This window comes from Streptomyces sp. NPDC003027 (assembly GCF_053591435.1).
In genome coordinates, this window is the sequence record NZ_JBSFTU010000015.1 from 57,672 (window position 1) to 113,861 (window position 56,190).

Genomic DNA, 56,190 nt, shown 5'->3' on the forward strand with positions numbered 1-56,190 from the left:
TTCATGTGTGCGGCTCCAATCGCCTGCCTACCGGCGGTGCGTATACGACCCGGTCAACCTAGCCGTACGCACGGCGGCTGTCTATGAACCGGTAAAGCTCGGTTCAGTCACGCACTGTTCACAGGGAGGTGTCGAATTGAGCGCTCGGCGGCTGTGACTGCAACCCTCTGATAACGATTGGGCATCGTGGGGGAATCCAGAGCTTTACCGGTTCACACGCTGCTGTCATAGTGCCGACATCCCACTTTGACCTGAGCCGTAACCCTGAAGGAGTTGGGCACATGGGGAAGACGAAGGCGCTCACGGGCGTGCTTCTCACCGTCACGATGCTGATCGTGGCGGCATGCGGTGGCGGGGGCGCCGCGTCCGGCGAGACCGCGACGGCGCCCGCGGACCCGAACGAGGTCTCCGGAGAGATCAAGGTCCTGACGCATCGGACCGACCTCGTCCAGAACGGCACGATGAAGGGGTACGCGGCGGCCTTCAACAAGACCTACCCCAAGGTGAAGGTGAGGTTCGAGGGGATCACCGACTACGAGGGGGAGGTGAAGATCCGTATGAACACCAAGACGTACGGTGACGTGCTGATGATTCCCGCGGCGATCGCCAAGAACGACTACCCGAAGTTCTTCGCCCCTCTCGGGGCGACCGCCGAACTGTCGGAGAAGTACCGCTTCAGCGACAAGACCGCGGTGGGAGGCAAGGTCTACGGTATCGCCCAGTTCGGCACCGCCAACGGCTTCGTCTACAACAAGGCGCTGTGGAAGAAGGCCGGGATCACCGCGTGGCCGAAGTCCCCGCAGGAGTTCACGGCCGCCCTGAAGGTGATCAAGGACAAGACGGATGCCGTGCCTTACTACACGAACTTCAAGGACGGCTGGCCGCTGGTCCAGTGGACCTCGAACGTCGGCTCCGTGACCTGCGACGCGAAGGCGACCGACAGGCTGGCCGGCCCGGTCTCCCCCTGGAAGGCGGGCGGCGAGCTCCACGTGATCGACACGCTGATACACGACGTGGTGCGGCAGGGGCTTGCCGAGAAGGACCCCACCACCACGAACTGGGAGACCTCCAAGGCCCTGCTCGCCGAGGGCCGGATCGGCGCGATGATGGTGGGCTCCTGGTCGATCACGCAGATGCGGGGTGCGGCGAAGGAGGCCGGACGCTCGCCGGCCGACATAGGCTTCATGCCCTTCCCCGTCCAGAAGGGCAGCGCGTTCTGCGCCACCCTGGTCTCCGACTACCAGCAGGCCGTCAGCGCCTACTCCGAGAACAAGTCCGCGGCACGCGCCTGGATCGACTGGTTCACCGAGAAGTCCGGTTACTCGGAGCGGGAGGGCGCGGTGCCCGCCGTGAAGTCGGCTCCCATGCCGGCGACGCTCAAGGATTACGTTGACAACGATGTCACCTTCGTGGAGCGCTCCGAGGCCGAGACCGCCACGGTCAACGACATCGACAACGCCGCCGAGATCGGCCTGAACAAGCCCGACTACCGGCAGAAGCTCATCGACACCGCGCGCGGAGCCCAGCAGGGCAGCCTCCAGGACTTCTTCGCCGACCTGAACAAGAGGTGGGACGAGGCGGCGAAGACCGCCGGCTCCTGACACCGGCGGAGCGGGGCCCCGGCCGCGCGACACCGGCCGGGGCCCCCGACCTCCCGCAGCCGCGGACACGAAAGGCCGACATGACCGAGAAACCTCCCTCCTCCGCCCGGGTCGAGACACCTCGCGCCCCCTCGCGGGCCGAGACACCTCCCGCCTCCTGCCGGGCCCAGGCGCCCCGCGCCTCTCACCTGGCGGCAAACGCCGCGACGGGTCCCGCGACGGGCGTCCCGCCGGTGAAGCCCCGAGGCGGCACAGGCACTCGGGCGCGCTCCTGGCGCCACTCTCCGCTCCGGCGGGCCACACCCTGGCTCTTCCTGGCGACGCCGCTGGCACTGTTGATCACCTTCACCTATGTGCCCGTGGCGAGCATGATCTCCTACAGCTTCACCGACTGGGACGGAGTGAGCCCGGACCGGGATTTCACGGGTGTGGACAACTACGTCCAGATCTTCACCCGTCCCGAGCTCTTCCGGGTCTTCTTCGTCAGCGGCTACTACCTCGCCGCATCGGTGTTCCAGATCGGCGTCGCTCTCTACTTCGCCGCGGTCCTGAGCTTCGATCTCAGGTTCCGCAACTTCTTCAAGGGGATCCTCTTCTTCCCCTACCTCATCAACGGCGTCGCGATCGGCTTCGTCTTCCTCTACTTCTTCCAGGACGGCGGAACCCTGGACTCCGTACTGACCTGGCTCGGCGTGACCACGGACCGCGCCTGGCTCGGTGACCCCACGTCAGCCAACGTCTCCCTGGCCGGCGTGTCGGTCTGGCGCTTCACGGGTCTGAACTTCGTCCTCTTCCTGGGCGCCATCCAGTCCATCCCCGGCGAGCTCTACGAGGCGGCTCAGCTGGACGGCGCCGGCAAGTGGCAGCAGTTCCGCCACATCATCGCCCCGAGCATCAAGCCCGTACTCAGCCTCAGCGTCATCCTGGCGATCTCCGGCTCCCTGTCCGTGTTCGAGATCCCCTACATCATGACCGGCGGTGCGACCGGCACGTCGACCTTCGTCATCCAGACGGTCAAGCTCGCCTTCCAGTTCAACAAGACCGGTCTGGCCTCGGCCGCGGCCGTGGTCCTGCTCGCGATCATCCTGCTGATCACCTGGATCCAGCGCCGGCTCGTGCCCGACGACAAGGTGGACCTCGTATGACCCCGGACCTGAAGCCCCTGGGCCCGAAGCCCCTGGCCCCGGCAACTCGCCGCCGCCCCCTGCCTGTCGGGACCGCGCTGACCTATCTGTCGTTGCTCGCCGCGGCTGCGGTCGTCCTGCTGCCCCTGGCCGTCGTCCTCCTCACCTCCCTCAAGACGTCCGAGGAGCTCTCCCGCGGCGGAGCGCTGTCGCTGCCGGGCGACTGGCTGAACGTCGAGAACTACGTCACGGCGTTCACCGACGGCAACATGCTCGCCGCCTTCGGCAACACCGCCTTCATCCTGTTCTTCTCCATCGGCGGCACCGTGGTCATCGGCTCGATGACGGCGTACGCGGTCGACCGCTTCGACTTCCGGGCGAAGAAGCTCGTCATGGCGCTCTTCCTCGTCGCCACCCTCGTGCCCGGAGTGACCACCCAGGTCGCGACGTTCCAGGTCGTCAACAGCTTCGGCCTGGTGGACACACGCTGGGCCCCGATCCTGCTCTACATGGGCACGGACATCGTCTCCGTGTACATCTTCCTGCAGTTCATCCGCTCCATCCCCACCTCGCTGGACGAAGCCGCCCGCCTCGACGGCGCCAACGCGTTCACGATCTACCGGAAGATCATCCTTCCGCTCCTCAAGCCGGCGATCGCCACCGTCGTCATCATCAAGGGCATCACCACCTACAACGACTTCTACATCCCCTTCCTCTATATGCACTCGGAGGACCTCGGGACCATCTCCACCGCGCTGTTCCGCTTCAAGGGGCCTTTCGGCGCGCACTGGGAGGCCATCTCGGCGGGCGTGATTCTCGTCATCCTGCCGACGCTCGCCGTGTTCCTGCTGCTCCAGCGGTGGATCTACAACGGCTTCGCGCAGGGGGCCACGAAGTAGCGGACACCTCCTCCGCCTGAGGGCGGCTCAGCCCCGCCGAGGAGTCTCGGGCCGGCGGGCGGGTCAGGCCGACGGAGCGGAGGTGCTGCCGCGCGGCACGAACCGCGCGTACTCCTCCCGCACGTCGTCGACGTCCTCGTCCGCGATGAGCGCGAGCAGGGCCCGGGCCGCGTCGGCCCCGTACGCCGGGATGTCGCGGGCGAGGGCGGACAGCGGCGGCCGGACGACCTGGGTGAGCGGGGACTCGTCCCAGGCGACGATGGACAGTTCGGCGGGAATGCGGAGGCCGAGTTCCTGGGCCACGGAGAGCGCCGCCACCGCCATGATGTCGTTGTCGAAGATCATCGCGGTGGGGCGCTCGGCGGCGATGAGCAACCGGCGGGCGGCGCGAGCCCCTTGGTCACCGGTGTAGTCGGTATGGACGATCTCGGGCTCGGGCAGCCCGGCCTCCGCGCAGCCCTCGCGCAGAGCGGCGTCCCGGACGGCGGTGTGCGCGAATCCCTCGGGCCCGGCCACTCGCGCGATGCGCCGGTGGCCGAGCGTCGTCAGGTACCGCACCGTCTCGCGTACGCTCTCCCCGTCGTCCGACCACACGGCGGGCAGGGAGCCCGAGGTGTGCGGCGGGCCGATGACGACGGCGGGCAGGCCGAGGGCCTCGATGGCGGGCACCCGCGGGTCGTCCGTGCGCAGGTCGACCAGGAACACGCCGTCCACCCGGCGCTCTCCCCACCAGCGGCGGTAGATGTCGAGCTCGCGCTCCTCACCGTCGACCATCTGCAGCATCAGCGCGTACGAGCGGTCGGAGAGGACGCTCTCGATCCCACTGATGAACTCCATGAAGAAGGGTTCCGTGCCGAGGGTGGACGCCGGTCGCCGTACGACGAGTCCGACCGCCTGGGCACGGGCTCCGCTGAGCGCCCGCGCGGCGCTGTTGGGGCGCCAGCCGAGCTCCTCCGCGATGGCCTTGATCGAGGCCCGTGTCGTGTCGGAGACCCCGGGCTGGTCGTTGAGGGCATAGGAGACGGCCACCTTGGACACTCCGGCGCGGCGTGCGATGTCCGCCATCGTCGGCCGCTTCACGTGTCGTTCCTCCTCCGCACAGGTCCTCCCGTCCTCGTGACCCTACCCTCAGCGGCACACGGGCTCGGGCGTGCACGCCTTGTCCGGCGTACGGAAGGAGCGGGCCAAGGAGGCATGGCGTGGCTCTCCGCTTCACGGCTCGGACGGCGCAGGCCCGTCAGGTGCCCTGGCGCCCCCGTAGTTCCTCCACGGCGGCACGCGCCGCGGCGCCGATCACCGCGTCGGCGCGCGGGAGCTTGGTGTCGGACCGGGCGGCCTGGGTGAAGACCACGGCGGTGTAGGCGCTGCCGTCCGCGAGTTCGACGACACCCGCCTCGTGGCGCATCGCACCGAAGGTGCCGGTCTTGCCGTAGACGGTGACGTCGTCGTAGGGGAATCCGGAGCCCAGCCGATGCGCCCACGGCTGCTTGCGCATCACGTCCCGCATGAAGGCGCAGCGGTCGGCGGAGGCGGCCTGTCCGGTCCAGATCGCGCGCAGCAGCCGCGCCATGTCCGCCGGCGTGGTGGACGCCTTGAACGCCGGGTCGTACACGCCCGGGGGCGCGACGGTGTCGTTGTCGGCCACGTGTGCCAGGGCCGCGTCCAGCGAGGGGGCGCCCGTGTCGGCGAGCAGTCGGCTGAACGTGCTGACGACGCCGCCGTGGACATGGGTGTCGGGCATGCCCAGGTCGCGGCACATGGCGTCGACGACGTCCGGGCCGACCTCGCGGAGCACGGCGTGGGCCGAGGTGTTGTCCGAGATGGTCATCATCAGGACCACCATGTCGCGCAGCGACAGGGTGACCGGGTCGTGCAGGATCGAGATCCCGGTCGGGCCGGGCACGCGCTCGTCCGGCTCCAGCGTCAGCCGGCGACGCGGATCGATCAGTCCCGCGTCCGCGAGCCGGCAGAAGGCGACCATCAGAGGAAGCTTGTAGACCGAGCCCATGGGCAGCCGTTCGCCGGGATCGACGGTCACCTGTGCCGACGGGCGGTGGAGCTCCGCCACGTGCAGCCAGCCGCGGACGCCCGCGTCGTCGAACATGCCGCGGATGGTCCGCTCCACGCCGCCGCCGGTCCTCCTGCCGCTCACGGTGCCGCCTTCCGGGCCAGAGCGTCCTCGAGCAGCCGCGCCGTCTCGGCGGTCTCCTTCGAACCCGGCCGTCTCGGGTCCCAGGCGACCCTCAGCCGCAGGGGGAGCGGCGGGTCCGCCGCCGTCCGCCGCTCGACCCCGGAGGCCGTCAGGGTGTCGTCCGCCGTGACCAGCACCGCCTGACCGGCCGCCACCAGGGCGAGACCGGCGCGCTCATCGGAGACCGCCACGGTCTCCACCCGGCGGCCACGGCTGGCCAGGGTGTCGATGAAGAGGTCGTGGGCGGCGGGTGCCTCGGCGCGCGGACGTACGGCGACGGGCAGGCCCGGCGGCAGCGTGTCACCGGCGCCCCCGCGACCGGCGGGTGCCAGGATCCAGGTCGGCAGCAGGATCACCCGACCCGCGGCGAGACCGTGGAGTACGGAGGGATGGCGGATCACGGCGATGTCGAGCCGCCCGGCCGCGACGTCACCGAGCAGCGCGGCGGTCGGCGCCGTCACCATGCCGATCCGGCTCCGTTCGCCGGCCCGGACCGGCGCGGCCGCCACGTCGGCCGCGAGGGGCGCCGGCACCTCGGGCGCAAGACCCAGCCGCAGCCGACAGCCGTCGGCGTGCTCGCGGGCGCCGGTCTCACGGAGTTGCGCCAGTGCGGCCAGGGCTCTGCGGGCGTGCGGAAGCAGCAGGGTCCCCTCCTCGGTGAGGGACACTCCTCGCTCACGGTCGAACAGGCGCACGCCGAGCAGTGCCTCCAGCCGCCGCAGGCCCTGCGAGAGGGGCGGCTGGGTGATGCCGACCCGCTGCGCCGCGGCTCCGAAGTGTTCCTCCTCCGCCAGCGCGACGAAGATTTCCAGATGCCGTTCCGTCAGCACTCTGCCTCTCCTGACGTGCAGCGATACATCGTACGAATCACCGTGATGCCGAGATCGTATTCGACATACGGGAGCCGGGCGGGCTTGACTCCGGGGCCAGGGCGACCGCGCCGGATCCGGCGGCACCCCGACCGTGAACGGAGAGCACCGTGACGTACACCGACAGCTGGAACAGTCCCGCCCCGCACCGGCGGTCGCGGCGCAAGCGGCGGCCGCTCGCCATCGGCGTGGCCCTGCTCGTGGTGGCCGGAGGCGGGTACGCCGCCTTCAGCCTCTGGGGCGGTGATCCGCAGGAGGATCCGCATGTGACCGCCGCCCGCAAGCCCCTCACCGCGTTCCTCACCGCATGGGCCGGGCACGACCCTGGGAAGGCGGCGGCGCACACCGACACGCCCGACGCCGCCGCCTCGCTCCTCACGTCGGTGCTGACCAACCTCAAGCCCTCCAGGACGACCATCGCCGAGGGCGAGGGGCAGAAGAAGAACGAAGGCGAAGTGCACTTCCCCTTCACCGTGGACATGGCGATCCCGGGCGCCGGCGACGTCACCTGGCAGTCGCGGGCGCGGATGATCCGCACAGCCGGCGCGTGGCAGGTCGAGTTCACCTCGCCGATGATCCATCCGGAGCTGAAACCGGGACAGACACTCGCGCTCGTGAGCGGCGACGACAGGGCGAAGGTGCTCGACACCCACGGCGCCCCGCTCCGGGCGGACAGTCTCGTCGGCACCGTCGACCCCGCCAGCGGCAAAGGCGCGTCCGGCCTGGAGGCCCGCTACGACGACATCCTGTCCGGTGGGGCGAAGGTGAAGAAGACCCTGGTGGTCGCGGACCGGGCGAGCGGGCGCGCCGTCAAGAACCTCACCGAGGCTCCGAAGCCCCAGGGCCGCCCCGTGCGCACCACCATCGACCCCCGCGTCCAGCAGGCGGCCGCCAAGGCCCTGACCGGGGTCGAGGACAACGCGGCCATCGTCGCCGTCGACCCGCGCAACGGCCACATCCTCGCCGCCGCCAACCGGCCCGCCGGGTTCAACCGCGCCCTCGAAGGGCGCTACCCGCCCGGTTCCGTCTTCAAGGTCGTCACAGCGGCGGCTCTCCTGAAGGGCGGCGTACGACCCGAAGACCCCGCGGTCTGCCCGAAGTTCGCCCAGGTCGACGGAGAGCGCTTCGAGAACCAGGGCCAGTTCGACCTTCCGGCCGGCTCGACGTTCGAGGACGTCTTCGCGCGGTCCTGCAACACCTACTTCGTCAACGCACGCGGCCGGCTCTCCGACACCGACCTGCGCGACGCGGCCCAGGCGTTCGGCATCGGCGGCAGCTGGGACGTGGGCACGAGCACGTACGACGGCAGCGTCCCCGTCACGACGAGCGACAACGACAAGGCCGCCGCGACCATCGGCCAGGCACGCGTTCAGGTCTCACCGCTGGTGATGGCATCGGTCGCGGCCACCGTCAACAACGGAACGTTCCACCAGCCGGTGCTGGTGCCGGACGCGGTGAAGAAGAAGTCCGGGCCCCGGTGGCGCTCGATGCCGGCGTGACCGGCCGGCTCCGCGAACTGATGCGCGCCACCGTGACCTCCGGGTCCGCCCAGGCCCTGAAGGGCCTGCCCGGCCGGCCCCACGCGAAGACCGGAACCGCCGAATTCGGCACCGAGACCCCGCCGCGCACCCACGCCTGGATGATCGGCTACCAGGGCGACTTTGACCTCGCGTGGGCGGTGCTCCTGGAGGACGGCGGTTCCGGTGGCGCCGACGCCGGTCCGGTCGCCGCGCGCTTCCTGAGCAACCTGGCCCGCTGACGGCAACCGCTGCCCCTCTCGCGTCGTGGCCCCCGGTGCGCCTGAGGACCGGCCGCCCGCCGGTGCGCCTGAGGACGGCCGCCCCCGGTGCGCCTGAGGACCGGCCGCCCGCCGGTCTGCCTACGACCGCCCGCCGCTCTGCCGACGCCCGCCCGCCGGTCCGCCGACGACCGGCCGCGCGTGCGGCGATGCGACCACTCCGTACGAACCCCACACGAGAAAGCCCGCACACCATGCACACCCGGACCCTTGCCTCCCGTCGTGCCGTACTCGCCACCCTGGCCGGACTCGCGGCGCTGCCCCTCCCCGGATGCGCGGCCACCCCGGACGCCGCCGCCCCGACCCCCTCGGGCCCGACGCCACCCGCCTCCAAGCCCTCCTCGTCGACGCCCGCCGATCCTCGTACGCAGCGCGCGTTCGGCGAACTGGAGAGGAAGTTCGACGCCCGGCTGGGCGTCTACGCGCTCGACACCGGCAGCGGCCGCACCGTCGTCCACCGCCCCGACGAGCGTTTCGCCTACGCCTCCACCTGCAAGGCGCTGCTCGCCGGCGCCATGCTGGAGAGGAACTCCCTGCGGCAGCTCGACCGGCTCGTGCGGTACGGCCCCGAGGAGCTCGTCAGCCACTCACCGGTCACCGAGCGGCATGTCGCCACCGGAATGACCCTGCGCGAACTGTGCGACGCCACGATCCGCTACAGCGACAACGCCGCGGCCAACCTCCTCTTCCGCGAGCTCGGCGGCCCCCGGGGTCTGCAGGACGCCCTGCGCGGCCTCGGCGACCGGGTCACGCGGTGCGACCGCTACGAAGTGGCCCTCAGCGAAGGCACCCCCGGCGACCCCCGCGACACCAGCACGCCCCGCGCCCTCGCCACCGACCTGCGCGCCTACGTCCTCGGCGACACGCTCCCCGCGGAGAAGCGAGCCGTCCTGACCGACTGGCTCAAGCGCAACACCACCGGCGACCACACCATCCGCGCCGGCGTCCCCGACGGCTGGCAGGTCGGCGACAAGACCGGCTCGGGCGGCTACGGCACCCGCAACGACATCGCCGTCCTCTGGCGGCCCGGCGCCGCACCGATCACCCTCGCCGTCCTCTCCCGCCGCGACACCAAGGACGCCGAACGCGTCGACGCCCTCATCGCCCGCGCCACCGAGATCGCACTCGGCGCGATCGTCTAGCCGGACCGTAAGGCGGCCGGGGCCGGGGCCGGGGCCGGTCCTCCGCCCCGCGGCGCCCGCACGACAGGGACGTACACGCCCGCAAAAGGGGTACGCGAGCTCCGCACGAGGAACCGGAAAGCTGATCGTCTTCCTTGCCGGCCCCCCCTCCCGGGGGGCGGGCAGGGCTGCGACGAAGACAGGGAGAGGTGTGTCCGACCCGACGGCCAGGGCGAGGGCCTGGTGCCGAAGCCGCCTGCTGAGCGCGCGGGACTTCGTGACCGGTGCGGTACGCGGGCCCGGCGACGCGCGCGACGGGATGCTCCTGCTGCTCAAAGGAGCCGCCGCCGCCACCGTCGCCTGGTGCCTGTCCTCGTGGCTGCTGCCCTCGAACGTCACCGCGTTCGCCCCGTTCACCGCGCTGCTCGCCCTGCAGTCCACGGTCTACCGGTCGCTGTGGGACTCGGCGCAGTACCTCGGCGCCATGGCGATCGGGACCGCCGTGGCGGCGGCGTTCGGCAGCACCGCCGGCGTCCACGTGTGGAGCCTGGGCGTCCTGGTCTTCACCGCCCTGCTCGTGGCCCGCCTGGACCTGCTGGGACACCAGGCGACCCAGGTTCCGGTCGTGGCGCTCTTCGCCTTCGTCGGCGGCGGCGGACGGATCGACTACATCGGGCACCTCGTCGGCTCCGCCACCATCGGCGTGTGCTGCGGACTCGTCGCGCACCTGGCGATCGCCCCCTCGCCCCACACGGACACCGCCCAGCAACGGGTCGAGGACCTGGCCGCCCGGGCCCAGAGCCTGCTCCGCACCCTGGCGCGCACCGCCGAGGGCAGGACCACCGAGGAGAGCGAGCGGGAGGACTGGCCCCGCCGCTGTGAAGAGCTGGCCGCCCAGGCGAAGCACGCGCGCGCGGTGCTCGACAGAGAACACGAGAACACCAAGCTCAATCCCCGGCGCCGGTGGAGCAGCGCCGAGGAGGCGCTGCAGCGCTGTCACGAGACGATCAGCATGGTCGAGCGCATAGCCACCCACATCCGGTCCATCGCCCGGGCGCTTGCGTACGAACCGGAGGCTTCCGCCTCGCCCTCCGGACCGTCCCGCACACCGCAGGCGTCCGTGTCGGCGGACTTCCTCCCCTCGTACGCGCAGCTGCTGCACGGCACCGCCGCAGCGCTCGAACGCCTCGGCCCGCCCCACGGACCGGAGGATCCGGACCAGCTGCGCGCCTGCCTCGACGAGGCCGCACGCCGCTACGAGGAGGTGGCGACCATGGCGCGGAACGGCCCTTTCGACCACCCCGGGGAGTGGCCCGTCCACGGCACCGCCCTCCTGGAGGCGGCCCGCATCCTCGACGAGATCGAGGGCACCTTCTCCCGTACCGCCGAGGCGCCCGAGTGAGGGGCGGGGCGGACCGGTCCCTTAGGGTCTGGCCGTATGCATGTGGTTGCGGTCCTCGCGCTCGATGATGTGTCGGCCTTCGATCTGGCCATCCCCTGCCAGGTGTTCGCGTTCGCGGCCCACCCGGACGGATCCCCCGCGTATGACGTACGCGTGTGCACCGACCGCGACGTCACGGCGTCGGCGGGACCCGCGCAACCCTTCCAGCTGTCGTCCCCGTACCGGTGGGAGGACGCCCGTGACGCCGACACCGTCATCGTCCCCGGCGTCCCGGCCGAGCAGATCCCCGACCCGCGCGCGGTCGGACTGCTGCGCGAGGCGGCGGCCGCGGGCGCGCGCGTGGCGTCCATCTGTACGGGAGCCTTCGTGCTCGCCCGCGCCGGACTGCTGGAGGGGCGCAGGGCGACGACGCACTGGAGGTTCGCGGACTCGCTGGCCGAGCAGTTCCCCCGTACCCGGGTCGACCCGTCGGTGCTCTTCGTGGACGAGGGCCAGGTCCTGACCTCGGCGGGCATCGCCGCGGGGCTCGACCTGTGCCTGCACCTGGTGCGCCGCGACCACGGCGCGGTCCTGGCGGCGGAGGTCGCCCGCATGATGGTCATGCCTCCGCAACGAGCCGGGGGGCAGGCGCAGTTCATCCAGTACCCCGCCCCGGAATGCGACTCGGCCGACCTCGGCGACACCATGCGGTGGATGAGGGACAAGCTGAACGAGCCGCTGTCGATCGCCGACATCGCCGCCCACGCGATGATGAGCCGCCGGAGCCTCGCACGGCACTTCCGCGCCCAGACGGGGACCACGCCGCTCCGCTGGCTCCTCGCCCAGCGCCTCCAGCGCGCGCGGGAACTCCTGGAGAGCACCGACCTGCCGATGCGGCGGGTCGCCGAGGACACCGGATTCGGATCCGTGGAGACGTTCCGCCATCACTTCGCCCGCCAGGTCGGCACCACCCCGTCCGCGTACCGGGCGGCCTTCCGCGGGTGACACCGCCGACGGCCGTCGCCCTGGCCGTATGTTGCGCACCTCGGGCATAAGCGCCACTGTCGGCGCTGCCCGCCCGCCGGAAGACTGAACGCGTCTTCGCCCCGGCGGCCCTCGACGGGCTACGCACGGGGCACGGTTCACGTCTTCACGGAGGACCCCTTGTCCCGTATGCCCAGGCGCGGCCTGCTCCGCTCCGGCGCCGCCGTCGCGGCCGGTACCGGCCTTTCGTACCTCACGGTCGGCACGGCCCACGCGAGGGAGACCGACCCGGCGCCGGCGCCGGCGCGTCCGCACCGCGCACCGCTGCGCGTGCACACCGTGTTGTACGACGGTGTGGAGGAACAGGACTTCGCCGGCCACATCGAGGTCTTCGGGATCGCCGGGGAGGACCGCGTCGCGCAGTCCTTCGTCACCGTCGACGGGCCCGGCACCGTGACGACCGCGGCCGGTATGGAGATCGTCTGCCGTGCCCCCTGGTCCCCCCGCTCGGCCGACCTGATCGTGGTTCCGGGAGCTGGATACGGCGAGGGCTCCGGTCTCGAACGGGAGGTCCGGCGGGGCGTGCTGCCCCGGGCGCTCGCGGCGGCACGGCGGCGCGGCCTCGTCCTGGGCGCGGTGTGCAGCGGCACGATGCTCCTGTCCGCGGCCGGGATCACGGCGGGGCGTCCCTGCACCACGCACCACATCGCCAAGGACGACCTCAAGGCGCAGGGCGGCCGGGTGGTCGGCGGCCGGGTCGTCGACGACGGCGACCTGGTGACCTGCGGCGGGGTGACCTCCGGAATCGACCTCGGACTGTGGCTGCTGGAACGGTTCTTCGGCCCGGAGACCGCGGTGTTCGCCGAGGAGGTCCTCGAGTACGAGCGCCGTGGCACCGTCTGGCGCGCGTAGCGGCTCGGCGCGACCTTCGCCCCTCGCCGTCCCGGACGACGGAGCCTGCCCCGCCGCACATCGGGCCACGACGTCCCCTTCACCCCGTCCCCATGAGAAGAGGAGCACCGAACAGACATGAACCGCCGAACTCTGCTGCGCACGACCACCGCGCTCGGCGCCGCGTCCCTCGCGGCCGGCGCGACCACCCCCGCACACGCGACCACCGCCGCGCAGGAGGCCGCCCCGGCAGCGGCCCCCCGCCGGACGAGACCCCTCCGCGTCCACGTCGTCCTGTTCGACGGCGTGGAGGAGCTCGACCTCACCGCCCCCTACGAACTCCTCTCCGCCGCCGACTACTTCACCGACCGCCAGGTCGACGTCCGTTACGTCACGCTGGACGGCACGCCCACCGTGAGGGCGGCCTTCGGGACCACGATCCGCGTCGACCACCGCTGGGCTCCCGAGGAGGCGGACGTCCTGGTCGTGCCCGGCGGCGGATACGCGCGCCGGGAGGACCCGGGCGTGTGGGCCGAGATCCGGCGTGGCGCGCTTCCCAGGGCCCTGGCCCACGCGCCCCGCCCGGGGCTGACCATCAGCGCCCTGTGCACCGGCGTGATGCTGCTCTCCGCCGCCGGGCTGACCCGCGGGCGGCCCTGCACCACCCACCACCGGGCGCGCGCCGACCTTCAGCGGCAGGGCGGTGTGTTGAAGAACGCCCGTGTCGTCGACGACGGCGACCTGGTGACAGCCGGAGGCGTCACCTCCGGCCTCGACCTCGCGCTGTGGCTGGTGCGCCGGGAGCTGGGCGTCGACGCCGCTCTCGGCCTGGAGGAGATGCTGGAGTACGAAGCACGCGGAACGGTGTGGACGTCGGCACGCGGACGACACGACTGAGAGCCGTACGCCTACACGGTCGGCGGGCCGGCGCGCGGCGCTGCCCCGCGGACGCCGTCGATCGCACCAGGGACGTGTCCGGGGCGTACGCGCGGCCGGCGGGCACCCTCGGCGACGACGGACGGGGAGCCGAGGAGTTCGGCGAGGCCGCGGCGGGTGGCGGCGACGACGACACGGTCCTCGCGGCGCAGGACGTAGCCGGGGTGGAGGTCCCACAGGAGCTGGGGGTCCTCCCCGGTCCGGTGGCCGGCGGCGAGGTCGGGGCGGCGGGTGGTGGGGGTGGCCGTGTCGAGCGCGAGGACGCGCCAGGCGCCGGGGCGGAAGGCTTCGGCGACGGTGCGGTCCGCGAGGAAGGGGTTGTCCGCCACGTCCACGGCCGCGAAGAGCAGGACCCGGCGTTCGACCGGGATGGCGCCCAGGATCTGGCGGCCCATCATCGCGCCCGCGAAGGCCGGCGCGGCGAGGTGGGAGACGCTGCGGCTGCGGGTGAGGGCGTCGGGGTGGGCCGTGCGCAGGGTGCGGTGGACGGCGGTGGCGAAGTCGTCGTCGTAGAGCCGCAGGGCGACACGCAGGTCGGGCTGGACGCCGCGGGCGTAGAGCGTGGCCTCCAGGTTGGTGGTGTCGGAGCTGGTGAGGGCGAGCAGGGCGTGGGCCCGGCGGATCTTGGCGGATTCCAGGACGCCCTCCTCGGTGACATCCCCGAGGACGACGGGGACTCCGAGGCTCCGGGCGAGCGGGACCCCGCGGGCGTCGGGGTCCTCCTCCACGCACACCACGGGAATGTCGAGCTCGCGGAGCCGGGACAGGACACGGGTGCCGATCTTGCCAAGACCGAGCAGGACGACGTGGCCGGACAGGCCGCGGGGCGGGCGCCGCAGGGCGCCGACGCCCCGGAAGGTGCCCAGCGCCTCCAACCCGGCCGCGATGAGGAGAGGCAGCAGGGCCAGGCCGACGAGGCCGGACAGGAGCTGGAGGACCTGGCGGGGGAGGGGTTCGCCCACGGCCGGGTCGCCGATCGAGAACAGGTCGAGCAGCGTGAGGTACGCGGCGTGCACCGGATCGGCGTCGGTGGCGACCGTGGCGGCCACGCTCAGGGCGAGCACCGAGGCGACGATGCCGGCCAGGGCCCACCGCAGGCGGCTCGAGAAGAGTTCGCCGAGGGGCGCGCCCCGACGGGACAGCCGCCGCGTGGGCACGGCCGGCCCCGCGTACCGCACGGTCTCCAGGACGACGGTTCCGCGCCCGGTGGCGCCCGCCACGGTGAGGTCGTCGGGCAGGAGTTCGGGGCCCTGCGCGCCGCTGCCGTCCGAGCCCTCCGCACCCGCCGGGTCCGTGGTGGTGGACGACAGGAGGGCCAGCGTGCACAGGCCGGAGTCCGGTACTTCCCCCCGGCCGGACGGTGTCCTCTCGGCGGCGCGCAGCAGCAGCCCGTCGGCCTGGACGACCTTGCTCGTCCCCGCGACGGCCGTGGCCGCGAGCGCGGGTGCGGCGGTGTCCGCGTCGGAGAGGACGGTGGTGGAGGCGTCGAGCCGCGTGCGGTCGATGCCGGGCGTGCCCACCAGGGCGACCTGGTCGAGGAGTTCCTCCAGGTGCACCCCGAGCTTGCGGTTGTACATGCGGACCACGAGCCGCAGGCCGGGGTTCAGGCGACGGGCGGCGAGCGCGGCCCTGAGGTTGGTCTCGTCGTCCTCGTACAGCAGGGCCAGCGCCGCCGCCTCGCCCACGTCGGCCCGCAGGAGCGCCCGCTCGCTGGGGGAGGAGGAGAGGACTTCCCGTACGAGCGGAGGCGCCCCGCCGCCCGTGCCGTCCGGCGCCGTCCCCGCCGCGGCCGTGCCGAACCGGCTCATCAGGCCGGCCGCGCGGGACAGGCCCGGCACGTCGGTTCCCGCCGTCCCCTCGGCCTGCTCGCTCGGTACGACGAGGACGACGCGCCGGCGGTAGACGTCGCGGAGTTCGGCGGCCAGCCGGCGCGCCAGCCCGTCGTCCCCGCAGACGACCATGTGCGCGGGCGGACCCTCGTTCCGCGGCATGCTCGCACCCCCCAGTGGCGTTCCGCCTCGTCGCTGTTCCCGATCTAGTCGGTGATCCGGATGGCTCCGTCGTCCGAAGGCGCCCCGGCCGGGGCCGATCCCTTCTGCCGTGTCATGCCCTGGAGCAGGGCCGCGAGGTCCACTCCGGTGGTAGAGCTGAGGAGTTCCATGCCCTGGGCGACGTTGTCGGCGACGGTACGGGACAACTGGCCGGCGCCGTCGGTGGAGATGACGGTCATCTTGTCGATGGCCGACAGCGGCTCGGACGCCTTGGCGACCACCTGGGGAAGCACCTCGACGAGCATCTGGAGGACGGCCGCGTCGCCGTACTGGGCGAAGGCGTCGGCCTTCTTCCGCATGGCCTCCGCCTCGGCGGAGCCCCGGGCGGCGATGGCGGCGGCCTCGGCCTCGCCCTCGATGCGCACGGCGTCGGCGAGCGCCGCGCGGTGGGCCTTCTCGCCCTCGCCGGTGAGGCGGGAGCGCTGGGCGTCCGCCTCGGCCTGCTTGACCAGGGCGATGCGGCGTGCCTCGGCCTCCTGCTCGGCCTGGTAACGGGCGGCATCGGCGGGCTTGCGGACCTGCGTGTCGAGCTGGCGGTCGGTCAGCGCGGCCTGCCGCTCGGCGACCTTCTCCTGCTCGGCGAGGATCTGCTGCTGACGGTCGGCCTCGGCGAGCGGACCCGCGGCGTTCGCCTGGGCGGCGGCCTCGTCCGTCTGCGCCTTGATCTCGGCCTGCTTCAGGTAGAGGGTCCGCTGCGCGATGGCGATCTCCTCCTCCGCCTTGAGCCGGGCCTGCTCGGCGGCGCGCCGGGCGACGGCCTCGGCGATGTCCGCCTCCTGCTTGGCCCGCGCGGCCTCGGGCCGGCCGAGGTCCTCCAGGTAGGAGCCCTCGGTGGTGATGTCCTGGATCTGGAACGCGTCGAGCACCAGCCCCTGCCCGGACAGGGACGCCTCGGCCTCCTCCGCGACCTGTCCGGCGAACGCGGCCCGGTCGCGGATGATGTCCTCGACCGACATCCGGCCCACGATCGACCTCAGCGCTCCGGACAGCACCTCCTGCGTGAAGCCGACGATGCCGTCCTGCTGCATCAGGAAGCGCTGGGCCGCGGCCCGGATCGAGTCCTCGTTGCCGCCGACCTTGACGATCGCGACGCCTTCGAGGTTCGCCTTGACCCCGCGCAGGGTGACGGCGCCGCGCACCGCGACCGGGATGTGCCGGCTGGAGAGGTCGAGGGTGAACTTCTGCTGCACGAACGGGACGACGAACACGCCCCCACCGACGACCACCTTCTGGCCGCTGTTGTCGGTGAACACCCGGCCCGTCGAGGGGTCGGTGGCCTGCTTGCCGCGCCGGCCGGTGATGATGAACGCCTCGCTGGGCCCCGCGACCTTGTAGCGCGTGACGACGACGAGGGCGAGCAGAACGACGAGTACGCCGATGCCCACCACGGCGATGAGGACAGGACTCATGACAGGACCCCCAGGAGTCGGAGAGATGTGAGCGGTCGATCGGGGCGTGCCGGGGCGCGGAGGTGGTCAGCGGTCCACCGGGCGTACGACGACCGAGGTCGGCGAGAGCACGGACTCGACCCACACCTCGGCACCCCGTTCGACGGGGATCGGGGACTTCGCCGCGTACTTCACCGGCTGCGCGCCCAGGTACAGCAGCACCTCGCCGTAGCCGCCGGCCGGGATCGCCGTGACCACGGAGCCCGAACTGCCTCGCAGATCGTCGCCCCGCGGTGCGGACGCGCCTTCGTCGCGCATCAGCGCCCGGCTGAACGCCCATGTCAGCCGGGCCGCGACGGCCCCCGCCGCCACGCCCGCACCGGTGGCGACCCCCGCCCCCGCGCCGGTGGTCCCCAGGACGATCGCGCCCGTGAAACCGAGCGCGGAGACGAACCCCGCGATCACCGGCAACGACAGAAACCCGTCGAGCCCCCCGCCGAGCCCGTCCAGGACCCCCTCCACCACCCCGTCGAGGACCAGGGACAGGACGAGCAGCACGAGACCCGCGATGCCGAGACCGAGAAACCAGCCCATGTACGCCACCTCGCCTCGTGCGTCGATTTCCGTCGTCGAGGGGATGGTTGCACGGCAGCACACCTGTGTTCACTGCCGGTTCCCGGCAGTCTTTACGCGTTCTTGATGCCGAGGTCGGCCCCTGGGCCGCGTCCTTCCGGCGCTTGGTGTTCGGTGCTCGGTGGGCAGACGCTCCGCCCGTAGGCTGATGTCATGCGGCTGCTTCTGACCTCCGACACGCATGTGCCCGCCCGTGCGAAGAGTCTGCCGGACGAACTCCTGGCGGGTGTCGACGAGGCGGACGTCGTGATCCACGCCGGGGACTGGATCGACGAGGCCACCCTGGACCTGTTGTCGTCCCGGTCGCGTCGGCTGATCGGTGTGTACGGCAACAACGACGGTCCCGCGCTGCGACGGCGGCTGCCCGAGGTCGCCCGCGCGGAACTCGGCGGGCTGCGGTTCGGCGTCGTGCACGAGACCGGCCCGGCCACCGGGCGCGAGCGGCGCTGCGCCGAACGCTTCCCGGACCTGGACGTCCTGGTGTTCGGGCACAGCCACATTCCCTGGGACTCCGTCGCTCCCGGCGGCTTGCGGTTGCTCAACCCCGGTTCTCCCACGGACCGCAGGCGCCAGCCCTTCCGTACGTTCATGACCGTGCGGGTCGAGGACGGGACCCTTCACGACGTGACCGTGCGCCGACTGCCGCCGAGGCGCTGACGAGGGTCGGTCGCCGAGCGGGCCCAGAAGAGGCCGAACGCGCCGGGTCAGCGGCGGGGCCGGGTGGTTACGCTCTTCTCTCCAGGGATGTCGAGCGCAGGGGGAGTGCATCGTGCGCAGTGCCGTCGTGACGCCCGAGGGTGACCGGATCCGCTGGGTGGAGCTACCGGGCCGGGAGCCGTCCCGGGTCTATGTGCACGGTCTGGGCGCCACCTCGGCCGCCTACTTCGCGGAGGCCGCCGTCCACCCTCTGCTGGCCGGCCACCGCTCGCTCCTTGTCGACCTCCTCGGGCACGGCCTCAGTGACCGTCCCACGGGCTTCGACTACACCCTGGAGTCGCACGCCGACGCCCTCGCGGACGCCCTGACCGCCGCGGGCGTCAGCGCCGCGCAGCTGATCGGGCACAGCATGGGCGGCTCGGTGGCCATCGTGCTCGCCGCCCGCCATCCGCACCTGGTCTCCCGCCTGGTCCTGGTCGACGCCAACCTCGATCCGCTCCCGCCCCCGATACCGAGCCTGCCCGCCTCCGGGGGCAGCAGCGGCATCGCCGCCTACACCGAGCAGGCGTTCCTGGCCGGAGGGTGGGAGGAGGTACGTGACCGGGTCGGCCCGCACTGGTGGGCCACCATGCGCCTGACCGGTCGTGAGGCCCTGCACCGCAGCGCGGTCTCCCTCGTCCGGGGGACCGTCCCCACCATGCGCGAGCTGCTCCTGAACCTGAAGATTCCCCGTACGTATCTGCTGCCCGAGGCGGACGGCCCGCTCCCGGGCGCCGAAGCGCTCGCCGAGGCGGGGGTGGCCGTGGTCGCGATCCCGGAGTGCGGACACAACATCATGCTGGACAACAAGGAAGCGTTCGCCCACGTCACCGCGGCCGCGCTGGCGGGCCCCGCCGGGGGATGACGAACCGGCGCAGCACCAACGGCGCATGACGGTGCGTCAGAGGAGAGGGTGCCGGGCGAGACGTACGGACCCGGACCCGCGTCGGGATCGGTCCGGCGACGGCTCGCCCGGCGTCGTTCGTGCTTTCCGCGTCACGCTCTCACGCGGTCACGGTGTCACGGTGTCACGGCTTGACCGTGATCTGCTGAGCCGGGTCGGTGGTGTCCGTCACCGTGTAGACGGCGTTGAAGACGGAGGTCGTCGCGCTGGTCGGGCAGCCGAACCCGCCGGTGACCTTGATCGGGACCGAGGCGTTGGTGAAGGTCAGGGTGGACGGGGCGCCGTTGGTCCAGGCGCCGGGCGCGTTCGCCGGGCCGTTCGGCGCGGTGACGACCGTGCAGGAGGCCAGACCGGTCGTCTTGACCACGAGACCGCCCGTCGGGACGGTCATGGTCGCGGTGATCGGAGCCCCGTTCTGCATGGACACCTGCCAGGCGCCGCTGGTGGTGACCGTGGGGGTCACGCCCGGTGTGCTGGAGGTGCACGAGCTGTAGCTCGGGGCGGAGATGGGGGAGGAGACCGGACCGGCCGGGTTGTGGTTGCCGGGGGCGGCCGGGACGGTGCCGGTGGCCACCGAGACCGTGCAGGAGATGGTGACCGAGCCGGCCTTGAGGGTGGCCTTGCCGCTCAGTGTGGCTTTGAAGGCGTGGCCGGCCGGGGTGACCGTGGTCGAGCCGGCCGCCGCCGTCGGTAACGGTGCGGCGGTGGCGGACGCGGCGCCGAAGGTCAGCGCGCCGACCGCGGCGAGTCCGAGGGCGAGGGTGGTGGGTGTGCGGCTCATGGCTGTGCTCCTTGGGGATCGGAGAGGGGTGCGTGGGAGGGGGTGTCGTGCGGTGCCGACGAAGCGGATCGCCCGGCCGCGTCGGATTCCGTGGCCTCCTCGGGGGGAGTGCCGGGGCTCGGGGCGCCCGGCTGCCACGCGAACATGAGGCCGCCGCCGAGGATGCCCAGCAAGGTCCCGGCGAGGAATCCGCCGAGGTTGGACAGGACGAGCGCGAAGGCGGCGATGAGGGTGGTGACGATCCCGGCGAGGGTGCGGTAGTGCGGGGCGAACCAGACGGAGACGCCGAGCACGACCATCACGAGGCCCATCAGGACGGACGGGACACCCGCGACGCCCTGCGCGAGCATGACCTTCAGGGGGGCGAGCGGCAGGGCGCAGATCTCGGCCCCGGCGAGGACGGTGACGAGCCCGCCCCAGAACGGCCGGCTGCGGCGCCACCGCCGGAACCGGGTCCGGTGGCGGGTCAGAAGCATTCCTTCGTGCCCTTGCTGATCTTCATGTTCAGACCGGAGAGCTTGAAGGTGCCGGCGTTGGTGGCCCACGCCGTCTGCCGCAGGTCGGTGATCGTGATGGTGTCGGCCTGCTGGGAGAACAGGTCCTGCATGCCCTGTGCCCCTTCCGGACCCTTGTCCAGGGTGGAGGCGTCGCGGCCGATCTCGATGTTCGTGAAGGAGGCGTTGCCCGAGAGCTGGGTGGCGTCGACGAAGAGGTTGGTCGCCTCGACCGGGGTCTTCTGCCCGGCGGTGAGGTTGAGCGAGATGTCGCCGATCACCGGCAGCGAGGTGACCACCGACTGGCAGAGGCTCTTGAGCTCGGCCTCCTTGATGGCGGTGACCGCCACCGGGATGAGTTCGTCACGGGCGTTGACGTCCACGCTGCCGTACTGGGCGAAGCCCTTGCCGGTCAGGCTCGTCGCGGAGACCTTGAACTGCTGGCCCGAGACGGCGAAGGAGGCGGCGAGCGCTCCTTGGGCGAGAGCGATGCCGAGGCCCGCGGTGAGGGCGATCCCCGGGACCGCCAGGACGGCGAAACGCCGCCATCTCACCCGGCCGGCGCCCGAGTCGCCGGAACTGCCTAAGCCATGTGAGCCACGTTGCATGACAGGACCCCCTTGATGGGTGGGGTGGTGGGGAGTGTGATCCGGTCGGAGCCGGAGTGATCGGGCGCGATCTGGTGCGATCTGGTGCCGTCCGGGTCGCGCGAGATCGTTACTCGCCGGTATGACCGTGGAGTTGAATGTAAGAGTGCCAATGACGGTTGGCAAGGTTGCGCGGACTCTGCCTTTCGGCCAAGTCCTACTGCTCCGTACGCAGCAGCGCGGCGACCTCCGCTTCCACCCTTCGGGCCATCGCGCGCGCGAATTCAGCGGCCACGACCTCCGCCGCCACCGGGCGCAGCGCCGACGCGGCCTCCGCGATGTGATCCAACTGCGTGGCCGAATGTAGCTCCAGGCCTTCCGGGCCGATCACATGCCGCCGGAAGAGGGCGACGAACCGATCCGCGAGCGCCGCCGCCTGCTGCTGGACGAAGTCCCCGGCCTCCAGGATCTCCCCGAGCGGCAGCCCTTGCCGCACCAGCGTCAGCGTGGCTTCCAGCAGCCGGCGACTGGGGAAGGTGACGGTCTCCCCGTCGACCCGTACGTACTCCAGAGCGGCGGCCCGCCGGGTGTCCTGGGGCGTCGCCGCCGGACCGAACAGCTCACGCAGCTCCGCCAGACTCATCGTGACGGGCTCCTCCCGCGCCCAGTCACGGGTCATCTCCCGTTCCATTCCCAGGAGTTGGCCGATCCCACCGCCCTGCTCCCAGGCGGTCAGAAGCTCGGCGATGCCGTTCACCGTGTAGCCGCGGCCCAGCAGGTCGTCGATCAGGCGCAGCCGGGCGAGGTGCTGGTCGGAGTACCAGGCGATCCGGCCCTCACGGCGGGGTGGCGGCAGCAGCCCCCGCTCCTGGTAGTAGCGAAGGTTGCGGACCTTCACGCCGGCCGCCCGGGCCACTTCCTCCTGGCGGTACCGCATGCCACCCGCCGCGACCGTGTCACCCGCTGCCTCGCTGCTCACGGCTCCGAGCTTAGGGGGTGTGCCTCCCGGACCGTTCCCACCGGCCTGCCGGAATTTCGTCGGGACCGCCCCCTGCGCCGGCCGCCCTGGGAAAGTTCGAAATCTCGTGCGTGTAGGGCGGTAAACGCGGGGCACATGATGCTGCGGAGGTAGATAACTATGGTTCCCCTGCTACTCGTTCTCCTGCTGGCCCTGCTCCTGTTCGGTGCCGGTTTCGCCGTCAAGGCGCTGTGGTGGATAGCGGTGATCGTGCTGGTCGTATGGCTGATCGGCTTCGTCGCCCGCCCGAAGGGCAGCACCGGCCGCTGGTACCGCTGGTAGCGGCACCGCTCCGCGCGGAAAGTTCCGTGCGGCCCGTCACCACCGCGGTGACGGGCCGCACGGCATTTCCCGGCGGCGGAATGCGGTGACGGAATTCGACGAATCCGCACATCGGCAATTCCCTTGAAACTCATCCCGCCTGCTTTCGTATTCCTCGAAGCTTCGAGACGTGTTCTGCGAACTCCGCTTTCTGCGAAGCAAGGTGACCGGGCGCCAGTTCTGCGATCATGAGTGCGAGGAGGGTCATCGAGCCCTCCGCCGTATTCGGTCGACGCAGTCGGCCGGCAGACCCGAACAGGACCCGTCCTCCGTGACCTTCACCGCCCCATGGCGCCGCCTGGCCGCCGCGCCCGCGCTCGCCGCCGCGCTGCTGGGTACCGTCCTCACCCCCACCGCTTCGGCCGCCCCTCCCACTCCCGCCGTCTACGGCGAGCTGGTGGTCAACGGCGCGTTCACCACCGGAATCGACTCGTGGTGGGCCAGCGCCGACGCCTTTGTCCGTGCCACCCCCGCAGGGCAGCTGCGCACCACCGTCGCCGCCCGCGCCGGCAACCCCTGGGACACCATGGCCGGGCAAGGCGGAATCACCCTCCGCAAGGGGGCGACGTACACCCTCTCCTTCGACGCCATGGCCTCCCGGGCGACCCAGATAGCCACCTCCGTGCAGCTCGGGGAGGCGCCCTACACCGGCACCCTCTCCCGGACCATCGGTGTCGGCACCGGCTTCCAGCACTTCAGCTGGACCTTCACCTCCGCACTGGACACGGCCGCCGGGCAGGTCACCTTCCTGCTCGGCAACCAGAGCGCGCTGACCGACATCACCCTCGACAACGTCTCGCTGACCACGTCCACCGCACGCGAGGGCTTCTACACCGACCCGCGCAACAACGCCTACACCTGGGCGAACGCCCACCCCAACGACCCCCGTGCCGCGAGGATCAGGTCGTCCATCGGCGACCACGCCGCCGTGAAGTGGTTCGGTGGATGGGACGCGGACGGCAACCCCGCGACCGGTGTCCGCGAGGAGGTGAGCGCCTACGTCGGCGGAGCCGCCGCCGAGGGCAGGATCCCCGTCCTCGTCACGTACAACATCCCCGGCCGTGACTGCGGCGGCCCCTCCTCCGGCGGAGCGGGGAGCCCCGAGGCGTACAAGAAGTGGATCGCGGACGTCGCCCTCGGCCTCGCCGGGCGTCCGGCGATCGTCGTGCTCGAGCCCGACGCGGTGCCGATGGCCGCGAACGAGGCCTGCATGAACGGGGGCCTCGAACAGCGCCTCGACGCCCTCTGGTTCGCCAACCAGCGTCTGCAGGAGCAGGGCCGCTTCGTCCAGACTTACCTGGACGCCGGCAACTTCACCTGGACCCTGGGCTCCGACGGCACCGGAGCCCAGGGGATCGGTCTGAAGAAGATGGCCGAGCTGCTCAACCGGGCCGGGGTCTCCATGGCCCGGGGCTTCTCCGTCAACGTCTCCAACTTCGACGCCACGAGCGTGTCGAACGACTACGGCCGCCGTCTCGCGGCACAGCTCAAGGCCGACTTCGGCGTGACCAGCGGCTGGGTCGTGGACACCTCCCGCAACGGCAACGGCGGCTACGTCACCCCCGGCGATCCGGCCAGCGGCCACGTCGGTTTCTGCAACCCGCCCCAGCGCAAGCTCGGCGTCCCCTCCCAGGCCGGCACGGGCGGCGCCGACTACCTGCTGTGGATCAAGCACCCGGGTGACTCGGACGGCGATTCGGCGGAGTGCCCGGCCGGCTCCCCCGCGGCCGGGGTCTTCTCCCCGGTCCTGGCCGACGCGTTGATCGACGGCCGCTGAGTCCTCCGCCCGGGTGGCGTCAGCCGAGGCAGGCCCGCCAGGCCGTCGCCAGGCCGTCCAGCCACCCGGGCGGCAGCTCCGCCCCGTCCCAGGCCGCGTGCAGGGCGTCCGCCGCGGTATCCAGGCGTTCGAGCACGGCGATGCTGGTGGGGGAGTGGGCCAGCGAGTGGCGGCCGTGGACGGCGATACCGCTGCCCGGACCGTACTGCGCGTACAGGCGGACCAGACTCTCCCCGTGCGCCTCGGCGAACGCGTCCAGCCGGCCCGGATATCCCGCCCTGTCCCGTGCGCTCATCGTGCTGAGCACCGCGGTGAGGACCTCGTCCGCCATCTCGGGATCGAGGTCCGACGGCTGGGTGAAGGTGAGGTACAGCGCCGTCACCGCGACATTCGTCCGCTCCACGTCCACCCGGCCGACCGGAGCGTGCGCGGCGCGGCCGTCCGGCGGCAGGCGGTGAGCGGGCACCGTCGGCCCGGTGGCCCGCCGCAGGGTCCGCTCGACGAGGTGGCGGAGTTCGTCTCTGACGGCCTGCGCGCCGTCCTGGCGGCCGGTGTCGTAGAGCTCCCCCTTCTCCGTCGGAGCCTCGCCCTCCGCCGCGCCGACCTCGCCGTGCGCGTGCGCGAGGGCGCCCGCTTCGACGAGCGCGATCAGGACGTCCGCCTCGGCCGCGGACACACCGGCGCGGCCGAGGAGCTCGTGGAGGGTCTTCTTGGCGTTCATGACGCTGGCGGGGTTCAGGCCGTGCTCCGGGTCGGACAGGTTCATGGTCACCAGCTTGCCGCGTTTCCGTCCCGCTGTGCGGCCGCACACGGATCACGTTCTTACGGGCGCGGTTCGACGGAGCCGGTTAGACGCCCCCGACGGGCGGGTAACGGAGCATACTGCGACGTATAGGACGCAGTCGGAAGAAAATGCAGCAGAGGAGCCGAGGATCGTGACGGACGTTTCGAGCCAGGGTCCCGCACCCGGCGACGACCGGAAGGTACTCACCAACCGGCAGGGTCACCCTGTCTACGACAACCAGAACCAGCGCACCGTCGGGTCCCGGGGTCCGGCGACGCTGGAGAACTACCAGTTCCTGGAGAAGATCAGCCACTTCGACCGGGAGCGCATCCCCGAGCGTGTCGTCCACGCCCGCGGGGTCACCGCCTACGGCTACTTCGAGGCGTACGGTTCCTGGGGCGACGAGCCGATCAGCCGCTACACCCGCGCCAAGCTCTTCCAGGAGCGCGGCAAACGCACCGATCTCGCCGTCCGGTTCTCCACCGTGATCGGCGGCCGTGACTCCTCGGAGGCGGCGCGCGACCCGCGCGGGTTCGCGGTGAAGTTCTACACCGAGGACGGCAACTGGGACCTCGTCGGGAACAACCTGGGCGTCTTCTTCATCCGGGACGCGATCAAGTTCCCCGACGTGATCCACTCCCTCAAACCGGACCCGGTCACCTTCGAGCAGCAGCCGCGGCGGATCTTCGACTTCATGTCGCAGACCCCCGAGTCCATGCACATGCTGATGAACCTCTTCAGCCCGCGTGGCATCCCCGCCGACTACCGGCACATGCAGGGCTTCGGCGTGAACACCTACAAGTGGGTCAACGCCGAGGGCCGCACCGTCCTGGTGAAGTACCACTGGATGCCCAAGCAGGGTGTGCGCAGCATGACGGAGGAGGACGCCGCCAACGTCCAGGCGCAGGGCCTCGGCCACGCCACCAAGGACCTGTACGAGGCGGTGCGGCGCGGCGACTACCCGGAGTGGGAGCTGCTGGTCCAGATGATGGAGGACCACGACCACCCGGAGCTGGACTTCGACCCGCTGGACGACACCAAGACCTGGCCCGAGCAGGACTTCCCGCCCAAGCCGGTCGGCAAGATGGTGCTCAACCGGATGCCGGACAACTTCTTCGCCGAGAACGAGCAGATCTCCTTCGGTACCGGCGTGCTGGTCGACGGCCTGGACTTCTCCGACGACAAGATGCTGGTCGGCCGGACCTTCTCCTACAGCGACACCCAGCGCTACCGGGTCGGCCCGAACTACCTCCAGCTGCCGGTCAACCACGCCAAGAACGCCGACGTGCGCACCAACCAGCGCGACGGGTTCATGACGTACCACGTGGACGGCGCGGGCGAGAACCCCGACGTGAACTACGAACCGTCGATCCGGGGCGGTCTGCGGGAGGGCCAGTACCCCACGCACGACGAACAGGGTCCGGAGATCCGCGGCAGGCTCACCCGTAAGCGGATCGAGCGGACGAACGACTACATGCAGGCCGGGCAGCGCTATCTGCTGATGGAGCAGTGGGAGCGGGACGACCTGGTGCACAACCTCGTCAACCTGCTGAAGCAGTGCGACCGGCCGGTGCAGGAGCGGATGGTGTGGCACTTCCTCCTGGTCGAGAACGACCTCGGGCTGCGCGTCGGCGAGGGCATCGGCATCACCCCGCAGGACGTCGCGCACCTGGAGCCGCTCGCGAGCCAGGACCTCACCGACGAGGACCGCAAGCGCCTGGCCAACCTCGGGGAGAACCCGCCCCGGGACGTCGAGGGTCTGACGATGACGCACTGCGTGCCCGACGAGCGGCACGTCGTCACCCGCTGAGGCGCACGGCGCACGCACGGCGCGTGACGGGGGCCCGCCGCCCGGCGGGCCCCCGTCCTTGCGTGGGGGGCGCCCTCGCACGGGATCCGCGCCCGTTTCGGGGCATCGGGCGCCGGAGGCGTGGAACACGAGCGGAAGGCAGCGACAGCCGACTCGAGGAGGCCACCCGTGTCACACACCCCGGATTCGCTCTACGCCCGCATCGGGCAGGAGGTGGCCGCCCGCGCGGACCGGCTCTGGGATGTCGGCCTGGCCCTGCACCGCGAACCGGAGACGGCCTACGAGGAGCACGGCGCGGCCGGTCTGCTGGCGGACGAACTCGAGCGCGAGGGGTTCGTGGTGGAGCGCGGGGTGGCCGGGATGCCGACCGCCTTCGTCGCCCGGACGGGCCGGGCGGCCACGGCGGGCGACGGACCGTGCGTGGCCCTGCTGATGGAGTACGACGCGCTGCCGCTGCTCGGGCACGCCTGCGGCCACAACCTGATCGCGTCGGCCGGCCTCGGTGCGGCCACCGCGCTGCGGGCGGCGCTCGGCGAGGTCGACGGGACCCTGCTGGCCGTCGGGACTCCGGCGGAGGAGCGGGGAGGCGGCAAGGTCACGGAGGTGGAGGCCGGCCTCTTCGACGGGGTGGACGCGGCGCTGATGTTCCATCCGGGCGTCTACGACTGGTCATGGGCGCCGCTGACGGCCAGTGCCCAGGTCCGCGTCGGGTTCCACGGGCGCGCCGCGCACCCCACCGGCAGCCCCACGGAGGGGATCGACGCGCTGGGCGCGCTGATCCAGCTCTTCAACACGCTCGGCGTGCTGGACCGGCGGCTGCCCGGCGGATCGCACATCCAGGGGATCGTGACGGACGGCGGCCGGGCCACGAACATCGTCCCCGAGTACGCGGAGGGCCTGTTCGGACTGCGTGGCGGGACCACCTCGGCCCTGGAGAGGCTGGTGGAGGAGCTGCGCTCGTGCGCGCGGGGCGTGGCGCTGGCCACCCGTACACGGGTGGAGGTGACCGACGTGGGCGGCCGGTACGAGCACTTCCGCGACAACGACGTGCTGTCCGGATTGTTCGCCCACCACCTGGACCGGGCGGGCATCCGGCTGTCGGAGCCCGTGCCGGGCGTGTACCTGGGCTCGTCCGACATCGGCAACGTCAGCACGCGGGTGCCCGCGATCCATCCCTTCGTCGCCATCATGGGGCCGGAGGGTTCGGACCACACGCCCGCGTTCGCGGAGGCGGCGGCCGGTCCCCGCGGGCGGCGGGTGATGCTGGCCGCCGCGGAGGCGCTGGCCTGCACGGCGGCCGACGTCCTGCTGCGCGAGGACGTGCCGGAGCGGGCCTGGGAACGGTTCCGGCAGAAGGCCGCCGCGGGGCTGTGACGGGATCCGACCCAGGCGGGCCCCGGCCGTCACCGGGCCGGGCACCGACCCGGGCGCAGGGCCGGGCGCGGTCGGGCCGGCCGAGGTACCAGGCGCCGGAGGTCAGTCCTCGACCGTCACGCGTACGGTCTTGACCTCGGTGTCGGCGGCGTCCGGTACCACCATGCCCGCGTCGACGCCGCTCCGCAGATAGCGCAGCACCTCGGCGTTGAGCTTCTCACCGGGCAGCGCGGCCGGGATGCCCGGCGGGTACGGCGTGAGCATCTCGGCGCTGACGCGGCCGACAGCCTGCTCCCACGGCACCTGCTCGACCCGCCCGAAGAAGGCGTCACGCGGCAGCATGACCTGTTCGAGGCGGAGGTCGGCCGGATCCGGAACCTCCACCCGGGGCGCGGGCCGCAGCTCGCCGGCGTGGGCGGCGACGTCGCGCAGCGCGGCGATCAGGGCGTTGGCGGTGCGGCTGTCGTCGGCGTGGGTGAGCTGGGCGCTCGTGCGGCGATGGTCGGAGAGGTGCAGGTTGATCCGGTGGTGCTCGCGGATCCAGTCGGCGATCCGGTAACCGGTCGTCCCGAGGCCGGTGATGTCGACGATCACCTGGAGCGGGTCGAGGTCGGCGGAGCGGCCGGGCCCGCAGAAGTCGTCACGACCGTGGACGTGCATACCGTCGATCTCGGCGATCCGCGCGCGTACGTCCTTGGCCAGGGCGAGCGCGTCGTCGTAGAGGGCGTGGCCGTGCTGGACCATCTGGCGCCGCCACCCGTCGAGGGCCGCGTAGACGAGGACGGAAGGGCTGGTGGTGCCCAGCAGGTCCTCACGGTTCTTCAGCACCTCGGGTTCGATCAGATCGCCCTGGAGGTGGAAGACCGAGCCCTGCTCGAGCCCGGAGCCCATCTTGTGGACTGAGGTCACGCACACGTCCGCGCCCGCGTCCATCGCCCAGGTGGGCAGATCCGGGTGGAACGGGAGGTGGGCGCCCCACGCCTCGTCGACGATCAGCGGCACGCCGTGCTCATGGCATGTCCGGGCGATGGCGGGCAGGTCGGAGCAGGTGCCGTACGGCGTCGGTGTCGTGACCAGGGCGCCCCGCGCGTCGGGGTGCTCCGCGAAGGCGGCGCGGAAGGCGTCGGCGGACGGCGGGTGGGCGAGGTGCCGCTCCGCGTCCCACTGGGGGTCCACCCAGATCGGTACGATCCCGGCGAGCACGAGGCCCGAGACCACCGACTTGTGGGCGTCGCGCCCCACGAGCAGCTTCTCGTGCGGCCCGGCCACGGACAGCATGGCCGCCTTGACCGACAGGGAGCTGCCGCAGGTCGAGAAGAAGGTGTGCTCCGCTCCGACGGCGTCGGCCATCAGCTCCTGGGCCCTGGCGAGGACGCCGTGGGACGAGGTCCGGTCGTCCAGACCGCTGGTGGCCAGCACGTCGGACTGGAACACGGCGTCACCGAGGATCGCGCGTACGCGAGGATCGGCGCCGCGTCCCTGCTTGTGGCCGGGCGGGGTGAAAGGTGTCTGGTTCTCCACGTGGTACGCGGCCAGTGCGTCGAGTACGGGTGCCTGTGCATGGTCCATGGCACCCCGGCTTCCCCGCGAAACAGGACAAAAACTCCGCCATGGCGGGAGAGGGCGGCGGGGTCCCTGGTGGGGGCGTGCGGTTCCGGGCAGGCATGCGCCGCGATCAACGGGGAACCCGCCGTAGCGGAGCGGGCCGCCTCGCCACGTGAACGGAACGGCGGACGGACGCCCGCTCCCCGTCTTCGAGGAGTTGTGGTGACCGATTCATATGAGGTCGAGGAGGAGTACGAGGGCCCTGGTGGGCCGGGGGCGGGTGCGGCACGGCGGGGAGGTGCGGCATGTGCGGCCTGAGCGGTGAGATCCGCTTCGACGACCGGCGGCCCGACGTGGCCGCCGTGGAGCGCATGACCGACCGTCTCGCGGCCCGAGGGCCCGACGGCCGGGGGATCTGGTCGCAGGGCGCCGTGGCGCTCGGCCACCGGCGTCTGAAGATCATCGACCTGTCGGAGCGCGGCGCGCAGCCGATGACCGACACCGACGCCCGGCTGACGGGCGTGTTCAACGGCTGCGTGTACAACTACCAGGCGCTGCGGGACGAACTGCGGGCCCTCGGGCACCGGTTCTTCTCCACCTCGGACACCGAGGTGGTCATGAAGGCCTACGCGCAGTGGGGCACCGACTGCGTCGACCACTTCAAGGGCATGTTCGCCTTCGTCATCGTCGAGAACGACACCGGCCGCGTGGTGCTGGCCCGCGACCGGCTCGGGATCAAGCCGCTGTACCTGGCCCACGGGCCGGGCCGGCTCCGGTTCGCCTCCACGCTGCCCGCCCTGCTCGCCGGTGGCGGCGTGGACACCTCGCTGGACCCCGTCGCGCTGCACCAGTACCTGAGCTGGCATGCCACGGTGGCCGCGCCCCGGACCGTGCTCAACGGCGTGCGCAAGCTGCCGCCCGCCACGGTGCGCGTGGTGGAGCCGGACGGCTCCCACCACGACCGGTGCTACTGGCAGCCCTCGTACACCCGGCGCGCCGAGCACGCGGGCATGGACGCGGACGACTGGCGGGACGCGGTGCTGGACGCGCTGCGGACGGCGGTACGGCGCCGCATGGTCGCCGACGTGCCGGTCGGCGTGCTGCTCTCCGGCGGGCTCGACTCGTCCCTGATCGTGGGACTGCTGGCCGAGGCGGGCCAGAAGGACCTGGCGACGTTCAGCGTCGGATTCGAGTCGGAGGCCGGCGAGCAGGGCGACGAGTTCGCGTACTCGGACCTCATCGCCCGGCGCTACGACACCGACCACCACCAGCTGATGGTGCCCTCGGACCGGGTGTCGACCGCGCTCGACGGAGCGGTCCGGGCCATGAGCGAGCCGATGATCAGCCACGACGTGGTCGCCTTCCACCTGCTGTCCGAGCTGGTCTCCAAGGAGGTCAGCGTCGTGCAGAGCGGCCAGGGCGCCGACGAGGTGTTCGCCGGTTACCGCTGGTACCCGGACCTGGCCGCCGTCGAGCGCGAGCGGGAGCCGGAGACGTACGCCGAGGTGTACTTCGACCGGCCGCACTCCGACTTCGCCCGGATCCTCCAGCCGCACCTGCTCACCGGCCACGACGAGTCCGGCAGGTTCGTACGCGAGCACATGGCCGTGCCCGGGGCCGAGACCGCGCTCGACGCCGCCCTGCGGCTCGACACGCACGTCATGCTCGTCGACGACCCGGTCAAGCGCGTGGACAACATGACGATGGACTGGGGCCTCGAGGCCCGGGTGCCGTTCCTCGACCACGAGCTGGTCGAGCTGGCCGCCGCCTGCCCGCCGGAGCTGAAGCTGGCGCAGGGCGGCAAGGGCGTACTGAAGGACGCGGGCCGCGCGATCCTGCCCCGCGAGGTGGTCGACCGGCCCAAGGGCTACTTCCCGGTGCCGGCGATCCGCCACATGGCGGGGCCGGTCCTCGAACGGGTCCGTCAGGCCCTGGACGCACCCGAGGCCCGGGCGCGGGGCGTCTTCCGCGACGAGTACCTCGCGGAACTCCTCGCCGCCCCTGACCGCCACCGGACGAAGCGGGGAGCGAACGCCCTGTGGCACGTAGCGTTGCTGGAGATATGGCTGCAGACACACGGGATCAACTGACAGGAGCCCCCCGGGGGGCCATGCCGGGAGTCGTGCCAGGGCCGCCGCCCGGAGCCCCGTCGGCGGCGCCCGTACAGGTGCCGCTCGCCGACTCGGCCGGACCGTGGGACACTCCCCAGCCGCTGATCTCCCACGGCTGCTGGTATCCGTCCGGGGACCCCACGGGCGAGCACGTGGCGTTCATCTGCGACCGCACGGGCGTCCCCCAGCTGTGGACCGGGGAGGTGAACGGCCCCGAGATCCACCTGCTCGACGCCGACCCCGATCCGGTCACGGAAGTGGCTTGGTCCCCGGACGGACGCTGGATCGCCTACACGGTGGCCCCGGGAGGCGGCGAGCACACCCGGGTGCTGTGCGTACGCCCGGACGGTACCGGCCGCCGTGTCGTGGCGGGCGCGGACGCCGACAGCTCGGCCTACCTGGGCTGCTGGACACGGGACGGCTCGGGCCTTGCGGTCACGGTGGCGGAGCCGCCGCCGGCCCGCCTGTGGCACGGCGAGGCGAGCGGCCCCGACGGGGCGGTGCGGGGCGAGCTGAGCGGGCCGGAGGCCCTGGACGGGGCGGGCGTCCTGGACGGGTTGGAGCGGGGAGAGCTCAGTGGGGCGGACGGGCTGGGTGGGGCGCCGGACCGGCTCAGTGCGTATCTCGTCGACCCCGACGGAGTCCGGTCGCCCGTACTCCTCGCCACCGAGTCCGGGGCCGCGACGCTGCGCGTCTGCGACATCAGCGAGGACGAGCGGTTCGCGCTGGTACGCAGAGGGCCGCGCGGCCGGCGGGAGGCGGTGGTCGTGCGCACCGCCGACCTCGGCACCGGGTCCGTGCTGCGGGTTGCCGACGGCGATCCGTGGATCGGCCGCTTCGGGCCGGACGGCCGCACGCTGTGGCTCCGGAGCGACCACGAACGGCAGTTCGCCGCGCTGCTCGCGGCCGCGCTGGACGAGGACGGCACGCGCCTCGGGCTCTCCGTCGTGGCCGAGCGCGAGGACTGCGACCTGGAGCTCCTCGCCTTCGCCGAGGACGGCCGCACGGCCGCCCTCGGCTGGAACGTGCGGGGCGCCGTCGAACTGCAGACCCTCGGCCTCCCGGCGGCCGGCCAGGTGCCCAGCGGGGCCGCGACCGGCACCACGCCGCCCCGGGACGTACCGCTGCCGCACGAGGTGGTCACGCGGATCACCCGGTCCGGACCGGACGGGATGGTGCTGGCGGTCTCCGGTTCCCAGCGCCGCCCGGGAGTGTGGTGGGTGCCCCCGGACGCGCCCTCGGCCCGTACGCCGTGGTCGTCGCGGGACGAGGACGCCGTACCGCCGGGCAGGCCGCCCGTACGGCCCGTTCCGCTGCGGCCGGTCGCCCGTGACGGGCTCGCGCTGGGTGGCTGGTACTACCGGGCGCCGGGCCGCGCCGCCGGCCGGCCGGCGCCGTGCGTGATCCACCTGCACGGTGGGCCGGAGGAGCAGGAACGGCCCGTGTTCGACCCGCTGTACCACGAATTGCTGGGCAGAGGGCTCGACGTCTTCGCGCCCGACGTCCGCGGCTCGTCCGGCTGGGGACGGTCGTTCGTGGACGCCGACCTCGGTACGGGGCGGTTCGCCGCGATCGAGGATGTCGCCGCCTGTGCGGCGCACGCGGTCCTGACCGGCCGCGCGGACCCGACCCGGCTCGCGGTGATGGGGCGCTCGTACGGCGGCTATCTGACCCTTGCCAGCCTCGTATGGCATCCGGAGCTGTTCCGCACGGGCATCGCGGTGTGCGGGATGTCCGACCTCACGACGTTCTTCGAGGGGACCGAGCCGTGGATCGCGGAGTCGGCGGCCCACAAGTACGGCCATCCGGTGCGCGACCGGGAGTTGCTCCGTGCGCTGTCTCCCATGAGCCGTATCGACGAACTGCGCGTACCGCTGCTCGCGGTCCACGGCGAGCACGACACCAACGTTCCGCCGGGCGAGTCCGAGCAGGTGGTGCGTGCCGCGCGGGAGCGGGGGCTGACGGCCGAGCTGCTGATGCTCCGCGACGAGGGCCACGACTTCCGGCGGGCGGACAACCGGCGGCTGTTCCGCCGTACCGCCGCCGACTGGATGGAGCGCCACCTCAGCGGCTGAGCGGAGCGGTGCCGCTCGCCCGCCGGCACCGCCCTCGCCCTCCGCTGAGGGCGTTTGGCTCTCGCGTCGACGGGACCGCGCTCGTCCGATTCATCCCCTTGTCCCGGGGTACTGGCACGGCATGATCACCATTGGGGTCGAGGAAGAGTACATGCTGCTCGATCCGGACACCTTCCTGCCGGTACCGCTCGCGGAACAGGTACGGGAGGCGGCCGGTCTCGGGCCGATCGTCGAAGAGGCCGAGGTCCAGTCGGAGCTGCTGCAGGCGCAGGTGGAGGTCGCCACGCCCATCTGCACCGACCTGGAGGAGGTCGGCGGCCATCTGCTGCGCCTGCGGCACGCGGTCGGCGCGGCGGCGGAGAAGAACGGCTGCCGCCTCGCGGCCTGCGGGACGCCCCCGTATCGGCAGGTCGGGCCGGTCCCGGTCACCCGCCAGGCCCGCTATCTGGCGATGCGTTCCCAGGCCCCGCAACTCGTGGCGGAGCAGCTGGTCAACGGCATGCATGTGCACGCCGCCGTGCCGGACCGGGCGATGGGCGTCGCGGTCCTGAGCCGTATCCGGGTCTGGCTCCCGGTCCTGGTCGCCATGTCCGCGAACTCACCCCTCTGGGACGGCGACGACACCGGCTTCGCGAGCTGGCGCACGGTGATCTTCGGCCGCTGGCCGGTCAGCGGCCCGCCGCCCAGCTTCAGCTCGCTCGCCGATCACGAGAGCCGTGTCCGGTCGCTCCTGGACAGCGGCGTCATCACCGACACCGGTCAGCTGTACTGGCAGGCCCGCCTGTCCGACCGTTACCCGACGGTCGAGGTCCGCTGCTCGGACGTCCAGCTCCGGGCCGACACGGCGGTCATGCTCGCCGGGATCGTCCGCGCGCTGGTCGCGACGGCGATACGTGAGGAGAAGGCGGGAGCCCCGCTGCCGCACTGCCCGCCCGAACTGCTCCAGGCGTCGAACTGGCACGCCGCACGGCACGGGTTGACCGGCCTGCTGGTCGACCCGGCCGGCCGGGCGCGCCGGGCCGGTGACGTGCTGTGCATGCTGCTCGACCATGTCACGCCGGCCCTCGACGAGGCAGGCGACACCCGTGAGGTGACCTCGCTGGCCCACCGCCTGCTCCAGGAGGGCACCCCGGCGGACCGGCAGCGCCAGGCACTGGCCGAGGGCGGCATGCCGGCCCTCGTGGAACTGATCACCGAGGAGACGGTCGCTCCCTGACGCTCCGGGTCGAGTGCGCCCCCAGGAGGTCCGGGTGGGTGATCTCGCGAGGCGCGGTCGGGCGTGAGCGGCGGCGGGTGGGTTGTTCGCCGCGGGTTTCCGCGACCAGGAGGTCCACGCCCGCCAGCAGGTCGTCCCGCGCGGCCGTCTCCCGCAGGCGGTGGGCCGCGCTGCCCGCGCTCACCGTCCGTCGGGCCAGTTCCCGGACCAGGTCCCAGTCGCCGTGCTCCTCCAGCATGGGACGCGTGTGCCGCAGCAGGGTCTGCACGACCTGGGCCGCGGCTGCCGGGCGGCGGGTCTCCGGATCGATCAGCTCCCCCTCCAGCCCCGAACGGGCGGCGCGCCAGGTCGCCGCGCGCAGCCATTCGTGTCTGCCGTCGCATCCCGTACGGCCGCCGGACGCCGCCAGCCGGGCACAGGCGTCCGTCACCAGCGCGCGGAACAGCCCGGCGAGCAGCACCACCGTCTCGACGCGGGGGCAGGCGTCGCAGACGCGCAGCTCCAGGGTCTGCTGGTGGGCGGACGGCCGCACGTCGTAATAGATCATCCCCGCGTCGCTGATCACCCCCGACCCGATGAGCCCCGCCACGGCCCGGTCGTAGTCCTCGGCGCCCGCGAAACAACCGGCCGGACCTGCCGTGGGCCAGCGCTGCCACACCATCGTCCGCCAGCTCGCGTAACCGGTGTCGGAACCGAGCCAGAACGGGGAGCTGGCCGACAGCGCCAGCAGGGGCGGCAGCCACGGCCCCACCGCGCACATGGCGCGTACGGCGGTCTCGTGGTCCGGGATGTCCACATGCACCTGCGCGCCGCATATCAGCTGTTCCTCGGCGACCCGGCGGTACTCGCGGGCCATCTTCTCGTAGCGCGGCGCGGGCGTGATGCGGACGGACTCGACCCGGCCGAGCGGGGCTGCGCCGGCGGCGACGACGGCCAGGCCCTGACGCGACGCGGCCGCGTCGAGACGGCGGCGGGAGCGGCACAGGTCGGCGTGGAGTTCCCGCAGGGAGGTATGGACCTCGCTATTGGTCTCGACCATCGACTGTGACAGCTCGTGCGTGTACGTCCTGCGGGGCAGCCCTGCCAGCAGCGCGTCGGCGCGGGGTACGAGCGACCCGCTCTCCACGTCGATCACATGGAACTCTTCCTCAACCCCTATGCGAACGGTCACGACCACTCTCCAGGGACGGGGTCGACCGTCGTCGGGTCGACTGTATGTGCGGCACATGCCCCGATCTGATGCTTTTAGGCCCATCTCCCTCCGCCGCGGCCTGCCAGCCCGCAAAAAGGCCCGCGCTTGCAAGTAAAGCGCGCATGCAAGTATTGTGGACGCAAGCAAAGCGCCTCCGCAAACACTTTTTGGAAGGTCACTCCTCATGCCGCTCGCGCTTCTCGCCCTCGCGATGGGGGCCTTCGGAATCGGTACGACAGAATTCGTGATCATGGGCTTGCTGCCCGATGTCGCGGCCGATTTCGGTGTCTCCATCCCCACCGCCGGCTTCCTCGTCACCGGCTACGCCCTCGGCGTCGTCGTGGGCGCGCCGCTGCTGACCGTGCTCGGCACCAAGGTGACCCGCAAGCGGATGCTGATGATCCTCATGGGGCTGTTCGTGCTCGGCAACGCGCTGTCCGCCGTCGCCCCCAGCTTCGGCCTCATGGTGGCCGGCCGGATCGTCGCCTCCCTCGCCCACGGTGCCTTCTTCGGAATCGGCTCCGTCGTGGCGGCCGAGCTGGTCGCACCGGAGAAGAAGGCCGGCGCCATCGCCATGATGTTCACGGGCCTCACCGTCGCCAATGTCGTCGGCGTCCCCGGCGGCACCCTCATCGGCCACGCCATCGGCTGGCGCACCACGTTCGTCATCGTCGCCGCGCTCGGCGTCGTCGGTCTCCTCGGCATCGCCCGGCTCGTCCCCGACACGCCGAAGCCCGAAGGCGTTCGCGTACGGCACGAACTGGCCGCGTTCAAGAACGCCCAGGTGCTCCTCGCCATGGCGATGACCGTGCTCGGCTTCGGCGGGGTCTTCGCCGCCATCACCTACATCGCCCCGATGATGACCGAGGTCGCCGGCTACGCCGAGTCCTCCGTCACCTGGCTCCTCGTCCTGTTCGGACTCGGCATGGTCGTGGGCAACCTCGTCGGCGGCAGGTACGCCGACCGCAGGCTGATGCCGATGCTCTTCATCTCCCTCGGCGCGCTCGCCGTCGTTCTCGCGCTGTTCACGCTGACGGCCCACGACAAGGTCCTGGCGGCGATCTCCGTCGCGCTCGTCGGCGCCCTCGGCTTCGCCACCGTGCCGCCGCTGCAGAAGCGGGTCCTCGACCACGCGCACGGGGCGCCGACCCTCGCCTCCGCCGTCAACATCGGTGCCTTCAACCTCGGCAACGCGCTCGCCGCCTGGCTCGGTGGCCTCGTCATCGCGGCCGGCCTCGGCTACACCGCGCCCAACTGGGTCGGTGCCGCCCTGGCAGCCGCCGCGCTCCTGCTGGCCTTCGTCTCGGCCGGCCTCGAACGCCGGGACCGGGCGGCGGGCCGGGGTATGACGGGGCACGTCGCCGCCGGACAGGCCCGCGCGCGGACCGCCGACGCCGAGCTCTCCGAGGCCGCCGCCGACCGGCCGACCGCGTCCGCCCTCCACTGACGGCACGCTGACGGCCACACGGCACCCACGCGCCACGCGGCCCGCCGCCCCTACCGCTCCGGACGCCGGTACGGCGAGTCGTCGACCGATTCCCGGCCGGTTCCCCTCCCGTACCGAAGAGTTCGAGAGGCTGTGGAAGAACCCCGGCACGTCGAGTGCTACGGGAACACCGGCAGACTTGCTCGTACGAGACGGAAGGAACGGGCACGGTCATGAAGATCGATCTCACCGACACCACCTCAAGCAAGATCAACAAGGCGATCCTGTCCGGCCGCCGGTCCATCGGGATGCCGGCCGTCGGAATGGTGCTCACGCTCGTCATCGTCACCGACGAGGAGAACGCCTACGACTCGCTCAAGGCCGCCAACGAGGCGTCGCACGAGCACCCCTCGCGCACGCTCGTGGTGATCAAGCGGCACGCCCGTTCGCCGCGCGAGAGGCACGAGGCCCGCCTGGACGCGGAGGTCCGCGTGGGCAGCGACGCGGGCGCCGGTGAGACCGTACTGCTGCGGCTGCACGGTGAGCTCGGCGCGCGCGCCGACTCCGTCGTCCTGCCGCTGCTGCTGCCCGACGCGCCCGTCGTCGTCTGGTGGCCGGTGGACGCGCCCGAGGTGCCGTCCAAGGACCCGCTGGGCGCGCTCGCCCAGCGCCGGATCACCGACGCGTACGCCGTCGAGGATCCCCTGGCGGCGCTCGCGGCGCGCGCCGCGTCGTACGCCCCCGGCGACACCGACCTGGCCTGGACCCGGCTCACCCCGTGGCGTTCGATGCTCGCCGCGGCGCTCGACCAGGCCCGTACGACCGTGGTCTCGGCCGCCGTGGAGAGCGAGGCCGACAATCCCAGCGCCGAGCTGCTGGCCCGCTGGTTCGCGGACCGGCTCCGGGTCCCGGTCGAGCAGGTCGTCACCGAAGGGCCGGTCATCACGGCCGTCCGGCTGGGCACGCCCGACGGGGAGATCCGCATCGACCGGCCCGAGGGGCCGGTGGCGAGGCTGGTCATCCCCGGTCAGCCCAGCCGCGTCCTGGCCCTGAAGGTACGGACGACCGCCGAGCTGATCGCGGAGGAGCTGCGCCGCCTCGACCCCGACGAGATCTACGCCTCGGCCCTGCGCGCCCAGATCATCCCGCCGTCGCCGGCCCCGCCGCTGACGGAGCCCTCGCCCGCCGCACCCTGACCGGGGCGGGCCGCCCCTCCCCCTACCGCACGGCGCCGGACGGCATGGTCATCGCGCATCCGACGTCGGCGCGCCGACCTTCGCGAGCCGATCGCGGCGGGTCACCGTACGGGGGACGAACACCATGCCGAGGAGCGGCACCAGACCGAGGACGAGCCAGGGCACCGGACCCGGCCGTTCCAGAAGCGCTCCGGCCGGGGCCGCGCCCAGCAGCACCACCAGGCCGGAGAGGGACGAGAGCGCACCCGTGAACAGCCCGAGCCGCTCGGGATCGACAAGCTCCGGTACGCATGCGCGGGCCGCCGGGACGACCAGCATCTGGCCGAGGGTGAGGAGCACGGTGAAGGCGACGGCCGGCCACAGGCCCCCGAGGGTGAGCAGCGCGCCGGTCGCCGCGAACGCCACCCCGATCAGCGCCAGTCCGCAGCGGACCATGCCCGGCCAGCTCAGCCGCGCCGCCGCCCGGCGCTCCAGCGGCAGCTGGCCGACGACGACCAGCACGGAGGAGAGGGCGAACAGCCAGCCGAGCGCCTGCTGCGAGCCGGTGGCCCGGTCGAGCTCGGCCGGCAGCGCGAGATAGAGCTGGTTGTACGAGAGGAGGTAGGCCGAGTACGCGAGGGCGAGGCCCAGGAAGCGGCGGTTGCGCAGCAGCGGCCGCCACTGCGTCGCGGCCCGCCGTCCTTCGGGCCGGGCGTGGGGCATGAGGCGCCAGTGACCGGCCAGGACGACGGCGAACACCACGGCCCCGGCCAGGCAGGCGGCCCTGAAGTGGTCGCCCGAGGTGCCGTCCTCGCCCGAATCCGTTCCGTACAGCAGCAGCGCGCCGACGACCGGTCCGACGAGGGCGCCCGCCTGACCGCCGGTGGAGAACAGGGCCAGCGTCCGGGTGCGGGGCGGGCCCCCGCCGCTCTCGACGCGGACGGCCTCGCGCGCGATCTCCGTCTCGACCGCCGGGGAGAAGAGGGCGGCGGCGAACCCGACCAGGACGACGGCACCGGCGACCGCCCAGGTGGAGGCGGCGAAGGCGAGCCAGACGAAGCCCGCGACGCGCAGCGCGCAGCCGGTGAGGACGACGGGCCGGGCGCCGTACCGGTCGGTCAGCGCGCCGCCGACGACGAACATGCCCTGCTGGCTGAAGGTGCGCAGGCCCAGGATCAGCCCGACCAGCCAGCCGCCGAGGCCCAGGGCGCCGCCCAGGTGGTCGGCGAGGTAGGGCAGCACGGCGAAGAAGCCGACGTTGAAAGCGAACTGACTGGTGATCAGCAGTCGGGTCAGGGGGGTCACGCGACGAGCTTTCCGTTCCGCATGGTGAGGACGCGGTCGCTCATGTGCCGCACGGCCGCCATGTCGTGGGAGATGAAGAGGCAGCCGAGGCCGAGCCGGTCCTGGAGGTCGAGGAGGAGATTGAGGACGCCGGCCCGCAGGGACGGGTCGAGCGCCGAGACGGGTTCGTCGAGGACGAGGAGGTCGGGCTCGCTCGCCAGGGCGCGGGCGATGCCCGCCCGCTGGCACTGGCCGCCGGACAGCTCGTGTGGCAGCCGCTCGCCGTGGGAGTCGTCGAGGCCGACGCTGTCCAGGAGTTCGGCGACCCGGCCGGGCCCCGCCGTCCGCGACCAGCGCCCCTGGACGCGCAACGGCTCGGCGATCTGCTCGCGGATCCGTCGGCGCGGGCTCAGGGAGCCGTACGGGTCCTGGAAGACCGGCTGGAAGCGCGGCCGTACCGCACGCAGCTCCCGCCCGCCAAGCCCGGTCAGCTCCAGGCCGTCGAAGCGGACCGAGCCGCTGTGCGGGCGCCGCAGCTGGAGCACGGCCGCTGCGGTGGAGGACTTCCCGCAGCCGGACGGGCCGACGAGCCCGACCGTCTCACCGGCGCCCACCTGGAACGAGACCCCGTCGACGACGGTGGCCGATCCGTACCGTACGACCAGGTCGCGGACGTCGAGCAGCGGGTTCATGCGGTCTCCGGGACGGTGGCGAGATGGCAGGCGACCTCGCGACCGTCGACGGAGCGGGGCTCGGGTGCCCGGGTGCGGCAGTGGTCGACGGCATGCGGGCAGCGGGGGGCGAAGGCGCAGCCCGTCGGCGGCTCGCCCGGCGCGGGCGGGCGGCCGGGCAGGGCGGGCAGCCGGGTCCTCGGCCTGCCGTCGACGGCCGGCAGGGAGGCGAGCAGACCGGCGGTGTACGGCGCCAGAGGCCGGTTCAGCACCCGCTCCACCGGCCCGTACTCGGCCAGGAGCCCGGCGTAGACGACCGCCATCCGGTCGGCGTGGGCGCGTACGACCCCGATGTCATGGGTGACCAGGACGAGGGAGGCGCCGGTGGCCGAGCACCGCTCGCGGAGGAGCCCCAGAACCCTCTCCTGGGTCTCGGGGTCCAGGGCGGTGGTGGGCTCGTCGGCGACGACGAGCGCGGGTTCGTTGACCAACGCCATCGCGAGCACCACGCGTTGCCGCATGCCGCCGGAGAACTCGTGCGGATGGCAACGGGACTTGGCGGCCGGGATGCCGACCGCCTCCAGGGCGGCCTCGGCCCGCCGCCGCGCATCCCTCCGGGTAAGACCCTGGACCGACCGCAGGGCGAGCGACAGTTGCTCGCCCACGGGATGGACGGGGGAGAGGGCCGACAGCGAGTCCTGGGGTACGAGCGCGACACGGCGGCCCCAGTCGGCGGGCGTGACCGGCGCGCCGTTCAGGAGCACCACCCCGTCGACCGACGCCCCGCGCGGGACCATGCCGAGCAGGGCGCGGGCGGTCAGGGACTTCCCGGCCCCCGACTCGCCGACCAGGGCCAGGACCTCACCGGGGAGCACCTCGAAGGAGACGCCGCGCACCACGTCCACACCGTCGAATCCGACGCGCAGCCCGCGCACCGAGAGCACAGGGTCAGACCGCACCACGGGCCGCCTTTCCTCGTACGGACAGGGACAGGGACAGAGCCCGGGCGCGGGGCCGGACCGCGGCGAGCGTGACGGCGAGCGCCGCCAGCAGCGCCAGCGCGATCGCGGGCGCCAGGGCCGCCACCGGTGCCCGCTCGACGTAGTCGGCGGACTCGTCCAGCAGCAGACCCCACTCCGGGGACGGCGGCTGCGCGCCGAGCCCGAGGAAGCCGAGCGAGGCCAGCGCCAGCGCGATGCCGGGCAGGCGCAGCACGGCGTGCCGGCCGACCGGGCCGGCCACGGACGGCAGGACGTGACGGCTCACGATCCACAGCGGACTCGCGCCCATGGCCCGCTGCGCCGAAAGGAACGCGGAGGCGCGCACCTCCTGGGTGAGGGCCGCCGCATGGGCCGCGAGCGGAGGCCAGGAGACCACGGTGACGGCGAGCGCCGCGGCGCCGGTGCCGGGTCCCGTCGCGGCGGCCACCAGGATGCCGGCGACGACCGGGGGCACGGCGTTGGCGATGTCGGCGAGGCCGGAGGCGAGCCGCGGCAGGAAGCCGAGCCCGAGGGCGAGCAGATACCCGAGCAGACCGACACCGGCCGCCGTGCCGATCGTCGACGCCGCGCCGTGCCCGAGCCGGGCGAGGACATCGCGGCCCAGCGCGTCGGTGCCCAGCGGGTGCGCGGGGGAGGGGGCGGCGAGACGGGCCGCGGTGTCGATCGCGTACGGCTCACGGAGCAGCCCCCAGCCGATCACGGCGAGCAGGACCGCGCCGAGGACGACCGGGACGGCGGCGGGGACCGGGACAGGGCGGGCGGCGGGCAGCGTGAGGCCGGCGTCGCGCAGCGCGGGCCCCAGCAGCCTGCGGCGTACGGCGGCGGCCAGCGCGCCCACGAGCAGTCCGAGCGCCAGCAGCGCGAGCACCGATCCCTGGAGGAGCGGCAGATCCTGAGACTTGGCCGCGCCCAGGGCCGTACGGCCGAGGCCGGGTACCGCGAAGACGGTCTCCACGGCGACCGCGCCGCCGGTCAGACCGACCGCCACCATGCCGAACTGCGGCACCAGCGGCGGCAGCGCGCGCCGCAGCGCGGCCGCGGCGATCCGCGCCCTTCCGACACCCGCGCCGCGCCACAGCTCCACCCAGCGCTCGTCGAGGACGGCGGGCAGGGCGTCGGCGACCAGCCGGCCGAGCAGCGCGCCCGCCGGGACGCCGAGGGCGAGCGCCGGGAGCACCAGATGCGCCGGGCCGGCCCAGCCGGAGGTCGGGAACCAGCCGAGCCAGACGCCCGCCACGATCAACAGGCCGAGGGCGAGCAGGAATTCGGGGACGGCGGCGAGCGCCGCCGCCCATGCCCCCGTGGTGGCCCGCCCCCGGACGAGTACCGGCGCGGCCAGGAGGGAACCCAGCAGCAGTGCCACGGCGAGCGCCGCGCCCATCAGGGCCAGGGACACCTGGAGCCCGGCGGCGACCGAGGGCAGCACGTCCGTGCCGGACACCCAGGAGACCCCGAGGTCCCCGCGGAGCAGACCGCCCGCCCAGCCGCCGAGGAGTCCGAGCGGACCCGCGTCCAGGCCGAGGTCCGCGCGGATCGCGGCCAGCGCCTCGGGTGTCGGCTCCTGCTCGGCGGAGCGCGCCCGCAGCAGGCTCAGCGCGGGATCCTTGCCCGAGAGCCACGGCAGCAGTCCGGTCACGGTGAGGACCGCGACCAGGCCGGCGGCCCTCGCCAGTGCCGTCCTCACTCGACGGAGGTGTCGAGCGTGACGAGGGCGCGCTCCCGGGGGTCGTGCGCGGCGCCGCGCACCCGGGCCGCGTCGCCCTGGACGACGCGCTCGTGCAGCAGGGGTACGGCGGCGTCGGTGGCCAGGACGGCGGCCTCGGCCCGGACGACGGCCCGGCGCCGCGCGTCCCCGGTCGCGGTCGTCGCGGCCGCGGCCAGGGCGCGGTCGACGGCGGGGTCGGCGAGCTGCGAAATGTTGAAGGAGCCGTCGCCCGCGAAGTCGCTGTACAGGTAGGCGGCCGGGTCGCCGGAGTCGAGGACGGTGGCCCGGGACAGGATGAAGGCGTCGAACTTGCCGGCCAGGGCGTCGGCCTCGATGTTGGCGTACTCGCGTACGTCGAGCGTGACCTTGAACCCGGCGGCCTGGAGCTGCTGCTGGAGGACCTGGGCGACCTCGGGCAGCTCGGCCCGGTCGGTGAAGGTGCCGATGGTGATGCGGGCGCCCCCGGGGGCGGCGGCCCGCTGGTGCGGGACCGTGCCGCGCAGCTTCGCGGCCCAGGGCAGGGCGGGACCGAGGAGGCCGCCGGCGACGTCGGCCCGGCCCTCGTACACGCTCGTCACGATCTGCCGTGCGTCGATCGCCTCGCGCGCCGCCGCCCGCAGCCCGGCGTTCTTGAACGGGCCGGAGGAGGTGTTCAGGTACAGGGTGTTGGTGCGCGGCATCGGCACCTCGGTGATGAGCTTCTGGTCGAGCAGCCGGGCCTGCGAGACCGGCACGGCCTCGACGATGTCGGCCTCGCCGCTGCGCAGCGCCGCGGCGCGCGCGGTGCCGTCGGGGACGAAGGTCACGTCGATGCCGGAGGCCTTGGCGCGCCCGCCCCAGTAGCCGTCGTAGCGGTTCAGCGCCGCGGACGCGGTGCCCCGTACGGCGACGAGCTCGAAGGGTCCGGTGCCGGTGCCGACCGGGCTCACCGTCTTCCCCCGGTAGGCCTTGGCGGCCAGGATCGACAGCTGCGGGGAGCTGAGCCGCTGCGGTACGAGGGGGTCCGGGGCGGCCGTGGAGACGGTGACCGTGTGCGGGCCGGCGGCCCGGACGGTGAGGTCGACGCCGTCGAGGATGCGCGGCTTCGGCGCGGCGCCGGCGGCCACGGTCAGGGACTTCACGACGGAGGCGGCGGTCAGGGCCGTGCCGTCGTGGAAGGTGACGCCCTCGCGGAGGGTGAACGTCCACGTCCGGCCGGTCTGCTTCCACGCGGTGGCGAGGGCGGGGGTGGCGTTGCCGTCCTTGTCGAGGGAGACGAGGGTCTCGGCGGTGGACCAGCGGGAGAGTTTGAACGCGTCGTCGGAGAGGGGGGAGAGGCCCGAGCGCGGCGGCTGCATCATCGCCACGCGGACCCGTCCGTCGCCGGAGCCGCCGGACGCGTCCGATCCGGACTGGCCGGCGAAGCATCCGCTGAGCAGGGCGGAGGCGGTGGTCAGCGCCAGGGCGGACAGCAGTCCGCGGCGGCGTATGGAGGAGGGCGAGGGCAGGGGCAAGGGAGGTCACCTGGGTGTGCGCGGGGTGGGTGGAGCACCGAACCCTAGCATTATGACAATCGTTTTCATCCGGGGCGCCGGCGGGGCCGGTCAGGCGGCCTCGCCCCGGAAGACGGGCCCGCCCCGGCGTGCGCGCGCGGCACGCAAGGCGGAGCATGAATCTGAAAGGGAGCGGTAATCGGGGGCGGTGACCCAGGAGGGTGCCATGCCCGTCCCGGTGAGCGACGACGCGCTCGTCGTGCTGCGGAACGTCGACAAGCACTTCGGCGCGCTCCATGTGCTCCAGTCCATCGACATGACGGTCGGACGCGGCGAGGTCGTCGTCGTCATCGGCCCCTCCGGCGGCGGGAAGTCGACGCTCTGCCGGGCCATCAACCGGCTGGAGACCATCGACTCCGGCGAGATCTTCATCGACGGCAAGCCCCTGCCCGAGGAGGGCCGGGAGCTCGCCGCCCTGCGCGCCGACGTCGGCATGGTGTTCCAGTCGTTCAACCTCTTCGCCCACAAGACCGTTCTCGAGAACGTCACCCTGGGGCAGATCAAGGTCCGCAAGAAGGACAAGAAGGAGGCCGAACGACGGGCCCGGCAACTCCTCGACCGGGTGGGCGTCGGCTCGCAGGCCGACAAGTACCCCGCCCAGCTCTCCGGCGGCCAGCAGCAGCGCGTGGCGATCGCGCGGGCGCTGGCCATGGAACCGAAGGTGATGCTCTTCGACGAGCCCACCTCGGCCCTCGACCCCGAGATGATCAACGAGGTGCTGGAGGTCATGCAGCAGCTCGCCCGTGACGGAATGACCATGGTCGTCGTCACCCACGAGATGGGATTCGCCCGCTCCGCCGCCAACCGCGTCGTCTTCATGGCCGACGGCCGGATCGTGGAGGAGACGACGCCGGACCAGTTCTTCAGCAACCCGCGCAGCGACCGTGCCAGGGACTTCCTGTCGAAGATCCTGCACCACTGAGCCACGACCGACGCGCGCCCAGAAGCCCCCAGGGGTGAAGACCATGAACCCGCGCAAGCTCACCAAGGCCGGTCTCGCCGCTGCCGCGGCGCTCGCCCTCTCCCTCACCGCGGCAGGCTGCGGCGACGGAGGGAACGGCGGAGCCGGCGCCGACCCCGACAGGATCACCGTCGGTATCAAGTTCGACCAGCCCGGCATCGGCCTGAAGACCCCGGACGGCACCTACACCGGCTTCGACGTCGACGTGGCCACCTACGTCACCCGGGAGCTCGGCCACGAACCCGGCGACATCGAATGGAAGGAGGCCAAGAGCGCCGACCGCGAGACCATGCTCCAGCGCGGCGACGTCGACTTCATCGCGGCCTCGTACTCGATCAACGACGAACGGGCCGAGAAGGTCGACTTCGCGGGACCGTATCTCCTGGCCCACCAGGACGTTCTCATCCGCGCGGACGACACCTCCATCACCAAGCCCGCGGACCTGAACAACAAGAAGCTCTGCTCGGTCACCGGCTCGACCTCGGCGCAGAACGTCAAGACGCGGCTCGCCCCGCAGGCCCAACTCCAGGAGTACGGCGGTTACTCGGAGTGCCTGACCGGTCTGGAGAACGGCGTCGTCGACGCACTCACCACCGACGACTCGATCCTCGCCGGCTACGCCGCACAGGACGAGTTCAAGGGCAAGTTCAAGCTCGCCGGCTTCAAACTGAGCAACGAGAACTACGGCATCGGCGTACAGAAGGGCAGTGAACTGAAGGCACGGATCAACACCGCCCTGGAGAAGATGGTCGCCGACGGTTCCTGGGACGCGGCCGTGAAGAAGAACTTCGGACCGGCCGGCTACAAGAACGAGCCCGCACCGAAGATCGGCGTCATCGTCAAGTGAGCAGGCCGACGTGTTCGACTTCCTCGAAGGTTACGACCTGCTGGGAGCCTTCTGGGTGACGGTGCAGCTCACCGTCTACTCCGCGATCGGCTCCTTGATCTGGGGGACGCTGCTGGCCGCCATGCGCGTCAGCCCCGTCCCCCTGATGCGGGGTTTCGGTGCCGCCTACGTCAACATCGTCCGCAACATCCCCCTCACGGTGATCATCGTCTTCACCTCGCTCGGCCTGTTCCAGACGCTCGGCGTCAGCCTGGGAGCCGAGGACTTCACCACCATCAACTTCCGGCTCGCCGTGCTCGGACTGATCGGCTACACCGCCGCCTTCGTCTGCGAGGCGCTCCGGTCGGGCATCAACACCGTGCCCGTCGGCCAGGTCGAGGCGGCCCGCGCCATCGGGCTCAACTTCCCGCAGGTGCTCCGGCTCATCGTGCTGCCCCAGGCCTTCCGCTCGGTGGTCGGCCCGCTCGCCAACGTGCTCATCGCCCTCACCAAGAACACCACCGTCGCCGCCGCCATCGGCGTCGCCGAAGCCGCCCTGCTGATGCGGGAGATGATCGAGAACGAGGCGCAGCTGATCCTCATCTCCGCGATCTTCGCCGTCGGCTTCATCTGCCTCACGCTCCCCACCGGCCTCTTCCTCGGCTGGCTGAGCAAGAAGGTGGCGGTGAGGCGATGAAGGAGCGGCCCACCGTTCTGTACGACGTCCCCGGACCCCGTGCCCGCCGGCGCGACGTCCTCTACACCGCGCTCTTCCTGGTGGCCCTCGCCGCGCTGATCTGGTGGGTGGTGCGGAGCCTCGCCGACAAGAACCAGCTCGCCTGGTCCAAGTGGGCGCCCTTCTTCACGGACTCCCGCAGCTGGACCACGTACATCCTCCCGGCCCTGGAGAACACCCTGATCGCCGCGGCGCTCGCCATGGCCATCGCCCTGCCCCTGGGCGCGCTGCTCGGCATCGGACGCCTCTCCGACCACCGGTCGGTGCGCGCCGCGGCCGGAACGGTCGTGGAGTTCTTCCGCGCCATCCCGGTCCTGATCCTGATGCTCTTCGCCAACGCCGCCTACTCCGAGTTCACCGACATCAGCCCGGAGACGCGCCCGCTGTACGCGGTGGTCACCGGACTCGTCCTCTACAACGCCTCGGTCCTCGCCGAGGTCGTCCGGGCCGGCATCCTCGCCCTGCCCACCGGCCAGACCGACGCGGCCAAGGCGATCGGCATGCGCAAGGGCCAGACCATGCGGTACGTCCTGCTGCCGCAGTCGGTCACCGCCATGCTCCCGGCGCTCGTCAGCCAGCTCGTCGTCATCGTCAAGGACACCGCGCTGGGCGGCGCGATGCTCGGCTTCTCCGAGCTCCTCGCCTCCGTCCGGCCGATGAGCGCGAACTACGGCGCCAACACCATCGCCAGCTTCACGGTCGTCGCCGTCATCTTCGTCGCCCTCAACTTCGTGCTCACCACCTTCGCCGCCCGGCTGGAGCGCGGGCTGCGGCGCGCCAAGAAGTCGACGGGCGCGGTGGTCGGCGCCGACGCGGTGGAGGAGCTGGCCAGGCCCGGCGAACACATGGGACCGGCCCGCGACGCGAAGTGATCGCGGAGGGTACGCACCCCGGGCCGGGCGGGGTCTCCCGGCGCGTACGGATCCCCGGCCGGGTGTGGTCCCGGCGCGTACGCACTGCCGGGCCGGGTGCGGTCTCCCGGCGCCCGAGGGTGGCGTGCCGCGGACCGGGCGCGCCGCATAGAGTCGACTCCGGCCCGGCTCGCAGCCCGGGCTCCCCTCGTACCGCCGACCCACCCCGAGGAGCATCCCCGTGACCGACCCGGCCGCCACCGCCGTGCAGCAGCAGATCGCCCGGGAACTGGAGGTTTCCGAGACGTTCGACCCGAGCGCCGAGATCGAGCGCCGGGTGGCCTTCCTCGCCGAGCGCCTCACCTCCACGGGGCTGCGCGCGCTCGTTCTCGGGATCAGCGGCGGTGTGGACTCCACGACCGCGGGCCGGCTCTGCCAGCTGGCCGTCGAGCGGGCCAGGGCCACCGGCCACGACGCGACCTTCTACGCCATGCGGCTGCCCTACGGCGTCCAGGCCGACGAGAAGGACGCCCAGCTCGCCCTCGGGTTCATCGCCGCGGACCGGGTCCTGACCGTGGACGTCAAGCCCGCGAGCGACGCGGCGCTGGCGGCCTGCCTCGCCGGGGGAGTGGCCTTCCGGGACGCCCACCACCAGGACTTCGTGCAGGGCAACATCAAGGCCCGGCAGCGGATGATCGCGCAGTACGCCGTCGCCGGAGCCCACGACGGCCTGGTCGTCGGCACCGACCACGCCGCCGAGGCGGTCTCCGGGTTCTTCACCAAGTACGGCGACGGCGCCGCCGACGTCGTCCCGCTGACCGGCCTCACCAAGCGTCGCGTCCGGGCCGTCGCGGAGGCCCTCGGCGCCCCGGCCGAGCTGGTGTGGAAGACCCCGACCGCCGACCTGGAGACCCTGGACCCGGGCAAGCCCGACGAGGACGCCCTCGGTGTGACCTACGACGACATCGACGACTTCCTGGAGGGCAAGCCGGTGACGGAGTCCGCCTTCGCCTCGATCGTCCGCCGCTACGAGCTCACCGACCACAAGCGCCGGCTGCCCATCGCCCCCTGAGGCGGCGGCCCCCGGCGAGCGCGCGGTCGGAGGTGCTCGGGGACGCGCGCGTCGCGTGACGTGGTCGGGTGATGTGGCGCGACCATCCGGCCGCCTCCGCGTGGCGAGGGCCGGGATGGCGCGCCGCGTGGTGTGCCCTGGAGGACGTCCACCGTCGCACGACCGGAAGGAATGACCTCCATGTTCGGACAGTCGGCCGCGTTCAGCGGCTTCTCGGTGAACGATCTCGACGAGGCCCGGCGCTTCTACGCCGACACGCTCGGCCTCCCGGTCGAGGAGAGCGGCGAGGGGGACATGCGGATGCTGTCCCTCACCCTCGGTACGGGGGCCAAGGTGTTCGTCTACCCCAAGGAGACGCACACTCCGGCGACCTTCACGATCCTCAACTTCCCCGTCGACGACATCGACGCGGCCGTGGAGGAACTCGGTCGGCGCGGGGTGACCTTGGAGCGCTACCCCGACTTCGAGGCGGACGACAAGGGCATCGTGCGGGACGAAGCCGCCGGTCTGGCCGTCGCCTGGTTCACCGACCCGGCCGGGAACATCCTCTCGGTGCTCCAGGAGAGGTGACGACTGCTACCCTCATGCGCACCTAGTCAAATAGTTGCCTATGGGGGCCCGCTGATGCACCCGTTCCGCAAGGCCGTCGAGGCCGACGACCACGCCGCCATCGAGGCCATGCTCGCGCGGGACGTCGTCTTCACCAGCCCCGTGGCCTTCCACCCGTACGAGGGCAAGGCGATCACCGCGTCGATCATCCGCGGGGTCGCCCGGGTCTTCACGGACTTCCGCTACGTCCGTGAGATCGCCGGGGCCGACGGCCGCGACCACGCGCTCGTCTTCACGGCGAAGGTCGGTGACAAGGAGATCAACGGCTGCGACTTCCTCCACATGGACGAGGAGGGAAGGATCGACGACTTCGTCGTCATGGTCCGGCCCCTCTCGGCGGCCGCGGCCCTGGCGGAGGCGATGGGCGCGCAGTTCGACCGGATCGCGGCGGAGGCGGCGGGAGCGGCCGAGGCGGGGTGACCGCCTGGTCGGCGAGCACCCCGTGGCGCACCTCGTGCCACGGGGCTGTCTGCCGCGTCGGGCGGGTCGGCCGTGCGGTCGGGGACGCGGACCTCAGAGCGCCGAGCGCAGCGCCGGGAGGAGTTCCCGCTCCGCCCAGTCGAGGTAGGGCCGCTGGTGCTCGCCGCCGATCTGGACCAGGGCGATCTCGGTGAAGCCGGCGTCGGCGTACGGCCGGACCGCCTCGACGAACGCGTCGACGTCCGAGCCGCAGGGGATCGACTCGGCCACGTCCTCGGGACGTACGAACTGGGTGGCGGCCGCGAAGCCCTCGGGGCCGGGCAGCTCGGAGTTCACCTTCCACCCGCCGCCGAACCAGCGGAACTGGTCGTGGGCGCGCTTCACCGCCGCGTCCCGGTCCGGGTCGTAGCAGATCGGCAGCTGGCCGACCCGCGGCTTGCCCGCCCCGCCGTGCCGGTCGAAGGCGTCGATGAGCTCGCTCTTCGGCTCCACGGCGATGACGAGGTCGGCGAGGCGCCCGGCGATCTCGCACGAGCGCTCCCCGGAGACCGCGACCCCGATCGGCGGCGGCTCGTCCGGCAGGTCCCACAGTCGCGCGTTCTCCACGTCGAAGTGGGTGCCGTGATGGTTCACGTTGCCGCCCTCGAACAGGGCGCGGATGATGCCGACGGCCTCCTCCAGCATCTCAAGACGGACGTGGGCGGCCGGCCAGCCCGCGCCCACCACATGCTCGTTGAGGTTCTCGCCCGAGCCCAGACCCAGCCGGAACCGCCCCTCGCTCAGCAGCTGCACGGTGGCGGCCTTCTGGGCGACGACCGCCGGGTGGTAGCGGACGGTCGGGCAGGTCACGTACGTCATCAGCGGGATCCGTGAGGTGGCCTGCGCGGCGGCGCCGAGCACGCTCCACGCGTAGGGGGCGTGCCCCTGCGACTCCAGCCAGGGGAAGTAGTGGTCGGAGGTCACGGAGAAGTCGAAGCCCGCCTCCTCGGCCCGCACCACATGCTCCACCAGGTCACGAGGGCCGGCCTGCTCGGTCATCATTGTGTATCCGATGTTCACCATGGTCCGCGCGTTGCCGGTGCCGAGGGCGCGAAACATCGGGGAGGCGCGCGCTGGTTTCCCGGCGTACGGCAGGGGAAGCCGCCGGTCGAGGAGCACACCGGGCCCCGGCGAGGCGGCGGCCGCTCCCGGGCACGACCGAGCACCGACCCCTACCCCGGCCAGGGAGTGTGGCGCGATGAGTGACACCGCTGTCGGCACCGGACAGGAGTACGACGCGGCTCCCTATCTGCCCGCGCGGGGCGGACTGGCGGCCTATCGCCGCGCCGCGGCCGAGTGCCGGGGCTGCCCGCTCTTCGCGAACGCCACCACGACCGTCTTCGGGCGCGGCGACCCCCACGCCCGCATGCTGCTCGTCGGGGAACAGCCCGGCGACCAGGAGGACCGCAAGGGCGAGGCCTTCGTGGGTCCCGCCGGGCGGCTGCTCGCGAAGGCGCTGCGGGAGGCGGGGATCGACGAGGAGGGCGTGTACCTCACCAACGCGGTCAAGCACTTCAAGTTCACCCAGTCCGGTCCGGGCAAGCGACGGATCCACAAGGCGCCGAGCCTGCGCGAGATGACCGCCTGCCGGCCCTGGCTGGAGGCCGAACTGCGGCTCGTCGACCCCAAGGTGGTGGTCGTCCTCGGCGCGACGGCCGGGAAGGCCGTCCTCGGGCGCTCCTTCCGCGTGGGCGCCGACCGCGGTGCGCTGCTCCCCCTGCCGGGCGTGGACGGCGGCCCCCAGGTGGTGGCGACGCTCCACCCCTCGGCCGTCCTGCGCGCCGACGACCGCGAGGCCGCGTACGCGGGGCTCGTCGCCGACCTGCGGGTGGCGGCCGGCGCGCTGTGAGGCCGGTCCGTCCCAGCACGGGTGGGGCGTCCGGGGCGGGCCCACCGGACGTGAGCGGTGGATCCCCGGCGGGCCGACGGCTCGCGGGGCGCGGCCCGGAGCGCCCGCCCGCTCGCGAACGGGTCAAACCCGCCGCCCGCGAACGGGTGAAAGAGGAGCGGCCCCCGGGTGGTCCGCCGCCACGGACGACTGTTTCCCGGCGCGGAGGGCACCCGGCGGGCATGGCCCCCATGACACTCGACAGCACCGCCGCCCTGCTCCTCAAGGGCTACGCCTGGCTGCCCGACCGGCGTCGCCGCACCGGCGGGGCGCCCGTGCGCACCCGGCTCCTGGGGCGGCCCGCCATCGCCCTGCACGGCCCCGAAGCCGTCCGCTTCTTCTACGACGAGCAGCACGTCCGCCGCCACGGCGCCCTGCCGGGGCCGGTCCTGGACACCCTCTTCGGACGCGGCGCCGTCCACACGCTCGACGGCGAGGACCACCGCGTGCGCAAGGCCCTGTTCATGACCGAGCTCACCGGGCCCGCGGCCGTCGCCGAGCTGGTCGACATGGTCCGGGCGGAGTGGCAGCGGGCCTTCGCCCCGCCGCACGGCCGGGAGGTCGTCCTCTTCGACGAGGCCGCGCTCGTCCTGGCCCGCGCCGTCTGCGCCTGGACGGGACTCCCGCTCACCGAGGAGCAGACCCGCCGCATGGCCCAGGACTGCGTCGCCATGGTCGACGGGTTCGCCACGCCGGGTCCCCGCCATCTGAGGGCCCGGCGGGCCCGCGGCCGCCAGGAGGAGGCCCTGGCGGGCCTGGTGGAGGAAGCCAGGGCCGGTGCGACGCGCGCCCCGGCGACCCCGTTCGACGCGGTGGTGCGCCACCGCGACGCCGACGGCGCGCTCCTGGACGCGCGCACCGCGGCCGTCGAGCTCCTCAACATCGTGCGGCCCACCGTCGCCATCGCGTGGTTCGTCACCTTCGCCGCCCACGCCATGGACCGCTGGCCCGAGCAGCGGCATCTGCTGCGCGAGGACGACGGTTCTTACGCGGAGCCGTACACCGAGACGTACGCCGAACCCTTCGCCCACGAGGTCCGGCGCTTCTACCCCTTCGCGCCGTTCGTCGGCGGCCTCGCCGCCACCGACCTGTGGTGGCAGGGGGAGCACGTTCCCGAGGACACCCTCGTGCTGCTCGACCTCTACGGCCAGAACCACGACCCGGAGCTGTGGCACGACCCGTACCGCTTCGACCCGGAGCGCTTCCTGCGCCCGGCGCCGCACCGCGACGAGCTGATCCCGCAGGGCGGCGGCGACGCCAAGAGCGGCCATCGGTGCCCCGGCGAGGACATCACCGTCGCCGTCCTGGCCGCGCTCTCGACCGAACTGGCCCGGCTGGAGTGCTCCGTTCCGGAGCAGGACCTCAGGATCCCCCTCCACCGCGTTCCCACCCGCCCCCGCAGCGGCTTCCGCCTCGTCCCCCACCCCGCCTGACGCCCACCGCGACACGGTCCTCGCTTCCGGGCACCCGCTGAACGCGGCGGACCCGGCGCCCCCGGCCCCATGTCACCCGGCCCGCAGGCGGCCCGGCAGCCAGCGCAGTTGGGCCGCCTGCTGGAAGGGGCCGCCGCCCTCGTGGTCGTTGAAGTCGTACACCTCGATGTGCTTGTCGTCGTGGGCGTACGCGTGGAAGGCCGCGAACACCGTCGACGGCGGGCACGTCAGGTCCTCCAGCGCCGTCGAGAAGAGCGCCGGGGCCGTGGCGCGGGCGGCGAAGTGGACCCCGTCGAAGTAGGCCAGCGTGCGCCCGACCTGCTCCGTGCGGCCGCGGTGCGTCTTGAGGTAGTCGCCTATCTCGCGGTAGGGCGCGCGGTCGGTGAGCGTCGTCGCGCGGGGGAAGTCGCACAGGAACGGCACGTCCGGTGCGACGGCCACCAGGTCGCGGACCAGGCCGGCGACGGCCAGGGTGATGCCGCCGCCCTGGCTCACCCCGGTCACCGCCGTGCGGGACGCGTCCACCAGCGGGTGCGAGCGGGCGGCCTCCACGGCGCGGACGGCGTCGGTGAACACCCGCCGGTAGTAGTACGCGTACGGGTCCTCCACGCCTCGTGTCATGAAGCCCGGGTACGAGGGCCCGCTGCCCACCGGGTCGGGGGTGTCGCCGTTCGCCCAGCCGCTTCCCTGGCCCCGGGTGTCCATCACGAAGTGCGCGAACCCCGCGGAGCCCCAGAGCAGATGGGTGTGGGGCAGGCCGCGGCCACCGCCGTACCCGATGAACTCCACCACCACCGGCAGGGGTTCGGACGCGTTCGCGGGCAGGACGAACCAGCCCTTGACCGGATGCCCGCCGAATCCGGCGAAGGTCACGTCGTACACCCGCACCGTCGCGAGCCCGGTCTCGACCGGCTCGAAGCGCGCGTCGAGTCCATGGCCCCGCGCCTCGTCGAGCGTCCCGGTCCAGAAGGCGTCGAAGTCCTCCGGCTCCTCGGACGTGCTGCGGTACGCGCGGAGTTGGTCGAGGGACAGATCGAACCGGGACATGCCACCGCCTTGTTCGCGAGGGGCTGTGTCCAGCCCCCTGACCGGTCGCTCCGGTCATCGCCCCCACCGTACGTGTCCCCAGGCGGAGTTCATACGTGTGAACGAAAAGTGCGTGCCGGCTCACGCGTCCGCGCCCGAATCGAACGCGACCAAGTCGCGGCCCCCTCGGGCGTACGCCGCCCCGGGCGGTCGGCAACCGGCTGAACACCGTCTCGTGTCATGACCCTTGCGGGTCTCTCCGTCCGGCTGCTATTCCTTCGTTAGGAAAGTTTCCTTCCAATCCATCGTTCCGTGGAGACCCCCATGACATCGGCACGATCGACACGTCTCGGCCCGCGCTCCCTGGCCGCCACCGGCACCGGCGTGGCCGCCCTGCTCCTCGGCCTCGCCGCCGCACCGCCCGCCGCGGTCGCCACCCCCTCCGCCCCCGCCGCGGAGGCGAGGACCTCCGCCGCTCCGCCCGCCGGTACCCCGGCCGCGGTCAACGGACAGCTCAAGGTCTGCGGCACCAAGCTCTGCAACCGGTACGGCAACCCCATCCAGCTGCGCGGCATGTCCAGTCACGGCACCCAGTGGTACGGCCGATGCCTGACCGGCGGCTCCCTCGACGCCCTCGCGAAGGACTGGAAGGCCGACGTCCTGCGGGTCTCCACCTACGTCCAGGAGGGGGGATACGAGACCGACCCGCGCAAGTACACCGACCTCGCCCACTCGCTCATCGAGCAGGCCACCGCGCGCGGGATGTACGTGATCGTCGACTGGCACATGCTCGACCCCGGCGACCCGCACCACAACCTCGCCCGCGCCAAGACCTTCTTCACCGAGATCGCCCAGCGCCACGGCGCCAAGACCAACCTGCTCTACGAGATCGCCAACGAGCCCAGCGGCGTCTCCTGGTCCCGGATCAAGAGCTACGCCGAGCAGCTCATCCCGGTCATCCGCGCCAAGGACGCCGAGACCCC

52 protein-coding genes (2 of these 52 running past the window's edge) are annotated in these 56,190 nt (G+C 72.4%); 31 read left to right on the forward strand and 21 right to left on the reverse strand.

The window, feature by feature from the left end; genetic code table 11:
• Positions 1-5: the start of a glycoside hydrolase family 2 protein gene (locus ACWDX6_RS13615; RefSeq protein ID WP_451485098.1), read on the reverse strand. Its footprint begins 2,494 nt before the window's first position; only the first 5 of its 2,499 coding nucleotides appear in the window; its start codon is at positions 3-5; its stop codon lies off the left edge, out of view.
• Between the two features lie 276 nt (positions 6-281).
• Here ACWDX6_RS13615 and ACWDX6_RS13620 point away from each other — a divergent pair, with 276 nt between their 5' ends.
• The 3 genes from ACWDX6_RS13620 to ACWDX6_RS13630 all read left to right on the forward strand — a co-directional run bounded on the left by ACWDX6_RS13620 (position 282) and on the right by ACWDX6_RS13630 (position 3,624).
• On the forward strand, positions 282-1,601 hold the full coding sequence (locus tag ACWDX6_RS13620; protein ID WP_451485099.1) for an ABC transporter substrate-binding protein: 1,320 nt from the start codon (positions 282-284) through the stop codon (positions 1,599-1,601).
• A gap of 233 nt (positions 1,602-1,834) precedes the next feature.
• Positions 1,835-2,746, forward strand: a complete 912-nt coding sequence (locus ACWDX6_RS13625; RefSeq protein ID WP_451485170.1) for a carbohydrate ABC transporter permease — start codon at positions 1,835-1,837, stop codon at positions 2,744-2,746.
• Positions 2,743-3,624, forward strand: coding sequence for a carbohydrate ABC transporter permease (locus ACWDX6_RS13630; protein WP_451485100.1), 882 nt, complete (start codon positions 2,743-2,745; stop codon positions 3,622-3,624). The genes ACWDX6_RS13625 and ACWDX6_RS13630 overlap by 4 nt, the downstream gene beginning before the upstream one ends.
• A 63-nt stretch (positions 3,625-3,687) precedes the next feature.
• Here ACWDX6_RS13630 and ACWDX6_RS13635 read toward each other — a convergent pair whose 3' ends face one another.
• The 3 genes from ACWDX6_RS13635 to ACWDX6_RS13645 all read right to left on the reverse strand — a co-directional run bounded on the left by ACWDX6_RS13635 (position 3,688) and on the right by ACWDX6_RS13645 (position 6,645).
• Positions 3,688-4,704, reverse strand: a complete 1,017-nt coding sequence (locus ACWDX6_RS13635; RefSeq protein WP_451485101.1) for a LacI family DNA-binding transcriptional regulator — start codon at positions 4,702-4,704, stop codon at positions 3,688-3,690.
• A gap of 157 nt (positions 4,705-4,861) precedes the next feature.
• On the reverse strand, positions 4,862-5,776 hold the full coding sequence (locus ACWDX6_RS13640; protein WP_451485102.1) for a serine hydrolase: 915 nt from the start codon (positions 5,774-5,776) through the stop codon (positions 4,862-4,864).
• Positions 5,773-6,645, reverse strand: coding sequence for a LysR family transcriptional regulator (locus tag ACWDX6_RS13645; protein WP_451485103.1), 873 nt, complete (start codon positions 6,643-6,645; stop codon positions 5,773-5,775). The genes ACWDX6_RS13640 and ACWDX6_RS13645 overlap by 4 nt, the downstream gene beginning before the upstream one ends.
• Before the next feature lie 149 nt (positions 6,646-6,794).
• Between ACWDX6_RS13645 and ACWDX6_RS13650 the strand changes: the two genes are divergently transcribed.
• The 7 genes from ACWDX6_RS13650 to ACWDX6_RS13680 all read left to right on the forward strand — a co-directional run bounded on the left by ACWDX6_RS13650 (position 6,795) and on the right by ACWDX6_RS13680 (position 13,756).
• Positions 6,795-8,183: a penicillin-binding transpeptidase domain-containing protein gene (locus ACWDX6_RS13650; protein WP_451485104.1), complete on the forward strand. Its 1,389-nt coding sequence runs from the start codon at positions 6,795-6,797 to the stop codon at positions 8,181-8,183.
• Complete coding sequence (locus ACWDX6_RS13655; protein ID WP_451485105.1) at positions 8,162-8,443, forward strand: penicillin-binding transpeptidase domain-containing protein; 282 nt, start codon at positions 8,162-8,164, stop codon at positions 8,441-8,443. Before ACWDX6_RS13650 ends, ACWDX6_RS13655 begins: the two co-directional genes overlap by 22 nt.
• Positions 8,444-8,676: 233 nt before the next feature.
• On the forward strand, positions 8,677-9,624 hold the full coding sequence (bla, locus tag ACWDX6_RS13660) for a class A beta-lactamase (RefSeq protein WP_451485106.1): 948 nt from the start codon (positions 8,677-8,679) through the stop codon (positions 9,622-9,624).
• A 190-nt stretch (positions 9,625-9,814) separates the two neighbouring features.
• Entirely contained in the window at positions 9,815-11,005 is a 1,191-nt protein-coding gene (locus ACWDX6_RS13665) for an aromatic acid exporter family protein (RefSeq protein WP_451485107.1), read from the forward strand.
• 36 nt (positions 11,006-11,041) lie between these two features.
• A complete protein-coding gene (locus ACWDX6_RS13670) occupies positions 11,042-11,989 on the forward strand; it encodes a GlxA family transcriptional regulator (protein WP_451485108.1) in 948 nt (315 codons plus the stop codon).
• A gap of 168 nt (positions 11,990-12,157) precedes the next feature.
• Positions 12,158-12,880, forward strand: a complete 723-nt coding sequence (locus ACWDX6_RS13675) for a DJ-1/PfpI family protein (protein ID WP_451485171.1) — start codon at positions 12,158-12,160, stop codon at positions 12,878-12,880.
• Between the two features lie 117 nt (positions 12,881-12,997).
• Positions 12,998-13,756, forward strand: coding sequence for a DJ-1/PfpI family protein (locus tag ACWDX6_RS13680; RefSeq protein ID WP_451485109.1), 759 nt, complete (start codon positions 12,998-13,000; stop codon positions 13,754-13,756).
• A gap of 11 nt (positions 13,757-13,767) precedes the next feature.
• Here ACWDX6_RS13680 and ACWDX6_RS13685 read toward each other — a convergent pair whose 3' ends face one another.
• The 3 genes from ACWDX6_RS13685 to ACWDX6_RS13695 form a co-directional block, all read right to left on the reverse strand.
• Positions 13,768-15,756, reverse strand: coding sequence for a potassium channel family protein (locus tag ACWDX6_RS13685; protein WP_451485172.1), 1,989 nt, complete (start codon positions 15,754-15,756; stop codon positions 13,768-13,770).
• Between the two features lie 74 nt (positions 15,757-15,830).
• Entirely contained in the window at positions 15,831-17,255 is a 1,425-nt protein-coding gene (locus ACWDX6_RS13690) for a flotillin family protein (protein ID WP_451485110.1), read from the reverse strand.
• Positions 17,256-17,321: 66 nt separating this feature from the next.
• Entirely contained in the window at positions 17,322-17,828 is a 507-nt protein-coding gene (locus ACWDX6_RS13695; RefSeq protein WP_451485111.1) for a hypothetical protein, read from the reverse strand.
• A 192-nt stretch (positions 17,829-18,020) separates the two neighbouring features.
• On the opposite strand from ACWDX6_RS13695, the gene ACWDX6_RS13700 reads away from it, so the two are divergent.
• A complete protein-coding gene (locus tag ACWDX6_RS13700; protein WP_451485112.1) occupies positions 18,021-18,524 on the forward strand; it encodes a metallophosphoesterase family protein in 504 nt (167 codons plus the stop codon).
• Between the two features lie 112 nt (positions 18,525-18,636).
• On the forward strand, positions 18,637-19,428 hold the full coding sequence (locus ACWDX6_RS13705) for an alpha/beta fold hydrolase (protein WP_451485113.1): 792 nt from the start codon (positions 18,637-18,639) through the stop codon (positions 19,426-19,428).
• A gap of 163 nt (positions 19,429-19,591) precedes the next feature.
• Here the strand turns inward: ACWDX6_RS13705 and ACWDX6_RS13710 are convergent, their stop codons facing one another.
• From ACWDX6_RS13710 to ACWDX6_RS13725, 4 genes are all read right to left on the reverse strand, one after another.
• Positions 19,592-20,248 (reverse strand): hypothetical protein, encoded by a 657-nt coding sequence (locus ACWDX6_RS13710; protein WP_451485114.1) that lies wholly within the window; start codon positions 20,246-20,248, stop codon positions 19,592-19,594.
• A complete protein-coding gene (locus ACWDX6_RS13715) occupies positions 20,245-20,724 on the reverse strand; it encodes a DUF6114 domain-containing protein (protein WP_451485115.1) in 480 nt (159 codons plus the stop codon). The genes ACWDX6_RS13710 and ACWDX6_RS13715 overlap by 4 nt, the downstream gene beginning before the upstream one ends.
• Entirely contained in the window at positions 20,715-21,350 is a 636-nt protein-coding gene (locus tag ACWDX6_RS13720) for a DUF6230 family protein (protein WP_451485116.1), read from the reverse strand. The genes ACWDX6_RS13715 and ACWDX6_RS13720 overlap by 10 nt, the downstream gene beginning before the upstream one ends.
• A gap of 196 nt (positions 21,351-21,546) precedes the next feature.
• Positions 21,547-22,308: a MerR family transcriptional regulator gene (locus ACWDX6_RS13725; RefSeq protein WP_451485117.1), complete on the reverse strand. Its 762-nt coding sequence runs from the start codon at positions 22,306-22,308 to the stop codon at positions 21,547-21,549.
• Positions 22,309-22,467: 159 nt separating this feature from the next.
• Here ACWDX6_RS13725 and ACWDX6_RS13730 point away from each other — a divergent pair, with 159 nt between their 5' ends.
• Positions 22,468-22,629 carry a hydrophobic protein gene (locus ACWDX6_RS13730; RefSeq protein WP_403290063.1) on the forward strand — a complete coding sequence of 54 codons (162 nt, stop codon included), beginning with the start codon at positions 22,468-22,470 and terminating at the stop codon, positions 22,627-22,629.
• Positions 22,630-22,939: 310 nt separating this feature from the next.
• Positions 22,940-24,445: a glycoside hydrolase family 6 protein gene (locus ACWDX6_RS13735; RefSeq protein ID WP_451485118.1), complete on the forward strand. Its 1,506-nt coding sequence runs from the start codon at positions 22,940-22,942 to the stop codon at positions 24,443-24,445.
• Positions 24,446-24,464: 19 nt separating this feature from the next.
• On the opposite strand, the gene ACWDX6_RS13740 is transcribed toward ACWDX6_RS13735, so the two are convergent.
• Positions 24,465-25,211 (reverse strand): hypothetical protein, encoded by a 747-nt coding sequence (locus ACWDX6_RS13740; RefSeq protein WP_451485119.1) that lies wholly within the window; start codon positions 25,209-25,211, stop codon positions 24,465-24,467.
• Positions 25,212-25,380: 169 nt separating this feature from the next.
• Between ACWDX6_RS13740 and ACWDX6_RS13745 the strand changes: the two genes are divergently transcribed.
• Positions 25,381-27,039, forward strand: coding sequence for a catalase (locus ACWDX6_RS13745; RefSeq protein ID WP_451485120.1), 1,659 nt, complete (start codon positions 25,381-25,383; stop codon positions 27,037-27,039).
• 168 nt (positions 27,040-27,207) lie between these two features.
• Complete coding sequence (locus tag ACWDX6_RS13750) at positions 27,208-28,413, forward strand: amidohydrolase (protein ID WP_451485121.1); 1,206 nt, start codon at positions 27,208-27,210, stop codon at positions 28,411-28,413.
• Between the two features lie 102 nt (positions 28,414-28,515).
• Here ACWDX6_RS13750 and ACWDX6_RS13755 read toward each other — a convergent pair whose 3' ends face one another.
• The gene (locus ACWDX6_RS13755) at positions 28,516-29,982 is read right to left on the reverse strand and encodes an aminotransferase class I/II-fold pyridoxal phosphate-dependent enzyme (RefSeq protein WP_451485122.1); all 1,467 of its coding nucleotides are present in this window, start codon (positions 29,980-29,982) and stop codon (positions 28,516-28,518) included.
• 281 nt (positions 29,983-30,263) lie between these two features.
• Between ACWDX6_RS13755 and ACWDX6_RS13760 the strand changes: the two genes are divergently transcribed.
• From ACWDX6_RS13760 to ACWDX6_RS13770, 3 genes are all read left to right on the forward strand, one after another.
• Positions 30,264-32,048 (forward strand): N-acetylglutaminylglutamine amidotransferase, encoded by a 1,785-nt coding sequence (locus ACWDX6_RS13760; RefSeq protein ID WP_451485123.1) that lies wholly within the window; start codon positions 30,264-30,266, stop codon positions 32,046-32,048.
• Entirely contained in the window at positions 32,021-34,144 is a 2,124-nt protein-coding gene (locus ACWDX6_RS13765) for a S9 family peptidase (RefSeq protein WP_451485124.1), read from the forward strand. Before ACWDX6_RS13760 ends, ACWDX6_RS13765 begins: the two co-directional genes overlap by 28 nt.
• Positions 34,145-34,265: 121 nt before the next feature.
• Positions 34,266-35,360, forward strand: a complete 1,095-nt coding sequence (locus ACWDX6_RS13770) for a carboxylate-amine ligase (protein WP_451485125.1) — start codon at positions 34,266-34,268, stop codon at positions 35,358-35,360.
• Here the strand turns inward: ACWDX6_RS13770 and ACWDX6_RS13775 are convergent.
• On the reverse strand, positions 35,335-36,531 hold the full coding sequence (locus tag ACWDX6_RS13775) for a carboxylate-amine ligase (protein WP_451485126.1): 1,197 nt from the start codon (positions 36,529-36,531) through the stop codon (positions 35,335-35,337). The two genes, ACWDX6_RS13770 and ACWDX6_RS13775, sit on opposite strands and share 26 nt — an antisense overlap.
• A 205-nt stretch (positions 36,532-36,736) precedes the next feature.
• Here ACWDX6_RS13775 and ACWDX6_RS13780 point away from each other — a divergent pair, with 205 nt between their 5' ends.
• On the forward strand, positions 36,737-37,999 hold the full coding sequence (locus tag ACWDX6_RS13780; RefSeq protein WP_451485127.1) for an MFS transporter: 1,263 nt from the start codon (positions 36,737-36,739) through the stop codon (positions 37,997-37,999).
• Between the two features lie 212 nt (positions 38,000-38,211).
• A complete protein-coding gene (gene opcA / locus ACWDX6_RS13785; RefSeq protein ID WP_451485128.1) occupies positions 38,212-39,174 on the forward strand; it encodes a glucose-6-phosphate dehydrogenase assembly protein OpcA in 963 nt (320 codons plus the stop codon).
• Between the two features lie 48 nt (positions 39,175-39,222).
• Here the strand turns inward: opcA and ACWDX6_RS13790 are convergent, their stop codons facing one another.
• The 5 genes from ACWDX6_RS13790 to ACWDX6_RS13810 are packed head-to-tail and all read right to left on the reverse strand — an operon-like array spanning position 39,223 to position 45,307.
• Positions 39,223-40,458: an MFS transporter gene (locus tag ACWDX6_RS13790; RefSeq protein ID WP_451485129.1), complete on the reverse strand. Its 1,236-nt coding sequence runs from the start codon at positions 40,456-40,458 to the stop codon at positions 39,223-39,225.
• A complete protein-coding gene (locus ACWDX6_RS13795) occupies positions 40,455-41,129 on the reverse strand; it encodes an ATP-binding cassette domain-containing protein (protein WP_451485130.1) in 675 nt (224 codons plus the stop codon). Before ACWDX6_RS13795 ends, ACWDX6_RS13790 begins: the two co-directional genes overlap by 4 nt.
• Complete coding sequence (locus ACWDX6_RS13800) at positions 41,126-42,067, reverse strand: ABC transporter ATP-binding protein (RefSeq protein WP_451485131.1); 942 nt, start codon at positions 42,065-42,067, stop codon at positions 41,126-41,128. Before ACWDX6_RS13800 ends, ACWDX6_RS13795 begins: the two co-directional genes overlap by 4 nt.
• On the reverse strand, positions 42,057-43,793 hold the full coding sequence (locus tag ACWDX6_RS13805; protein WP_451485132.1) for an ABC transporter permease subunit: 1,737 nt from the start codon (positions 43,791-43,793) through the stop codon (positions 42,057-42,059). The genes ACWDX6_RS13800 and ACWDX6_RS13805 overlap by 11 nt, the downstream gene beginning before the upstream one ends.
• On the reverse strand, positions 43,790-45,307 hold the full coding sequence (locus ACWDX6_RS13810; RefSeq protein WP_451485133.1) for an ABC transporter substrate-binding protein: 1,518 nt from the start codon (positions 45,305-45,307) through the stop codon (positions 43,790-43,792). The genes ACWDX6_RS13805 and ACWDX6_RS13810 overlap by 4 nt, the downstream gene beginning before the upstream one ends.
• A gap of 205 nt (positions 45,308-45,512) precedes the next feature.
• Between ACWDX6_RS13810 and ACWDX6_RS13815 the strand changes: the two genes are divergently transcribed.
• The 7 genes from ACWDX6_RS13815 to ACWDX6_RS13845 all read left to right on the forward strand — a co-directional run bounded on the left by ACWDX6_RS13815 (position 45,513) and on the right by ACWDX6_RS13845 (position 50,821).
• Complete coding sequence (locus ACWDX6_RS13815; protein WP_451485134.1) at positions 45,513-46,268, forward strand: amino acid ABC transporter ATP-binding protein; 756 nt, start codon at positions 45,513-45,515, stop codon at positions 46,266-46,268.
• A 43-nt stretch (positions 46,269-46,311) separates the two neighbouring features.
• On the forward strand, positions 46,312-47,154 hold the full coding sequence (locus ACWDX6_RS13820) for a glutamate ABC transporter substrate-binding protein (RefSeq protein WP_451485135.1): 843 nt from the start codon (positions 46,312-46,314) through the stop codon (positions 47,152-47,154).
• A gap of 10 nt (positions 47,155-47,164) precedes the next feature.
• Positions 47,165-47,830 (forward strand): amino acid ABC transporter permease, encoded by a 666-nt coding sequence (locus tag ACWDX6_RS13825; protein ID WP_451485136.1) that lies wholly within the window; start codon positions 47,165-47,167, stop codon positions 47,828-47,830.
• Positions 47,827-48,741 carry an amino acid ABC transporter permease gene (locus ACWDX6_RS13830; protein WP_451485137.1) on the forward strand — a complete coding sequence of 305 codons (915 nt, stop codon included), beginning with the start codon at positions 47,827-47,829 and terminating at the stop codon, positions 48,739-48,741. The genes ACWDX6_RS13825 and ACWDX6_RS13830 overlap by 4 nt, the downstream gene beginning before the upstream one ends.
• Positions 48,742-48,961: 220 nt before the next feature.
• Positions 48,962-49,792: an ammonia-dependent NAD(+) synthetase gene (gene nadE / locus ACWDX6_RS13835; RefSeq protein ID WP_451485138.1), complete on the forward strand. Its 831-nt coding sequence runs from the start codon at positions 48,962-48,964 to the stop codon at positions 49,790-49,792.
• Between the two features lie 180 nt (positions 49,793-49,972).
• Entirely contained in the window at positions 49,973-50,362 is a 390-nt protein-coding gene (locus ACWDX6_RS13840) for a VOC family protein (RefSeq protein WP_451485139.1), read from the forward strand.
• Between the two features lie 54 nt (positions 50,363-50,416).
• A complete protein-coding gene (locus ACWDX6_RS13845; protein ID WP_451485140.1) occupies positions 50,417-50,821 on the forward strand; it encodes a nuclear transport factor 2 family protein in 405 nt (134 codons plus the stop codon).
• A 93-nt stretch (positions 50,822-50,914) separates the two neighbouring features.
• Here the strand turns inward: ACWDX6_RS13845 and ACWDX6_RS13850 are convergent, their stop codons facing one another.
• Entirely contained in the window at positions 50,915-51,883 is a 969-nt protein-coding gene (locus ACWDX6_RS13850) for an LLM class F420-dependent oxidoreductase (RefSeq protein WP_451485141.1), read from the reverse strand.
• Positions 51,884-52,058: 175 nt separating this feature from the next.
• Here ACWDX6_RS13850 and ACWDX6_RS13855 point away from each other — a divergent pair, with 175 nt between their 5' ends.
• Entirely contained in the window at positions 52,059-52,709 is a 651-nt protein-coding gene (locus ACWDX6_RS13855) for a UdgX family uracil-DNA binding protein (RefSeq protein ID WP_451485142.1), read from the forward strand.
• A gap of 221 nt (positions 52,710-52,930) precedes the next feature.
• Positions 52,931-54,181 (forward strand): cytochrome P450, encoded by a 1,251-nt coding sequence (locus tag ACWDX6_RS13860; protein WP_451485143.1) that lies wholly within the window; start codon positions 52,931-52,933, stop codon positions 54,179-54,181.
• Between the two features lie 72 nt (positions 54,182-54,253).
• Here ACWDX6_RS13860 and ACWDX6_RS13865 read toward each other — a convergent pair whose 3' ends face one another.
• Positions 54,254-55,228, reverse strand: coding sequence for an acetylxylan esterase (locus ACWDX6_RS13865; protein ID WP_451485144.1), 975 nt, complete (start codon positions 55,226-55,228; stop codon positions 54,254-54,256).
• Between the two features lie 303 nt (positions 55,229-55,531).
• Between ACWDX6_RS13865 and ACWDX6_RS13870 the strand changes: the two genes are divergently transcribed.
• Positions 55,532-56,190: the 5' portion of a glycoside hydrolase family 5 protein gene (locus ACWDX6_RS13870; RefSeq protein ID WP_451485145.1), read on the forward strand. The gene runs 445 nt beyond the window's last position; the window shows 659 of its 1,104 coding nt (coding positions 1-659); it begins with the start codon at positions 55,532-55,534; its stop codon lies off the right edge, out of view.

What these genes read in the sequence shown, in the direction of transcription:
- opcA (WP_451485128.1), top strand. Translation starts at nt 38,212, where the DNA reads ATGAAGATCGATCTCACCGACACCACCTCAAGCAAGATCAACAAGGCG.
- ACWDX6_RS13710 (WP_451485114.1), bottom strand. Translation starts at nt 20,248, where the DNA reads ATGAGCCGCACACCCACCACCCTCGCCCTCGGACTCGCCGCGGTCGGC.
- ACWDX6_RS13840 (WP_451485139.1), top strand. Translation starts at nt 49,973, where the DNA reads ATGTTCGGACAGTCGGCCGCGTTCAGCGGCTTCTCGGTGAACGATCTC.
- ACWDX6_RS13695 (WP_451485111.1), bottom strand. Translation starts at nt 17,828, where the DNA reads ATGGGCTGGTTTCTCGGTCTCGGCATCGCGGGTCTCGTGCTGCTCGTC.
- ACWDX6_RS13765 (WP_451485124.1), top strand. Translation starts at nt 32,021, where the DNA reads ATGGCTGCAGACACACGGGATCAACTGACAGGAGCCCCCCGGGGGGCC.
- ACWDX6_RS13795 (WP_451485130.1), bottom strand. Translation starts at nt 41,129, where the DNA reads ATGAACCCGCTGCTCGACGTCCGCGACCTGGTCGTACGGTACGGATCG.
- ACWDX6_RS13670 (WP_451485108.1), top strand. Translation starts at nt 11,042, where the DNA reads ATGCATGTGGTTGCGGTCCTCGCGCTCGATGATGTGTCGGCCTTCGAT.
- ACWDX6_RS13820 (WP_451485135.1), top strand. Translation starts at nt 46,312, where the DNA reads ATGAACCCGCGCAAGCTCACCAAGGCCGGTCTCGCCGCTGCCGCGGCG.
- ACWDX6_RS13680 (WP_451485109.1), top strand. Translation starts at nt 12,998, where the DNA reads ATGAACCGCCGAACTCTGCTGCGCACGACCACCGCGCTCGGCGCCGCG.
- ACWDX6_RS13720 (WP_451485116.1), bottom strand. Translation starts at nt 21,350, where the DNA reads ATGCAACGTGGCTCACATGGCTTAGGCAGTTCCGGCGACTCGGGCGCC.
- ACWDX6_RS13685 (WP_451485172.1), bottom strand. Translation starts at nt 15,756, where the DNA reads ATGGTCGTCTGCGGGGACGACGGGCTGGCGCGCCGGCTGGCCGCCGAA.
- ACWDX6_RS13620 (WP_451485099.1), top strand. Translation starts at nt 282, where the DNA reads ATGGGGAAGACGAAGGCGCTCACGGGCGTGCTTCTCACCGTCACGATG.
- ACWDX6_RS13865 (WP_451485144.1), bottom strand. Translation starts at nt 55,228, where the DNA reads ATGTCCCGGTTCGATCTGTCCCTCGACCAACTCCGCGCGTACCGCAGC.
- ACWDX6_RS13855 (WP_451485142.1), top strand. Translation starts at nt 52,059, where the DNA reads ATGAGTGACACCGCTGTCGGCACCGGACAGGAGTACGACGCGGCTCCC.
- ACWDX6_RS13770 (WP_451485125.1), top strand. Translation starts at nt 34,266, where the DNA reads ATGATCACCATTGGGGTCGAGGAAGAGTACATGCTGCTCGATCCGGAC.
- ACWDX6_RS13700 (WP_451485112.1), top strand. Translation starts at nt 18,021, where the DNA reads ATGCGGCTGCTTCTGACCTCCGACACGCATGTGCCCGCCCGTGCGAAG.
- ACWDX6_RS13740 (WP_451485119.1), bottom strand. Translation starts at nt 25,211, where the DNA reads ATGAACCTGTCCGACCCGGAGCACGGCCTGAACCCCGCCAGCGTCATG.
- ACWDX6_RS13675 (WP_451485171.1), top strand. Translation starts at nt 12,158, where the DNA reads ATGCCCAGGCGCGGCCTGCTCCGCTCCGGCGCCGCCGTCGCGGCCGGT.
- ACWDX6_RS13630 (WP_451485100.1), top strand. Translation starts at nt 2,743, where the DNA reads ATGACCCCGGACCTGAAGCCCCTGGGCCCGAAGCCCCTGGCCCCGGCA.
- ACWDX6_RS13715 (WP_451485115.1), bottom strand. Translation starts at nt 20,724, where the DNA reads ATGCTTCTGACCCGCCACCGGACCCGGTTCCGGCGGTGGCGCCGCAGC.
- ACWDX6_RS13730 (WP_403290063.1), top strand. Translation starts at nt 22,468, where the DNA reads ATGGTTCCCCTGCTACTCGTTCTCCTGCTGGCCCTGCTCCTGTTCGGT.
- ACWDX6_RS13755 (WP_451485122.1), bottom strand. Translation starts at nt 29,982, where the DNA reads ATGGACCATGCACAGGCACCCGTACTCGACGCACTGGCCGCGTACCAC.
- ACWDX6_RS13690 (WP_451485110.1), bottom strand. Translation starts at nt 17,255, where the DNA reads ATGAGTCCTGTCCTCATCGCCGTGGTGGGCATCGGCGTACTCGTCGTT.
- bla (WP_451485106.1), top strand. Translation starts at nt 8,677, where the DNA reads ATGCACACCCGGACCCTTGCCTCCCGTCGTGCCGTACTCGCCACCCTG.
- ACWDX6_RS13860 (WP_451485143.1), top strand. Translation starts at nt 52,931, where the DNA reads ATGGCCCCCATGACACTCGACAGCACCGCCGCCCTGCTCCTCAAGGGC.
- ACWDX6_RS13845 (WP_451485140.1), top strand. Translation starts at nt 50,417, where the DNA reads ATGCACCCGTTCCGCAAGGCCGTCGAGGCCGACGACCACGCCGCCATC.
- ACWDX6_RS13815 (WP_451485134.1), top strand. Translation starts at nt 45,513, where the DNA reads ATGCCCGTCCCGGTGAGCGACGACGCGCTCGTCGTGCTGCGGAACGTC.
- ACWDX6_RS13850 (WP_451485141.1), bottom strand. Translation starts at nt 51,883, where the DNA reads ATGGTGAACATCGGATACACAATGATGACCGAGCAGGCCGGCCCTCGT.
- ACWDX6_RS13780 (WP_451485127.1), top strand. Translation starts at nt 36,737, where the DNA reads ATGCCGCTCGCGCTTCTCGCCCTCGCGATGGGGGCCTTCGGAATCGGT.
- ACWDX6_RS13760 (WP_451485123.1), top strand. Translation starts at nt 30,264, where the DNA reads ATGTGCGGCCTGAGCGGTGAGATCCGCTTCGACGACCGGCGGCCCGAC.
- ACWDX6_RS13830 (WP_451485137.1), top strand. Translation starts at nt 47,827, where the DNA reads ATGAAGGAGCGGCCCACCGTTCTGTACGACGTCCCCGGACCCCGTGCC.